Source organism: Pantoea rwandensis (genome assembly GCF_000759475.1).
GTDB lineage: Bacteria > Pseudomonadota > Gammaproteobacteria > Enterobacterales > Enterobacteriaceae > Pantoea > Pantoea rwandensis_B.
Window position 1 is genome coordinate 3733794 of sequence record NZ_CP009454.1, and the last position, 57671, is coordinate 3791464.

Here is a 57671-nt window from a genome sequence, read left to right on the forward strand (position 1 = left end):
TACCAAGGTTGATGACAAGGTCACCGTATCCGACAGTGCGCCAGAAGCGGATTTCTATACGGTGAAAAAAGGCGACACCCTAAGCGCGATTTCCAAACAGGTTTACGGGAATCCTAATGAATACAACAAGATTTTCGCAGCAAACAAGCCAATGCTGACGCATCCTGATAAGATCTACCCAGGCCAGGTATTACGTATTCCGAAATAACAGAAAGGACAATGCATGACGATCAGGACGTTTTGGGCGCCCGCCGCACTTTCGCTGCTGGTGCTCAGTGGTTGTAGTTCAACGCCGACTTCACCGCAGGTCAAAGAGTTACATCAGGAAGTCAGCCAGCTTAACCAGCAGATGCGCAAACTCACCAATCAGGCAACGGCGCTGGAGATTCAGGGGCAACTTAATGGGCAGTCAACCCAGGGGGCATGGTTGCTACCGCAAGCCAACACTCCCGTCGAGTTACAGACGCAAGTGGGCAAATTGCGCCTGTCACTGTCTCGCGTCGAGGGGGAAGCCAGTGGTAGTCGCGCCAACCTGAATATCCGTTCCACCGATGACCAGCCGATCCCCGCGCTGAGCGCCACCGTGGTGTGGGGTGAGCTGGATCCCGCCAGTGGCAAACCGCTGAATGCGGAGAGTCTGAGCCAGACCATTCAGGTTGAGGCGAGTCTGATGCCACGCAGTTCAGTGACGGTGCCGCTGCGCCTGAGCGGACTGACGCCGGAGCAACTCGGCTATGTGCGCGTGCATGATGTGCAGAGTGCAACTGCCACCAAAACGGCGCCCTGATCAGCAGGCATAAAAAAACGGGCTGCCCTCGGGCAGCCCGTTTCATTTCATCGGCAGAATTAAGGCAGGATCGAAGGCTGATCTGCGCCCTCTTTCTCGACTTTCTGCACCAGCATGTGTTCACGCTTCATACCCAGTTTCAGCGCCAGAGCAGAAGAAACATAGATAGATGAAACGGTACCGATGGTGACACCGATCAGCATGGTCAGCGAGAAGCCTTTCAGCAGCGCGCCACCAAAGATGAACAGAATCAAAATCATCGCCAACGTGGTCAGCGAGGTGATCAAGGTACGGCTCAACGTCTGGGTCAGCGACACGTTAGTAATATCGTAGGAAGAACCGCGACGAATTTTGCGGAAGTTCTCACGAATACGGTCGGAAACCACGATTTTATCGTTAAGCGAGTAACCAATCACCGACATCAGCGACGCAACAATGGTCAGGTCGATCTCGATGTGCGACAACGCCAGAATGCCACAGGTGATGATCACGTCGTGCGCCAGTGCCAGCACGGTGCCCAGCGCCAGGCGCCACTCAAAGCGGAAGCCGATATAGATCAGAATCGCAATCAGTGCCGACAGCAGCGCCATCGCACCGGCTTGCGCCAGATCGCTACCCACGCTTGGGCCGACGAACTCAATGCGCTTCACGGTCGCGTTTTGCTGTGTCGTCTCATTGATGGAGGTCACGACTTTGTTGCCCAGTTCCTGACCTGCTGCACCGGTGGCTGGTGGCATACGCACCATCACGTCACGGCTGCTGCCAAAGTTCTGCACCAACGGCTCCTGGAAGCCTGCTTTCACCAAACCTTCACGCAGGGCGTCCAGATCGGCCGGTTTTTCCAGGTTAATCTCAATCACCGTCCCGCCGGTAAAGTCGAGGCCCCAGTTGAAGCCACGCACGCCGATAATGGCGATAGACGCCACAATCAGTAAACCAGAGATGATGAAAGCCAGCGTATCCCAGCGCATAAAGTCAACGACCTTACGCCCGTGGTTTAGCTGCTCAATACTATATTCCTGTGCCACAACGCACTCCTCAGATGGACAGCTTGTTGATGCGTTTGCCGCCGTAAACCAGGTTAACGATGGCACGGGTGCCGACGATAGCGGTGAACATTGAGGTCGCGATACCGATAGCAGTGGTAATCGCAAAGCCTTTAATGGAGCCGGTACCGACCGCATAAAGAATGATAACTTTGATCAGCGTGGTGACGTTGGCATCGACGATACTGGAGAAGGCGCCTTTGTAGCCCTCATGAATCGCCTGCTGTACCGAGCGTCCGTTACGCAGTTCTTCTTTAATACGTTCGTTAATCAACACGTTGGCATCGACAGCAACCGCCAGCGTCAACACGATACCGGCAATGCCCGGCATGGTGAGGGTCGCCCCCGGCAGCAGTGACATGATGCCGACAATCAGCACCAGGTTGCACAGCAGCGCGCTGGTCGCAATCAAACCAAACTTCTTGTAGAACACCACCATAAAGATGATGGAGGCGATCAGACCCCACAAGCAGGCTTCGAGACCCTGAGTGATGTTCTGCTGCCCCATGGTTGGACCAATGGTACGCTCTTCCACAATCTGAATTGGCGCGATCAACGCACCGGCACGCAGCAGCAGCGACAGCTGACGGGCTTCGTTCGGGTTGTTGATACCGGTGATACGGAAGCTGTTACCGAGGCGCGACTGAATGTTCGCCACGTTAATCACTTGCTCCTGTTTCACCAGGATAGCACGACCGTTCGCGTCTTTCTTACCGCTGTCCTTGTACTCCACAAACAGGGTCGCCATCGCTTTACCGATGTTGTCCTTAGTGAAGTTCGACATCATGTTACCGCCCGCGCCATCCAGTGAAATATTCACCTGCGGCTGGTTGTACTCGTCCATGCTGGACGTCGAATCGGTAATATGGTCACCGGTCAGAATCACACGCTTGTACAGCACCACTGGCTGGCCTTCACGCGTCTCTTTCACTTCCGAATCACCCGGCACACGGCCACTCGCCGCGGCAGTTGGATCAACGGTGGTGTTCACCAGACGGAATTCCAGGGTCGCAGTAGCACCCAGAATCTCTTTGGCACGCGCCGTGTCCTGAATACCCGGCAGCTCCACCACGATGCGGTCAGAACCCTGACGCTGCACCAGTGGCTCGGCAACGCCAAGCTGGTTCACACGGTTACGCAGGATATTGATGTTCTGCTGTACCGCATACTCACGGGCTTCACTCAGACGCGCATCGGTCATCACCGCACGCAGCGTATCGCTGCCGACGCTGGAGATCACCAGATCGCGATGACGCGGTGACAGGTAGCTGATCGCAGCATCACGGCTGGCGCCGTCGCGGAAACGCACTTCTACACCGTAGTTAGCGATTTTATTGACGTTGGTATACGGGATGCTTTTGTCGCGCAGGTCACTGCGCAGGCCATCGGCATTCTGCTCTTGCAGCTTGCCCAGAGCGGTATCCATATCCACTTCCATCAGGAAGTGTACGCCGCCACGCAGATCAAGACCGAGTTTCATCGGCTGTGCAGCCAGCATGGTCAGCCAGCGCGGGGTTGCCGGCGCGAGGTTGAGTGCCACAACATAGTTGTCGCCCAACGCGGTAGTGATGGCATCACGTGCGCGCAGCTGCGCATCCTGATTGTCAAAACGGGCCAGAATGGCGCCATTTTCCAGAGCGAGGGATTTGCTCTGGATATTATCTTGTTTTAATAAAGTCTGGACCTGATCCAACGTCTGTTCACTGGCGGCGCCACCGCGCGCACCAGTGATCTGAACGGCCGGATCCTCTCCATAAAGGTTAGGAAGCGCATAGAGCAGGCCGACGAGAATCACGACGACCAGCATGATGTACTTCCACAAAGGATAACGGTTTAACACGGCAGTTCCCTTCGGGAAGAAAAAATTACAGCGCCTTCATAGTACCTTTCGGCAGAACGGCGGCCACGAAATCACGTTTTACAACTACTTCAGTGGTGTCGTTCAGGGCGATAGAAACGTAGCCGTTGTCAGCCACTTTGGTCACACGACCTACCAGGCCACCGCTGGTCAACACTTCATCACCTTTAGAGATGGAATCCATCAGCTTCTTGTGATCTTTAGAACGTTTCTGCTGCGGGCGCAGAATCATGAAATAGAAGATCAGACCAAACACCACCAGCATGATCACCAGAGAATAAGGACTTCCCTGAGACGGAGCGCCTGCTGCGGCAACGGCGTCAGAAATGAAAAAGCTCATTAAATTTCCCTCATTGATAGAATTATCAGACGTTTAACGGTGGAACCGCTTTACCCGTCCGTTGGTAGAACTCGCTAACAAAGTGCTCTAATTTACCCTCTTCGATGGCCTTACGTAAACCCGCCATCAGACGCTGGTAATAGCGCAGATTGTGAATCGTATTAAGACGTGCGCCCAGTATTTCGTTACAACGATCAAGATGATACAAGTAGGCGCGGCTATAATTGCGACAGGTGTAACAATCACACTCCGCATCCAGCGTTGCCGTGTCATCTTTATACCTGGCGTTACGGATTTTCACCACGCCATCGGTCACAAACAGGTGACCATTACGCGCATTACGCGTTGGCATGACGCAGTCAAACATATCGATACCGCGGCGAACGCCTTCCACCAGATCTTCTGGCTTGCCGACGCCCATCAAATAACGCGGTTTATCTTGCGGAATTTGCGGACAGACGTGTTCCAGGATTCGGTGCATGTCCTCTTTAGGCTCACCCACCGCCAGGCCGCCCACAGCGTACCCATCAAAGCCGATATCTACCAGACCTTTAACCGAGACATCTCGTAAATCTTCGTAAACACCGCCCTGAATAATGCCGAACAGCGCGTTTTTATTCCCGAGTGAATCGAAGCGATCGCGGCTACGCTGTGCCCAACGCAGTGACATCTCCATGGAACGCTTGGCGTAATCCCAGTCAGCTGGATACGGCGTACATTCGTCGAAAATCATCACCACGTCTGAACCGAGATCGTACTGAATTTCCATCGATTTTTCCGGATCGAGGAAAATCGGGTCGCCGTTGATCGGGTTACGGAAATGCACGCCCGCTTCGGTGATCTTACGAATGTCACCGAGGCTGAACACCTGGAAGCCACCGGAGTCAGTGAGGATCGGTCCCTGCCAGTTCATGAAATCGTGCAGGTCACCGTGCAGTTTCATGATCTCCTGGCCCGGACGCAGCCACAGGTGGAAGGTGTTACCGAGCAGGATCTGCGCACCGGTGTCTTTCACTTCTTCCGGCGTCATGCCCTTCACGGTGCCGTAGGTGCCCACAGGCATAAATGCTGGAGTTTCCACGACACCGCGATCGAACACCAAACGGCCACGGCGTGCGCGTCCGTCGGTGGTATCTAATTCAAATTTCACATTAACCTCATTAGATAATCAGAGAAACAGTCTGATTATTAAGCTCCAACCACTTCGTCAGGAGCCTGTGGATTACGGGTGATGTACATGGCATCCCCGTAGCTAAAGAAACGGTACTGCTCTGCCACCGCGCTTTGATAAGCCGCCATGGTATTTTTGTAACCGGCAAATGCCGACACCAGCATAATCAGCGTCGATTCCGGCAGATGGAAGTTGGTGATCAGCGCATCAATCACCTGATAGTGATAGCCCGGATAAATGAAGATCTGCGTGTCGTCGAAGAAGGGTGCAATCAGCGCATCCTGAGCCGCCTGCGCCGCGCTCTCCAGAGAACGCACGGAGGTGGTGCCAACCGCGACCACTTTGTTGCCGCGCGCTTTACACGCCAGCACGGCATCCACCACATCCTGCGGCACTTCGGCATACTCAGAGTGCATGATGTGGTCGTTGATGTTCTCGACACGCACCGGCTGGAAGGTACCTGCGCCAACGTGCAGCGTGACAAACGCCATTTCGATGCCTTTGGCGCGCAGCGCGTCCAGCAGCGGTTCATCAAAATGCAAACCGGCAGTCGGTGCGGCTACCGCACCCGGACGCGCGCTGTAAACGGTTTGATAAAGTTCACGGTCTGCTTCTTCATCCGGACGATCAATATACGGCGGCAGCGGCATATGGCCGACGCTGTTCAGGATATCCAGCACTGCGCGGTCATCCGCAAATTCGATCTCAAACAGCGTATCGTGACGCGCGACCATGGTGGCTTTGACGCTTTCGTCATCGCCCAGCAGCAGCTCTGCACCTGGCTTCGGCGCTTTCGAGGCACGCACATGCGCTAGCACGCGTTTGTCATCCAGCAAGCGCTCCACCAGCATCTCGATTTTGCCGCCACTGGCTTTGCGGCCGTAGACGCGCGCCGGGATCACGCGGGTATTGTTAAACACCAGCAGATCGCCCGGATTGAGTTTATCCAGTACGTCGGTAAACACTTCATGGCTTAACGCCCCACTTGGGCCATCCAGCGCCAGCAAGCGGCAACCGCTGCGCTGCGCCTGCGGATAGTGGGCGATCAAAGATTCTGGCAACTCAAAAGCAAAATCGGCTACACGCATGCATCACTTCTTTCAGGACTCAAAAAACAGGCGGCATAGTTTAGCGGAAAAGCGGGAAATTCTGAACAACTGGCTGCATCTCTGTGCTGCTGCCTTTACACAACATCCTTCGAGGTACAGAAAGGTGGCAAATGGGAGCAGCACGATGTGCTCACTTTAGTCAGTGATGCAGGTGAGCGAGAGCAGCCAACGCACCTGTAACTTGAAGTATGACGTGTATATAATGCGCCATGAACTTTCTCGCTCACCTCCACCTCGCACAGCTGGCAAACAGCTCCCTGCTGGGCAATCTGATGGCCGACTTCGTGCGCGGCAATGTGCAGTCACAATGGCCGGCACCGGTTGTGGCGGGTATCGCCATGCATCGCCGCGTCGATGTTTTGACCGACAGCCTGCCGGAAGTGCGTGAAGCACGGCAATTTTTCCGGGCCGAAACGCGCCGCGTTGCACCGATTACCCTGGACGTCATCTGGGATCACTTCCTGGCCCTGCACTGGGATAGATTGCATCCCACGCAATCGCTAGTGGACTTCACCGCATCAGCTGAGCGTGAAATTATGCCGCAGTTGCCGGGCACGCCAGAGGGGTTTATCGAGCTGAATGCGGTGATGTGGCGCGAGCGCTGGTTTGAGCACTATGCTGAACCCGCGCGATTGGCTCGCGTGCTTAATGGTATGGCACATCGCCGCCCGCGTCTGGCCGCACTGCGCGACTCCTATCAGGATTTTGTCGATCATTATCAGCAACTTGAACCGCTGTTCTTCCAGTTCTATCCGCGCCTGATGGACGCTGCGCGCCACCAGCAGCTCTAAACCCGCTTTTTTTCACAATCCCTGCATTTCCGCCTCTTGCCAGCCGCAGCCATCTGCGGCTTAATGAAACCTTTCTTAACTTTTGTTAAGTAGGTCACACCGCCAGATCGCCTTTTTCGGCGTTTTTTGTCACTTCGTTTGCCAGAAAATGATAAGAGGGAAAGATGTCATCAGCTACGCTAACCGAACTTGACGCGCGTTATCACTTTGCATGTGATGTCGCTAAAACTGCTGCCAGCCGCGCTTTATCCTGGTATCAGCAGCGTCATCAACTGGTGATTGAGCATAAAAAGGATTTACAGGATGTGGTCAGCGAAGCGGACCGCAACGTGGAACAACTGGTCAAGCATCTGATTCGCGAGCGCTTTCCCGATGATGCCGTATTGGGTGAAGAGAGCGGCGGCGATACCGCAGGCGCGCGCTTTATCTGGGTGATCGATCCCATTGATGGTACCAGTAACTTCCTGAATGGATTACATAACTGGTGCGTGTCACTGGCGATAGTTTGTGAAAATGAGCCGGTAATTGGCGTGGTCTGCGATCCCAACCATCATGAAACCTTCCATGCCTGCCGGGGTAAAGGCGCATGGGTTAACGAAAAACGTATCCAGGCACACAGCGCACAGCAGCTTAATCAGGGCGTGCTCGGCATTAGCAGTTCCAACAGCCAACCGGTGGAACCGTTGACGACCTTTATTGGTGGATTACTGTCACAGGGCGGCATGTTTATCCGTAATGGTTCCGGCGCATTGATGAGTGCCTGGGCCGCCGCCGGTCGTTTAATTGGTTATTACGAAGCTCACATGAATCCGTGGGACGGGTTACCCGGTATTGTGTTGATGCGTGAGGCCGGAGGCATGACCAATGATTATCTTGGTCACAATGGTCTGCAGCAGGGCAATCCTGTGCTGCTCGCCAATACGGTTCTCTACCCCCAGCTCAAAGCGCTGTTACCCGCGCATATTAGCCTGTAGCTGATTTACCACATCATAAAAGATAAGCCTGAAGGATAATCCAGGCTTATCTTTTCGCTGTTTATGCTTCAGCCCGGCAAATATAAATCACACCCTATAGTGCGATTATTCTAATTTTCTTGCGCCCTGATATTTAGCGGCTAAAAGCGCGTATTCTGTCAGCGTCAATCATCCCTTGTAATACACATTTTTCTCCTTTGTAATTTTTTTCGGCGACAGGATGCGCCGATTTATTTTTTCTGGAACGCATAACCATCCTTATCCTAACTTCTGGGTTAAATTATGACTGCGAATGCCTCTCACCGCTATCGGGCGGATATTGACGGCCTGCGCGCCGTCGCCATAATTCTGGTGGTGCTTTTTCATTCCGGCGTTACCTCGCTGCAGGGCGGTTTTATTGGTGTCGACCTTTTCTTTGTTATTTCCGGTTTTCTGATCGGCGGTATTATCAGCAAAGAAATATCCGAGGGTCGCTTCTCATTTTATCAATTCTATTTGCGCCGCATTCGACGTATCGCCCCCGCGTTATTTTTCATGATGACGATATTGCTACTACTGGGCTTTATCCTGCTATCACCACTGGAGTTTAGCCAGCTAGCCAAATACAGCCTGTCGGTATTTATCGCCGTACCTAATATGCTGTTACTCAAGAGCGGCGACTATTTCAGTACCGATTCCGATTTAAATCCCCTGCTCATGACCTGGTCATTGGGAATAGAAGAACAGTTCTATATTGTGCTGCCCTTCATTCTGCTTTTGGCCGTACGACTCAAACGTTCGATGCGCTCTGTGGTACTGATACTGAGCGTGATCTCTTTGGTGGCCTGTATCGGGATCACACCGTATGCCACCACCCACGCCTTTTATCTGTTGCCAACCCGCGCCTGGGAACTCGGTGCCGGTGTGCTGCTGGCGCTGTGGAAACCACAACCGCTCACTGGCCGAGCGGCCAGCCTGCTCAATTTACTGGGCTGGTTGATGATAATCTCCGCCAGCCTGTTGCTCAGTAGCCATAGCCAATTTCCGGGCTGGTTGGCGATCATTCCCGTGCTGGCGGGTTGCCTGATGATCGGTGCGCGCAGCGAGCTTAACCAGTTACTGTTAGAAAATCCGCTGATGCGCTTTATCGGCAAGATCTCTTATTCCTGGTACCTGTGGCACTGGCCGCTGCTGAGTCTGGCGCGCATCTGTAGCGATCATCCCCTTACCGTCTGGCAAGGTCTGATGATCAGCGGCACAGCGCTGGGTCTGGCCTGGTTTTCGTGGCGCTTTGTCGAGCAGCCCTTCCGCCAGACGCGCACGGGTACGCGTTGGGTGATCCCCGGCTACTGTGCCTCATCCCTGATTGCGGCGGGTGCGATGCTGCTGTTGTGGCAAACCGGGGGCATGAAATCGCGGGTTAGTGAACTCGTCGTCAATGCGGACAGCTGGAAAATTTCGGCGCAGCGTAATCCGTGCTTGCTTGATTACGGGGCAAACCTGCCCTCCGGGCATGAGGAGTGTCATCCAAACACCGATCGCCCCGGTATCGCCTTAATTGGCGACAGCCACGCTGCCGCACTGCGTGCTTCGGTGTCGGGCTATGCACAACGTCAGCATAAACCGCTATATCAACTTACCAAAGCTTCCTGTCCGTTTCTGATTGGTGCCACGCGCGTGGTGAGCCAAATGCCACATCATGCGCAGCAATGCATCACCTTTAATCAGGAAGTACTGAAGATGGTGCTGAGCGACAAGGTGGACGAAGTGGTGATCAGCGCCTATTGGGCATCGGGTATGAGCCTGTTACCCGGTGCTGGCTTCCGCGAAACCGGCCATCCCGAGAAGAGTAACCTGGAGGCGTTGCAAGCGGGTATGGATCGCGTGGTGGCACAGCTGACTCAGGCGGGAAAAAAGGTCACGGTCATTGAGGATGCCCCCTCAGTGGATGTCGACCCACTCCGCTACAGCAATAACCGTAACATCCCGATTCGTCGCGAACTGAGCGCCTGGCTGAGCAAGTGGGAAGCCCCGCCGCTGCTCTCCGAGCGCACCCGATTGTTCCAGTTCCCGGAAGAGGCCGTTGAGAAATTATTGCAGCGCTATAAGCAACAAGGCGTACGCGTGCTATCACTGCGAGAGAATCTGTGTAATGAACAGGGCTGTTTGATCACTAGCGGAGGATTGCCGCTCTATTATGACGACAATCACCTGAGTCCGGCGGGCGGCGAGATTGCGTTGGGGAGCAATTGGTAGTTGCGCTACGGTCTGAAACGTTGAGCACGTTTACCCTGCTTAAAAGCTCAGGGCGGGAATGTCTCCCGCCCTGAAGGATAACCCTCTCACCACGCTTAACGGGCAAGCACTCAGCCCGTTATGCGCATCGGGATAATCAGGCTTTACGTTTCTTCGCCAGCGGCCAGGCCAGCAACAGCAGCACAATCCACGCGAAGCCGACATACAGCGACACACGCGTGTCAGGGAAATAACCGATCAAGGCAATGATGAACACCAGGAAAGCCACGCCAACCCAGGCCGTTTTGCTGCCGCCTGGCAAGGCGAATTGCAGTTTACCTGCCTGCTCTTTGCCAATTTTGCGGCGAAACGCAATTTGCGACAGCAGAATCATGATCCAGACCCACACCGTGGCGAAGGTCGCCAATGACGCGATCACCAGGAACACTTTTTCCGGCATCAAGTAGTTGAGATACACCGCGATCAGCATCGCCACCATCATCACCAGCACGGTGACCCAAGGAATCCCGCGATCCGAGACCTTCTGGAACATCTTCGGCGCGTGGCCCTGCTGCGCCATGCCGTGCAGCATACGCCCGACGCCAAACACGTCGCTGTTGATCGCCGAGAGTGACGCCGTCAATACCACAAAGTTAAGAATCGATGCCGCAGCCGCAATGCCCAAATGCTGGAAGGTCAGCACAAAAGGACTGCCGGAGGTGCCGACCTGGTTCCACGGATAGATCGACATGATGACAAACAGCGTACCGACATAGAACACCAGAATGCGCAGCGGAACCGAGTTGATGGCGCGTGGGATCGACTTTTCTGGCTCTTCCGCTTCACCGGCGGTAATCCCGATAATCTCAATGCCGCCATAGGCAAACATCACCATTTGTAATGACAGCAGCATGCCCACAATGCCGTGAGCGAAGAAGCCACCGTTGGTCCACAGGTTATGGATACCCGTAGGCTGACCGCCGTTGCCGATGCCCCAGAAAATCATGCCAAAACCGGCGATGATCATGATAATGATGGTGGCAACTTTGAAGAAGGAGAACCAGAACTCCACTTCGCCAAACACCTTCACGCTCATCAGGTTAATCGCACCAATAATCAGCACCACCGACAGCACCCAAATCCAGTGCGGCACCTCCGGGAACCACACGCCCATGTAGATACCAAAAGCCGTCACGTCGGCAATCGCCACAATCAGGATTTCAAAACAGTAGGTCCAGCCAGTGATGTAACCCGCTAACGGCCCCAGATAGTCCTGCGCGTAGCGCGAAAACGAGCTGGCCTGCGGGTTATTCACTGACATCTCACCCAACGCACGCATGATGATGTACGCCACCGCACCGCCGATGATGTACGCCAGCAGCACGCTGGGTCCTGCCATTTTGATCGCATCCGCCGAGCCGTAAAACAGCCCGGTACCGATTGCCGATCCCAGCGCCATAAAACGGATGTGGCGCGTGCTCAGTCCGCGTTTGAGCTTGTTGGTTTCTTGCATAACACCAATACCTTGTAAATGAAAAAACCACGGGCAAGCCCGTGGTTGAAATTAACAGCAATGTTTCTTACTGGTGGACAGCGACGTGTTCGCGTCCTTTTGCCCGATCCACCACCGCGGCAATCACCAGCATCACCAATGATGGCGGCAACCAGGAAAGTCCCTGATCGGCCAGCGGCAGATGCTGGCTGAACAGCGGCAGTACATCTTTAAAATTGGTGGTTTTGATGGCATCAACGATGCCAAACAGCAGGCTCACCAGCATGGTAGGCGCGATGATACGCGAGCTCTTATTCCACCATTTCAGGGTGAAGCTCAGCACCACCAGCACGATGCACGGTGGATAAATCGCCGTCAGCACCGGAATGGAGATCTGAATCAAGTGGCTCAGGCCGAGATTCGACACCACCATCGAGAACAGACCCAGAATAAACACCAGCGTCTTATACGACAACGGCAGGTATTGCGCAAAGAATTCTGCACAGGCGCAGGTCAGGCCCACCGCCGTGACCATGCAAGCCACGAAGATCAGTGCCGCCAGGAAGAAGCTACCCATACCGCCAAAGGTCTGCTGCACATACGCATGCAGAATCGCCGCACCGTTGGCATTCTGATCAACCAGACCGGCGCTGCCAGAACCGAGTTTGAACAGGCTCAGGTACACCAGCGTCAATCCAACACCGGCAATCACGCCCGCCAGCATGGTGTAACGGGTTAACAGTTTCGCATCTTCAACGCCGCGAGAACGTGCAGCATTGACAATAACAATACCGAACACCAGCGCACCCAGCGTATCCATCGTCAGGTAGCCATTGACGAAGCCACTGGAGAACGCCGCACGCTGGTAATCGGCCGTTGCAGGCGCGATACCACCAGCCGGCCACAGCAGTGCTGCCAGACCGAGAATGGTCAGCGCCACGATTTTCAACGGAGCGAGGAAGTGGCCGACGGTATCCAGCAATTTACCTGGATACAGGGAAATGCCGATCACCAGCGCAAAATAAATCAGGCTGTAAATGAACAGCGGCAGCGCACCATCACCGGTCAGCGGAGCAATCCCCACTTCAAACGAGACGGTAGCCGTGCGCGGCGTCGCAAACAGCGGACCGACCGCCAGGTAGCAAACCGTTGCCAGCAACAGACCTGCGGCTTTGCCAATCGGTGAGCTGAGAGCATCAATGCCGCCGCCCACGCGTGCCAGGGCGATAACGGTCATCACCGGCAAGCCAACAGCCGTAATCAGAAAGCCGAAAGCGGCAATCCAGACGTGTTCGCCAGACTGAATCCCCACCATCGGTGGAAAGATAATGTTTCCTGCGCCAACGAACAGGGCAAACGTCATGAAGCCCAGCGCCAGGATATCCTTGGAGGTTAAACGATGTGTCATAAACTTCTGTACTGCCTGTAGCTGATGTTGCGGTGGAAGTTGAGTGCGTGTTGTCCTCTGCATGCGCGAAAACAAAGGCTTACCTGATGAAGTCAGAGCGTTATGCGGGCCTAATCGTTAAAGCGCAGGTGATTTAATCTACTTTTCTTCTGTTCGCAGAGGGATAAATCGACAACGGCGCAAATTAAAACGTTTATAGCGAAGAAAGGCAATACGGGATCGGAAAACCAGAAGGATATAACAAGAAAGTGATACAAAGCAGTGTATCAGCGGGGAATAGCGCGAAAACACCTCAGATGATTTGCTTAAAGTTTCCGCATTGCGGGAGATCTCCTCGCAAAATTTGGCTTTCAGATGCACAAAAGGCGCGATTTACGCGCCTGTTTGCACAAGTTTACAGCATCACCACACTTGATTAGCGATATCGACTACCAGACGAATCTTCTGCCACTGCTGCTCTTCCGTCAGGCTGTTGCCCTCTTCTGTCGAGGCAAAGCCACACTGTGGGCTGAGGCAAATCTGGTTCAGGCTAACAAACTGCGAAGCTTCCTGCAGGCGCGCTTTCACCTGATCCGGATCTTCCAGTTCACCGTTTTTGGTGGTGATCAGACCCAATACCATTTGCTGATGGCCGGGTTTGATAAAGCGCAGCGGTTCAAAACCACCGGAACGCTCGTTGTCGTATTCGAGGAAGTAGGCATCAATATTCACCTGCCCAAACAGAATCTCGGCCACCGGCTCATAGCCGCCTTCGGAAATCCAGGTTGAGCGGAAGTTGCCGCGGCATACGTGCAGACCAATGGTCAGGTCAGCCGGTTTATCTTCCAGCGCTTTGTTCAGCACCTCAGCGTAAATACGCGCCAGTTCCTGCGGATCTTCACCACGCTCACGGATCTGCTGCTGCTGATCCGAAGAGCACAGGTAAGCCCAAACGGTGTCATCCAATTGCAGAAAACGGCAGCCCGCCGCGTAGAAAGCCGCGATCGCATCTTTGTAAGTCTGCGCCAGGTCAGCAAAGTACTCTTTCAGATCGGGATAGACGGTGGCATCGATCACCTTACGCCCACCGCGGAAGTGCAGCACGCTTGGGCTTGGGATGGTCATCTTTGCCACGGCGTCGCCCGCAATGCTCTTCAGAAAGCGGAAGTGATCCAGCATGGGGTGATGCGGATTAAAGGCTACTTTGCCCGTGACTTTCACGCCGTGCGCTTTGGTTTGTACGCCGTTGAACTGGATGCCCTGCTCCGCTTCAAATAGCTCAACGCCTTGCAGATCGCCAAAGAAGTCAAAGTGCCACCAGGCGCGACGGAACTCGCCGTCAGTGACCACCTGCAAGCCGTTGGCACGCTGCTGTTCGACCACGTGGCGGATTGCTTCATCTTCTACCTGACGCAGCTGCTCAGCCGTGATCTCGCCATTAGCAAACTGCACGCGCGCTTGCTTGATCGCCGCAGGACGCAGAAAACTGCCGACGGTATCGGCACGGAACGGTTGTTGTTGTGGCATGTTCACTCCTGGCTAAACGCATAATTGCGTCAGGGTATAATTTCATCTGGTTATTTATAGCCATCTGGATGGCTAAATGTCCAGAAAGAGTGACATGCTGAAACAAATTGGGCAATGGAAGAAAATTCAGGTGACGTGAATAAAATTCATGATCGGATGCTCGTTCTTCAATTTTACTCAATGGCGGCGCGCGCCTGGGCCATCTGACTTTCGGAAAGTGGCAAATACCCGGCTTCCGTTACCCGGCGCTGCCCTTCTGGTGATAACACCTGATGTAAGAACGCATTCACCAGCGGCGGCAGCGGTTTGCCCGGCGCTTTATTGACGTAAATATAGAGCGGGCGCGACCACGGATAACGGCCACTGCGAATGGTTTCGGCGTCCGGCATCACGCTATCGCCGCTGGCAGTGACGATCGGTACCATCTTCACGCCACTCAGGTGAAAGCCAAAACTGGCATAACCAATGCTGTTGGGCGTCGCCGCGACCGCTTGCACCACCGCCGCCGAGCCGGGAAACTCCGCGACGTCCGAACGGAAATCCCCTTTACACAGCGCCTGCTGTTTGAAGAAGCCCCAGGTACCTGATGCTGAATTACGGCCAAAACGCTGAATACTGCGTCGCGCCCAATCTCCCTGGTTGAGGCCAAGATCGCCCCAGTGCTGCGGCACCGAGTGCGCTCCACACAGGCGAGTGACAGAGAAAAGGGCATCGAGTTGCGGTTGATCGATACGCGTTAGCGGGTTGTCCTGATTGACTACCACCACCAGCGCATCCATCGCCACGGGCACCGCCAGCGGGGGATAGCCATAGCGCGCGGTAAACAGTTGGCGTTCATCAATTTGCATTGGGCGGCTCATCGCCCCAAGTTGGGCAGCACCTGCCGCCAGCGCGGTGGGGGCGGTTGAAGATCCAGCCGCCTGTACCTGAACGTTAACGCCCGGTGACTGGCGGCTGAAATCCTCGCCCCATAAGGTCATCAGATAGCCGAGGGTGTCGGAACCGACGCTGCTCAAATTGCCGGTGAGCATGGTTTGTTGGCTTTGTGCCAGCGTAGAGCACAGCAGCAACGTGAACAGCAACAGCGATCTCATCAGGTCTTCCGCAAATCAGGTCATGAACATTGAACTGCACATTCTGTCGCGCCGCGATTCATCACGCAATCAATTGCGCCACTTGAGCGTGCTTAACTGACCTTACTGTGCACGCTCTTCGCCACAATCAAACGTGGCGGCAGCACGAAACTAAAACAGGTTTCCTGATGCGGAATACTGGTGATTTCCAGCCGCGCATTATGGTGGCTCAAGGCATGCTTAACGATCGCCAATCCTAAGCCACTGCCGCCGGTGGCGCGCGAGCGGGCTTTATCCACCCGATAGAAACGCTCGGTCAGGCGCGGCAAATGCTCCTCGCTGATCCCCGGGCCGTTATCACACACTTTGAACTCCGCCCCTTCTTTGCTGCGCAACCAGCTGATATCCAGTCGCGTTCCGTCCGGCGTGTGATTCACTGCGTTGTAGACCAGATTGGAAATGGCGCTGCGAAGCTGTTCGTCATTGCCGAAGACTTTGAGGTGCGGATCGGTGCGGAAATGAATGCTGTGCCGGCCCTGGCTGAGCGTTTCCGCCTCGCGCTGCAACAGTTGCAGCATGCCCGGAACATCCACAGTCTCTTTGAGATCGATAGCGGGCGCGGCCTCGATACGCGACAAGGTCAGCAGCTGTTTTACCAGGCTATCCATGCGACGTGTCTGCTCCTGCATGGTGTGCAACGCCTTACTGCGCGTGCGCTCGTTCATCGTCGCATCGTCCATCATTTCCAGATAGCCCTGCAACACCGTTAACGGCGTACGCAGTTCATGACTGACGTTGGCAAAGAAGTTACGTCGTGCCCCTTCCAACTGGTGCATCTGCGTGACATCGCGCGCCACCATCAACCATTGCCCTTCGCTGTAGGGCATCACACGGAACTCCATATGATGTTGATTGTTCAGCACCAGCGTCAGCGGCTTGTCAAAATCACGCTGGCGGATATAGCGGGAAAACTCAGGATAGCGCAGCAAGTTGAGGATGTTCTGGCCATTATCTTCCGGCCAGCGTAGCCCGAGATGCTGTTGTGCCAGCCCGTTGCACCAGAAAATGGTGCCCTCTTCGGTGGTCAGAATCACTGCATCGGGCAGAGACTCCGCGCCGCTGCGGAAGCGCTTAATCAGGTTACCCAGCTCACGACGACGGCGACGGTTACGCAGTTGCATCTGGTACAAGCCGTAGAACAACGGTTCCCAGCTACCGCGCCCGGCAGGTGGCGTCATAGAACGATCGACCCACAGCCAGTGCGACAGACGCATCAGGTTTCTAAAGTGCCAAAACATCACACCCGCTACTGCAATTAACAGCAGCCAGGGCAGATAACCGAACAACAGACCAAGCACCAGCGCGGGCAAACAGACCAGCGCCAGCTCAGTCAATAATCTCTTCCAGGAGAGTCGTTCCAGCACGGTAAAAGACTCCGTTTAGTAGCGGGCAGAGAAACGATACCCTGTTCCGCGTACGGTTTGAACCATGCGATCGTGGCCAGATACTTCCAGTGCTTTACGTAAACGACGGATATGCACATCAACAGTACGATCTTCTACGTAAACGTTGGTGCCCCATACGTGGTTCAGCAGCTGCTCGCGGCTGTAAACACGCTCCGGGTGCGTCATAAAGAAGTGCAGCAATTTATATTCGGTCGGTCCCATTTCCAGCGGGGTGCTTTCCGACATCACGCGATGCGAGGAAGGATCCAGGCTCAGGCCCTGCATCTCAATCACCTCTTCCACCGCCATTGGTGAAATACGGCGCATCACCGCTTTGATACGTGCCATCAGCTCTTTCGGTGAGAAAGGCTTGGTGATGTAGTCATCGGCGCCGACTTCCAGACCGCGTACGCGATCCTCTTCTTCGCCGCGTGCCGTCAGCATCATCACCGGGATGTCGCGCGTCATGGCTTCACGTTTCAAATGTTTAATAAACTGAATACCGCTGCCTCCCGGCAACATCCAGTCCAGCAGAATGAGATCCGGCCAGGGTTCGATCAGCTTACCAATCGCGCTGTCGTAGTCTTCTGCCTCAATAGGCTGGTAATCATTCTGTTCCAGCACGAAACATAACATTTCACGGATGGGAGCTTCGTCTTCCACAACCAAAATGCGCTTAGCCATTATAACTCCTGCTGTTGTGACGGCTTGTCACTGGGATTTGCGGCGCCATTATGCGTCACTTTTATGACACTTTTATGAAAAACCCGACCTATGATAAATAGTTAAAAAACAGAAATGAGACAACGATTATCGCTTTTTTTTCTTTGCGATCTGAAGAGGTTATAATTCGCGTTCGCTTAACGAAGCAGGGAGTATTCATGCGCATCATTCACACCGCGGATTGGCATCTCGGTCAGTTCTTTTACAGCAAAAGCCGGGCGGCTGAGCATCAGGCCTTTCTCGACTGGTTGCTGGCCCAGATTGCCCTGCATCAGGTGGATGCCTTAATCATCGCCGGCGACCTGTTTGATACCGGTTCGCCGCCAAGCTATGCGCGCGAGATGTTTAACCGCTTTGTGGTAGCGCTGCAATCAACGCAGTGCCAGTTGATAGTGCTGGCAGGCAACCATGATTCCGTTGCCACACTCAATGAATCGCGCGAGTTGCTTGCCTGTCTAAATACCCGAGTGATCACCAGCGCCACGCCGCAGGGCGAACAACAGGTGCTGACGCTGCATCAGCGCGATGGCACGCCGGGCGCGCTGCTGTGCGCCATTCCCTATTTACGCCCGCGCGACATTCTGCGCAGCCAGGCAGGACAATCCGGGCGCGAGAAGCAGATCTCACTGCTGGAAGCGATTGAGCAGCATTATCAGCAATGTTATGCCGCGGCGCTGACCGAACGGGCCGATCGCGCACTTCCCATCATTGCCACCGGGCATCTCACCACCGTTGGGGTAACGAAAAGCGACTCGGTACGTGATATCTACATCGGCACGCTCGACGCCTTCCCGGCGCAGGCGTTTCCTCCCGCCGATTACATCGCGCTCGGCCATATTCACCGGGCGCAGCGTATTGCCGATAGCGAGCATATTCGCTACAGCGGCTCACCCATTCCGCTCAGTTTTGACGAACTGGGACGTGAGAAAAGCATATTCCTGGTGGAGTTCAGCGCTCAGCTGGATAGCGTCACAGCGCTGCCGATCCCGCTGTTCCAGCCCATGCAGATGTTAAAGGGCTCAATGGCCGAGATTGAGCAGCAGCTGGCGCAGTTCAGCGATAGCGATGCCGGACAGCCGGTGTGGCTGGATATTGAAATTACCACTCAGGAATATTTGAGTGATTTGCAGCGCCGCGTGGAACAGTTGACCGAAGCCCTGCCGGTGGAAGTCCTGCTGGTGCGCCGCAGCCGCGAACAGCGCCAGCGCAGCCTGGCGCGTATGGATAACGAAACCCTGAGCGAATTGAAAGTTGAAGAGGTGTTTGCTCGCCGTCTGGCGCAGGAAGAACAGCTGGATGCCGAACAAGCCGAGCAGCTCACGCAACTGTTCCGCACTACTCTCGCCGCGCTGGAGAATCCGTCTGCATGAAAATCCTGACGTTACGCTTCAAGAACCTCAACGCGCTGCGCGGTGAATGGTTTATCGATTTTCGTCGTGAACCCTTCGCCAGCAACGGCTTATTTGCCATTACCGGCGCGACCGGCGCGGGTAAAACCACCTTGCTGGATGCCATTTGCCTGGCGCTCTACCACCAGACGCCGCGCCTTGGCGTGCTGTCGCAGACACAAAACGAACTGATTACGCGTGACACTGCCGAATGCCTGGCGGAAGTGGAATTTGAGATTAAAGGCGAAGCCTGGCGCGCCTTCTGGAGCCAGAACCGCGCGCGTGGCCAGGCCGATGGCAAATTGCAGGCACCGCGCGTCGAGCTGGCGCGCGTGGCGGATAACCAGATTGTGGCCGATAAGGTCGGTGACAAACTCAAGCTCATCGAAACACTTTCCGGCCTCGATTTTGATCGTTTTACCCGTTCAATGATGCTGTCGCAGGGTCAGTTCGCTGCCTTCCTTAACGCCAAACCGGGCGAGCGTGCCGAACTGCTGGAAGAGCTGACCGGCACAGAGATTTACGGCCAGATTTCGATGCAGATTTACGAACGCTGGCGTACCGCACGCAGCAATCTGGAGACATTGCGCGCGCGCGCTGGCGGCATGATGTTGCTGGATGAGGGGCGTCGCACAGAACTGATGCAGCAAGTTGAAGCGTTAACGGCTCAGGAAAAAATGCTGAGCGATCAGCTTGAGCAGGCGCAACAACAGCAACAGTGGCTGACACAATCTCACCAACTGACGCAGGAGCAACAGCAAGCCGAACAGGCTAACCAGGATGCCGAGCAGGCATGGCAACAGGCGGAGAGCGATCGCCAGCGCCTGGCACGTGCGGAACCGGCTGAGAAGCTGCGAGAAAAACTTCAGCAGCGTGAGCAATTGCAACAAGATCAACAGCTCGCCACCCAGCAGGCAAAGCAGTTGCACACGCAGCAGCAAGATGCGCAAACCACACTGCAGCAGGGTGAAAAAAGCTATCACACGGCACAGCAGGCGCGTGAGCAGGCACTCGCCGACCAGCAACAGCTGGAAACCTTGCTCACCGAACAAGTGATTCCGCTCGATCAACAGATCGCCAGCCGTGCAGAGCAATTGACTGAGCAGCAGCGCCTGCATGCGCAGCAGTCACTGACAGTGCAGCAAAGCCAAAACGCGCTCAATCAGCATCAGCTAACCCGTGAGCGCTTACAGCAGCAACTGGCAGAACAACAGACATTTCGCAACCGTGAAGCGGCAGTGGCGCTCTGGGGGCCAGAGCTGACGCGCTGGCAGGCCGATATCGCTCGTTTCGATGAACGCGAACAGGCGCTAACGCAACTTCGTGCACAACAGCAACAGCAAAACGCACTGCTGACACAGCAGCAGCAGGCGATTGCCGAAGGTGATCGCGCGTTGCAACCTTTGCAGCACGCTGAGGCGCAGGCCAGCCAGCAACGTCAGCAAGCGGAGCAGGCACTCACTTCACTTGAAGCCGCCATCAACAGCACTGCGCTGCGTGCCGCGCTGACCCAGCATCAACATCAGCGCGCGCCACGCCACCAGCTCAGCTTATTGGCGGCGCGCTGGCAGTCGTTGCAGCCGCAGTTGCAACTGCGGCAACAAAAACGGGCACAGTTACAACAACAGCATCAGCGCGATGAACAGGCCTTGCAGGCGCTGCGCGAGGACTACAAGCGTGAGCATCAGGCACTGCTGGATATTCGCAAAATCTGCGAGCTGGAGCGCACCATCGCACAGCTGGCTGATGAACGCGCCCGGCTGCAGCCCGAGCAGCCCTGCCCACTGTGCGGCTCATGCCAGCATCCGGCGATTGAGCAGTATCAGCAATTACAACCGGGCGAAAACCAGCAACGACTGGCGGCGCAGGAAGCGCTGGTCAGTAAGCTTAAAGAGTCGGGCACCGCGAAAAGTGAGCAGCAAAAGCTCGCATTGCAACAGCAGCAGGTGCTGCAACAGGAGATCACCGAATTCGAGCAGCAACTCGCGGTCGCACGCGAGCATTGGCAAGGCCTCAGCGGTGAGCTGGCACTTACCTGCACGCTGGATCAGCAAGATGTCTTTACGGCGTGGCAACAGCAGCAGGATGAGCAGGAAGCGGCGCAGCAGCAGCAACTGCAGCAGCGCGAAAATGCGGCGCGAGCGCTGCAACAGGCCAAAGATGCGCATCTGTTACAGCAACAGCAGTGGCAACAGCGGCAAAGCGCACAACTGCTGGCACAGCAGCAGCTGAACAACCTACAGCAAACGCTTGATGAGCTGAACCAGCGTGAAACGCAGGCACACAGCGCCTGGCAGCAGTTAGCGCAGCAGCTGGAACAGCAGCTGGCGGCACATCAGTTTGCGCTGCCCGATCGCGATGGCCGCGCCAGCTGGCTGGCCACATTGCAGCAGCGCTGGCAAGCCTGGCAGCAGAGTGAGCGCTTGCTGGCCGAACTACAGCCACAGCTGGCTACAGCCGACAGCGAGCAGAGCAACCTGCAAAATAATCTGACGCGCGAGCAGCAGCAGCTGGAGGCCTTGCAGCACGCGCTTAGCAGCCTGCAACAGCAACATGCAGAACAGCAGCAGCAGCGCCAGCAGCTGTTTGGCGATCGCCAGGTGAGCGCCGCACGCCAGCAGCAGCAGGCCACACTGCAACAGTGCGAACAAGCGCTGGCACAGCAGTTGCAGCAGTGGCAGCAGGCACAAAGCCAGCTGCATAGCCTGAATGGTCAATGTGAGCAGATTGATAGCCAACTGCAAGCCATGCAGCTGCGCATACAGGCTGCGGAAACGGCGTTTAACAGCGCACTCCAGCACAGCCATTTCATCGACGAGCAGGCATTGCGCAGCGCATTGCTGGACGAACAGGATATTCAGCATCTGCGCCAGCATCTGCAAACGCTGGAGCAACAGCGTCAGCAGCAGATCGCGCTGCGCCAACAGCTGGCACAGCGCGTCACAGCCCATCAGCAACAGCGCCCTGCTGCCTTAAGTGACGAGGTGGCGGCGGGTCTCGCTGAACAGCTGGAATCACTGCGTGTGGCACTGCGTGACAATGCCCGCCAGCAAGGTGAAGCGCAGCAGCAGCTGCACAGCGATGCCCAGCAGCGTCAACAGCAGCAATCGTTACTCACGCAGATTGCCAATGACGAGGTACAACTGACACAACTGGGTCGCCTGAATGATTTAATCGGTTCAGCCAAAGGCGATAAATTCCGTCGCTTCGCCCAGGGCTTGACGCTCGATCATCTGGTATGGCTGGCGAACCGGCAGCTCGACCGTTTGCACGGGCGCTACCTCCTGCAACGCCGCGTCACCGACGAGCTGGAATTGGAAGTGGTCGATACCTGGCAGGCCGATGCCACGCGCGATACCCGCACGCTGTCAGGCGGCGAAAGTTTCCTTGTCAGCCTCGCGTTGGCACTGGCGCTGTCAGATCTGGTCAGCCATAAAACGCGCATTGAATCGCTGTTCCTTGATGAAGGCTTCGGCACGCTGGACGCTGAAACGCTCGATACCGCGCTGGACGCCCTCGACGCACTGAACGCCAGCGGTAAAACCATCGGCGTGATCAGTCACGTTGAAGCAATGAAAGAGCGCATCCCGGTGCAGATCCGAGTGCGTAAGATGAATGGACTGGGTTACAGCAAGCTGGAACTGCCGGGGGAATAAACCTTCGTCATGCCGTCATACTGAGCCTGCTTTGGCAGGGTGCGACCACCAGGCCGCCCCTGCCATTCGTCTGTGTGACGTGCGAGCCGTTCCGCGAATCATTCTGGATCTCATCAGAGTCAGAGAAATGCCATAGCAATCCCCTTACTGCTCGGTACACTGGTCACCATGTTTTGCAAATCCGGGCAAAGAGATGAACGTATTTCGCCGCATTGCTGGCACATTGTTGTTGAGCACTCTGCTCAGCGCCTGCCAGCAGGCTCCATCACATCCCACGGAAAGTATGACCAATCTGTGCCAGCCACAGAGCGAACCGGGCAGCGCTTCCTGCAAATGGGCTAATGAGATGCAGCACCAGCTCAACCGGCAATTTTCCGACGCGGCACATTACGCTGGGCAGCAATGTATGGTACGGCTGGAGTGGCAAAGCAGCGGACGCTATGCGGTTACGCAGACGCAAGGTGATGAAACTCTGTGCCTGCGCGCCTGGCAGTTGCTGGGGCAGTCGAAAGGATTACCACCGCCGCCGGATCGCACCCAACCCGCGTGGTTCGGCTTCGCGCCGCATCAGGCTAACTTACCAGCCCATCCTGTCGCCACTGGCGCGGGCTGATGCCAAACCTCCCAACCCGCGTGGTTCGGCTACGCGGCGCATCAGGCTAACTTGCCAGCCCATCCTGTCGCCACTGGCGCGGGCTGATGCCAAACCTCCCAACCCGCGTGGTTCGGCTTCGCGTCGCATCAGGCTAACTTGCCAGCCCATCCTGTCGCCACTGGCGCGGGCTGATGCCAAACCAGCGCCGGAACGCGCGTGAGAAGGCGCTAACTTCGGAGTAGCCAAGCAGCAGCGCCATCTCAGAGATGGGCAACTGCTTCTGTTGCAGGTAGTGCGTGGCCATTTCGCAACGCACTTTATCCACCAGCACGGTAAAGCTGATGCCCTCTTCGCGCAGCCGCCGTTGCAACGACCAGCTCGACAGCCCCATTTTATCTGCAATCTCTTCCAGCACCGGTTCGCCCTGCATCAACGACAGATTGATTTGCGATCGCGCTTGCTCAACCACGCTTTGCAGTGAAGCGCTGCTGTTCAGTCGGCGGATGGCATCCTGCATCACCATCAGCAGCATCGGATCCTGCTCTGGCATAGTGCGCAGCAAATCGCGTTTGGCGATCAGCAGCGAGTTGAACGGTTGATCGAACCACACCGGCGCATCAAACACTTTGCAGTGCTCGTGCCATTGCTCCGGTCTCGGATGCTCAAAGTGTACTTCACGCGGCGCCCAGTTTTTGCCCGCCACGTGACGGATCAGATTGAGAAACATGCCGAGCGTCAATTCAGCATCCTGCCGACGCGACAGGATCGCCCCGTGTCGCACCTGATAATCCAGCCGCCAGCAGTCGCCTTTATCGACCAGGCGCGTCAGCGTATCGTGCTGATGCCAGGGAAAGGCATTCACCACGTTGTGCAGCGCCTGTTCCAGCGTGGGTGAACATAATCCGATATAGCCAATCAACCCTAATGACTGCGGTTTGAACTGCTTGCCGTAATGCAAACCGAAGTTATCAAAACCAGAGTGGCGCGCCGCTTCTTCCATCACACGGCAATAGTTGACCAGACCGAGGCTAAGCGTCGGGCTGGCCAGCAGTTCGGAATCAATGCCGCTGATACCAAAAATGCGATCAACATCGCCGCCTTTGTCGGTGATAAAGGTGCTTAAGCCGGTGGCCGCTGCCGCCAGCACGCCACGGTTGTTGGCCTGAGCCGAGAGCGAACTGTACGCTTCAGAAGGAGTCATCAGTGATTGCATCGGAACCTCACAGGGATCGCGCGAGTGAAACTAATGGTGGGATCCAGCAAGATTCGTACCATGACGCTTGATGAGGTCGTCATCAATGACGATCCGTCAGGATTCGGAACCATTTCTTAGCCTGCGCGTTGATGCGCATCTGGCTGATGGTCCGGTGGCATGCCGAAGTCTGCGCAGTGATGCGTATCTGGCTAAGCGCAGCTCAAGGGTACGGAGGCATTCCGTTGCTCTCCGCTCACGCTCAGCACACAGCATCGAGGCGCGATTTATGGCGCAACGGCGTGAAAGGTCATCTCACACCGCGCAATAGATTGCGCCGCTACGACGCAGTGCTGCTCACTACTGGTGCAACCTAAACGCCAACCGGCAACTGATTGGTTTCCAGATAGCGACGGCATAGACGCACCGAGTGATCGGCCCAACGCGGCCCAAGGCTCAGCGCCATCTCGGTGTCTGCGTGTGTGCCCATCCATGCGGTCATCTGGATACGGCGTTGAATCAACAGCGTCGGCACCAGCGCCATCTCCTCATCACTGATGTGCGCCACACGCTCGTAGCCCTGGATCCAGTTATCCACCCATTCGGCGGCACGCGGATGATGCTCAACAAAACTGATCGCCGCCGCCAGATCGTGCAGATACCAGCCCATGCCGCAGTCATCAAAATCGATCACCCGGGTTTCACCTTTATGCAGCAGTAAATTGGTGAGGCGCAGATCGGCGTGGATCAATCCATAACGATCCGTGCCTTTGCCAAAGTCTTGCAGCTCCAGTCCCACACGCGTTACGGCCTCCGCCACGATGCCATGATCGGCCGGATTGAGATTTGGCGCATCCTGCCAGCGCCCCCAGTGGCTGTGATCGCTGACCATGGTGTGATGATCCCAGATGATGCGCTGGAAGCCTGCCGGTTTTTGCCAGCTACGGCTGTGCTGGTGCAGGCGCGCGGTGATGTGCCCGAGCTGCTGGAAGGCTTTGGGATCGACATCAGTGGTGGGCATATCCCCTTCGATCCAGTGAAACAGTACCGCATGTCGCACGCCGCCATCTGGCATGCCTAAGGTCAACACGGTTTCGCCATCAAGGGCTGGGATCGCCTGCGGCACCATAATGCCGATCTCACGCAACGCATCCAGCCACAGCAACTCACTCTGGATATCGGCTTTGCTGTGATAGTCAGGACGATGCAGACGCAGCGCATAACGCTTTCCGCCGGCGAGCAGCAGGAAGGTGGCATTTTCAGAGCGGCACAGGAGCTTCAGCTCACCCTGCAAGGGCGCGGGGTAACAGGCCAGCGCCTGCTGTGCAAGTATCGTCATGGCAGCATCGGTCAGGGAATCGGATTGTTTGGCGCTCATTCATCTGTCTCCAGCATCAATCTTATGGGTAGCAAGTGTTATCAGCATGGGATGACGGCGTCCTGACTGCTTGACCGCAGATAACCCAAAGTTGACCGCAGCGTGCAACTGGCACTTTTCTTGCCTCTGAGTTGACCGTGGAGGACAAAACTCACTGCGCCTGCGTCAAGTTTTCCCGCTGCAGGCGGCGGCATTATCACTTCACTGTAGTGCATAGAACAAAACAGCGCGGTGCAGCCGCCGCACAACAATCACGACGGGGAGACGATTATGACGAGTAAGCTCAAACCCACGCTGGGCACTCTGCATTTGTGGGGTATCGCGGTTGGACTGGTAATTTCCGGGGAGTATTTTGGCTGGAGTTATGGCTGGGGCGTGGCGGGCACGTTGGGGTTCCTGATCACCACCGCACTGATCGCCACCATGTACACCTGCTTTATTTTTAGCTTTACCGAATTGACCACCGCCATTCCACACGCCGGGGGGCCGTTTGCCTACAGCCGCCGCGCCTTTGGTGAAACCGGTGGTTTGATTGCCGGGCTGGCCACGCTGATTGAGTTTGTGTTCGCCCCACCAGCGATTGCCATGGCGATCGGTGCCTATCTCAACGTGCAGTACCCGGATCTCAACCCGAAAAACGCTGCGGTCGGCGCTTATCTGGTGTTCATGACGCTCAACATCCTCGGCGTGAAGCTGGCCGCGATGTTTGAATTGGTGGTGACGGTGCTGGCGGTACTGGAACTGCTGGTGTTTATGGGCGTGGTTTCACCGGGCTTCAGTATCGCTAACTTTGCGGCTAACGGTTGGGCGGGAAGCGATCACTTCGGTATGCCAGCCCTTTCCGGCATCTTCGCCGCCATTCCGTTTGCCATCTGGTTCTTCCTCGCCATAGAGGGCGCCGCCATGGCTGCCGAAGAGGCCAAAGACCCAAAACGCACCATTCCCAAGGCCTACATTACCGGCATTTTGACGCTGGTGGTGCTGGCGATTGGCGTGATGCTGCTGGCGGGTGGCGCAGGTGACTGGCGCAAGCTGTCGGATATTAACGATCCGCTGCCGCAGGCGATGAAGATGATTGTCGGCGAGCACTCCAACTGGATGCATATGCTGGTGTGGATTGGCTTGTTTGGTCTGGTCGCCAGCTTCCACGGCATTATCCTTGGCTATTCACGTCAGTTCTTTGCGCTGGCGCGTGCCGGTTATCTGCCGCAGAGCCTGGCGAAGTTGTCACGTTTCCAGACGCCGCACCGCGCGATTATTGCCGGTGGCGTGATTGGTATCGCGGCGATTTACAGCGATGGTCTGATTAACCTGCAAGGCATGACGCTGACGGCGGCGATGATCACCATGGCAGTATTTGGTGCCATCGTGATGTACCTGATGAGCATGCTGAGCCTGTTTAAATTGCGCCGCACCGCACCCGAAATGGAACGCAGCTTCCGCGCGCCGGGTTACCCCATTATTCCAGGTATCGCGCTGGTGCTGTCACTGGTGTGTTTGATTGCCATGCTGTGGTTTAACCCGGTGATTGGCGGGCTGTTCGTGGGGATTATGGTGGTGGGATATATTTACTTCCTCGCGACCAAAACCCAGCGTCAGAACGCACCGCAGGATGCGATGCTGATGGGAGAATAATCACGGAATTGCCTCGCGCGCAAAAATACAAATGCGCTGTCAGGGTCCTTTTATTCAACAACACGCACAATAGGTAAATAGCAGGCTGGCGCCTCTAAGCGGCGCCAGCCTGCATTATCGTCTGGTGCTTCATGGAAGAACTTACGCTATCAAAGCGACCTTTTTATTACCCTTTCAGCGGCCACAGCCATGCCGCACCGCGCACGCCACTTGAATCGCCGTGCACCGCTTTCAGCACTGGCGTTTCACATTCGCGGCCAAACACCCACTGCTTCATCAGCGTGGGCACCGTCTGATACAAGCGGTCATTGTTACTCATGCCGCCACCCAGCACGATCACATCCGGATCGAGCAAGTTCACCACTTGCGCCAGCGATTTGGCTAAGCGCATTTCGTAACGGCTCATCGCCAGTTCCGCTACCGGATCCTGCTGCTCAATCAACTTGATGATTTCCGCGCCCTTCAATGTCTTACCGCTTAAGCGTTGATAGTCGATGGCAAAACCCGTGCCCGAAACAAAGGTCTCAATACAGCCCTGCAAGCCGCAATAGCACGGCACTTCTTCGCGATGGCGCAGTTCATCTTCATCCATCCACGGCAGCGGATTGTGGCCCCACTCGCCAGCGTTACCATTGCCGCCAATACGCGACTCACCGCCAATCGCCACGCCCGCACCCGAACCGGTGCCGATGATCACCGCGAACACCAGTGGTTTGCCCGCGCCTGCACCATCCACCGCTTCAGACACCGCCAAACAATTCGCATCGTTGGCAATGCGCACGTCACGATTCAGCGCCTCGGCCAGATCTTTGTCTAACGGCTGTCCATTCAGCCAGGTCGAGTTGGCGTTTTTGACCCGCTGGGTGTACGGCGAAATCGTCCCGGGAATGCCGATCCCCACGGTGCCCTTTTCCCCGGTTTTCTCCTCTGCCAGTAGCACTAAATCCACAATCGCCTGGACTGTGGCGGCATAGTCATCGCGCGGGGTATTGACGCGGTGACGGAACAGCTCTTGCCCCTGATCGGAGAGCGCAATCACTTCAATCTTGGTACCGCCTAAATCAATCCCAATACGCACGATTTATTCCTCATTATTCGTTCAGGTGACAGATACAGTAGAAGGCTGAATCGGGAAAGGCAATGAAACCAATCCGATGTTTCGCTATCATGCGCGCTGACTTTGAGACTTGTGCGCCCGATCGCACCCACGGTAAGGAATCCCGATGTTGTGGTTTAAAAATATGATGGTTTATCGTCTGAATCGTGACATCCCACTGTCCGCAGACGATCTGGAAAAACAGCTCGACGCCTTCACGTTTTCCCCTTGTGGCAGCCAGGATATGGCGAAAACCGGCTGGGTGTCACCGATGGGCAACCGCGGTGAAGCGCTGACGCATGAAATCAACGGTCAGATCGTGATTTGCGCGCGCACCGAGCAGAAGATCCTGCCTTCACCCGTGGTGAAGCAGGCGCTGGAAGCGAAAATCGACAAGCTGGAAGCGGAACAGAGCCGCAAGCTGAAAAAGACCGAGAAAGACTCGCTGAAAGATGAAGTGCTGCATAGCCTGCTGCCACGCGCGTTTAGCCGTTTCAGCCAGACGTTTATGTGGATCGATACCGTGAACAACCTGATCATCGTCGATTGTGCCAGCGCCAAGAAAGCGGAAGACACCCTGGCGCTGCTGCGTAAGAGCATCGGTTCACTGCCGGTGGTGCCACTCACGCTGGAAACTCCGATTGAGCTGACACTGACAGAATGGGTACGTTCTGGCGAATTGCCTGCCGGCTTCGCGTTGATGGATGAAGCGGAGCTGAAAGCAATTCTGGAAGATGGCGGCGTGATTCGTTGCAAGAAACAGGATCTGATCTCCGATGAGATCGCCACCCATATCGAAGCCGATAAAGTCGTGACCAAACTGGCTCTGGACTGGCAGGAACGCATTCAACTGGTGATTGCCGACGATGCATCAATCAAGCGTCTGAAGTTCAGCGACACGCTGCGTGAGCAGAATGACGACATTGACCGCGATGATTTCGCCATGCGCTTTGATGCGGATTTCACCCTGATGACCGGCGAACTGGCCGCGTTGATCAGCAATCTGGTGGAAGCGTTAGGCGGCGAAGCCAAGCGCTGAAGCTTTTATTGATCAAACCCCGCTGTAGCGGGGTGCTTGTCCGTTAAGCGACGGGTTAACCCAGTCTGGTGCCGTTCAGGGGCTGGCGGTCCTCGCGCCCGTATATATGCTACGACCAAAAAGAAACCGGGAATGCTAAAAGCATTCCCGGTTTAATGATGACTCATGCTGAAAGTCAGCGCTTACAAGTAGCGGCACAGATAAGACGTTGGCTCAGCCACCTGCAAATGGAATTCGCTGTGGCCAGGCACGTTGAAAACCGAACCGGCTTCGTACCATTTCCACTCGGTTTCACCCGGCAGCAGCACTTTCAGTGCGCCGCTCACGACCGTCATCTCTTCCGGCTGTCCTGTACCGAAGGTGTATTCACCTTCTGCCATCACGCCAACGCTGGCACGGCCAATGGTTACGCTGTCGAAACCAATGGATTTCACTTTCCCGTCGAAATACTCACTTACGTTGAGCATGTTACTTCCTCACAGCACATTATGGTGTCTGGCAGATTACAAGGGAACTCGCTGATCTGTCACGCGAAAAAGCAGCTTAGAACACGAGTTGTGATCGGCCTCAGTCAGACGATCAATTCTGCCGCTAACTTCGCCACCAGCACGTTGGATAACAGTACCGGAATGCCCAGCATTTTCTGCAGGAAATCCCGGTGCTTCTGGTGATAGCCAATACAGTCAAGCACCACCACATCCGCGCCCTGCTCTTGCAGAGACAGGCCCGCCTCGATCAAATCATTCTGCTGTGCCAGATAAGGGCTGGCGACGGCAAAACAAGGCGCGCTGTGCAGATTACGCCATTTGCTGGCCTGCTCAGCGATCTGCTCCGTTACCGGCACCACGATGCCCACCTTATGTTCCTGCACAATGGCACTCACCAGCGGTGGGATAATACGATCCGGCTCCAGTAACAGCGCCTTTTCGGTTTTCAGCGTGCCAAATTCACCGGTGCACAGCAGCAAAATCGTATCGTAGCCCTGCTCTTCCAGCGCACTGATCTTGCGCTGCAGCCCCTGCTCCACTTTCGGTCCCGACAAACGCACTTGCTCGCCGCTGGTCATGCGTGAAACCAGCACCTTCTCACCCGCTTCAGGTGAATAGAACTGCTCAACCTCGGCTAAGGTCAGGCCGTCGAGTAATCCGGCATGAGCCACCTGCTCTTCCGGCAAGTGATCCTGCAGCAGCGGCAGAATGTCGCTACGCGGGGATTGACCAATCGTTAAAGTAACCAGGGACTGTTTCATCATTAGGCTTTCCGCGTGCGCAGGTGGCTGAGACTACCATACAAAGAATGCAGCAACGCATACTCTTGCTGGTCATAGAACTGGCAGGTTTCACGGCCAAACTCTTTCGCCACTTCCACCGCAAACTTCACGGTAGCTGCGATATCGACTTCATGGCTGGCACCGGTGCCGCAACCTGGCACCACAGACTCCGCGCAAATTGCCACACCGACCACAGGTACATCGGTGGCGGTTGACGGCTGCAGGATGCTGTTAAGGTGATAGACACCGTTGCCGTAGGGCGTGATGTCCTGCGTGGTGATCGGGAACGTCACCGCTGGACGGCCACTGGTCATCTCCATGATGCGCAGCAGATCTTCTGACACGCGCAGGATGTAACCCTCTTTCACCGTCGGCGAGATCGCGTAGCCTTTATGGTTCAGGATACGGTTACCTTTGGTGGTATCGATTGAAAGGATGGCATCAACGCCATCAATCACTTCGTTGTCATTCATGGTGATGTCGTCGCAAGGCGAATCCATGAAATCCACGGGCTCATGCGGACGTGTTGGCGCATCCGGGCAGATGTGAGTAGTGATAATCACGTCACCCGCCAGCACATCGCCTTTAGTCTGCATCTGTGCCAGCTTCAGCGCACTGCTCACCGCCGCCACTGCGCCATCCGCATCCGACACCATACCGATACGCGTTGGACGCGCACCGATGCCGCCCAAACGGCCGACAATACCCAACGTCGGCGCAGTGCCGCCTTTGCTCTTGCCCTGCGCACCAGGAATATCAATGCGCACGAAATCGGTACGCCCTTTAGGACCGGTCACACGTTTGAAGCTGGCGGTCACGCCTGGGTAGTGGGCAAAAAGATCCACCACCTGCTGCCCATCGACATAGGCGCTGTCGAGTAACTCAAAAACCTGCAGTGTCTGCTGTAAACTCATATTGAATTCCCTGGGTTATTTCTTGGTGCTACTGGCAAAAAGAGAATGGAAGAAGCTGTACAGCGCGTCGCCCGCAATAAACCCTGCGGCCATCACCTCCATCGGTGAACGTCCACGCTCGCCCCACACACGAATGATCAGGATACGCAGCGCGATCCCCACCATCACCGCCCAACCTGCCGCGGCGTTGTTGATTAACAAACCGGTCGCCAGCAATACGCCTAACTGACGCTTCGGCCCACCGATAAACTGAATAATCGCACCAGGAATTGCCCACATCAGCAAGCTTCCGGCAATGCCTGGCTCGGCACCGGCCTGAATGGTTTTGGCGTAAACGCGTGCCACTGGCGGCAGCAGATTCTCTGCGAAGAATAAGTTGTGTGCGTACCACACCACCGGAATACAGATCACGAAGGCGATCATCGCGGCGATCAGCTGGATACGGCGGCCCCACAGCTCTTGCTGCAGATCGGCTCCATTACCGCGCAAAATAAAGCCTGCTTTCAGGTCATAACCCATATCGGCAAACGCCGGTCCTGTTGCGGCGGTGAAGCCACACAACAGGCAGAGCGCCAGCGGCGGGAAACCGAGCAGAATACCGAGGATCAGGGTAATCAACGCCACCGCAAATGCCGGGAACCAGCCCGAGTGCATCGCGGCGATACCGACAATCAGCTCATGCACAAAGGCGGCGAACGCGGCATAGACGATGAACAGCACCAGCATCGGCAAGCCCATCTGGCTCCACAAACCGCCCGCCAGTGCCAGCAGCGTGGAGATAATGATGTAACCCACGGTGCCAAAGCCCAGTGAGCGCTTCACTTCGCTGTCGCTGCGGCTGACATTCAGCTGCTCATTGCGACGGCTGACGATCACTTGGACCACCTGAATCAGCGCCACTAATCCTGCGCCGACCATCATGCCGTGAGGAATATAAAGTGCGTTGATATCAATGCCAGCAACTGGTTGCGCATAGGCACGCAACAGGAAACCAATACCGAGCATGCTCAACGCCCAGATATTGCCGATAAAAGCCGTACCGAAGGCTGACATGGGGATTTTCAGCATTGAGCCAGCGATACCGCCGACAATACCGACCACCAGCAGCCACGCCTGACGGCCGCCTTTATCGCCGGCTTTGATCGCTTCCGCTGCTGCCACACCCGGCGGCCAGGCATTGCTGGCGGGGAACACGCGGGTATCAAACAAGCGGTAAAGCAAATAGGCATCCAGCAGCATCGCCGCACTGACACCGACAAACAGCGGCAATACCAGCTGCGGTTCACCCAGCGCCCACGGCACGGCAATCGGCATCAGCAGACTGTTCGCCGCACCAAAGGTGGCAGAAGAGATGGCGGTTTGCGCAAGGTTCTGTACTTCGATCGAGCGATAACGACGGAACCATTGCAGAGGAATGCGCGCCAGCAGCATGGCAAACAGCGCACCGATAATAGAGGTATTGGGTGTTACCCCAATGGTGGTAATAAGCTGAACCCCGATGATGGCACCTGCTACAGACAGCAGAACCAGCATTAAGCCCACGCCGATACTTTTTATTGGATTATGTTGACGCATATTATCCCCGTATTTTCACCCTGTAGAAAACGCGTAATACGTTTTATGCCCGACACGCGGGACATCAACGCTTTTAATAAATCGTTCCCTGATTTTTGAAATAGGCAGGTCCGAAGACCTGCTATTTCCCTGGTGTGGCGCGAATAAACGCCTTTAAATCGAAAATAAGGTTATGCGCCGTATTTCTCGGCCATCAATGCAGCCGTTGCGCGCAGTTCGCTGAGCAGCGCGTCCGGATAACCCGGGGCCGCTTCTTGCGAGAGAAACGAGAGACACAGTGCGGCACTTTCGCCGCGATGTTTATTGGTGACCGCCACCGCCAGTGAGCTGATGCCCGGCAACGTCTCATTGCGTGCCAGTGCCCAGCCCTGCTGGCGAATCACCGCTAATTCTTTACAGAGTGCATCAATGTTCAACGGCGAGTTTGCGGATGCGGCTTGCCAGTCATCGGCAAAACGCGCACGCACTTCGTCATCACTCAACTGCGCCAGCAGCACGCGCCCGGTTGAAGTACCGGAAAGAGAAACGCGCGAACCAGGCGGCGTCACCAACTGGGTGAAAAAACGACCGTGATACATGCGCATCACCAGCACGTCCTGACCATCCAGTACTGAGATGTAGCCCATACAACCACTGCTGGCCGCCAACTGCGCCATGGGCGCGGAAGCGCTATCCACCAACGGCGTAGATAAGTAATGCCCGGCCACCGACAGCAGCACACGACCAATCTGGAAACAGCGACTATCGGGATCACGCTCAAGCAATCCTTCACTTTCCATGGTCGCCAGCAGGCGAGAAACGGTACTTTTCGGCAATCCCAACGCCTCAACCACCTCGGTGAATGTCAGGCCCGGATGGCCCTGCGTCACGCCAAAGCGCTGGAAAAGCTTAAGTACGGCAGCGGCGTTTTCGAGTGTGGTCATGATGTTGGTTTCACTATGTGGAACTGAGTTCCTATATCAATACAATGAAAGTAATTCGCTCTGCGGATCGGGTCAAGCGCAAATTTTGAACCGGCTATATTTGCGTCGATTTAGCGCAGCATAAAATACGGCGCAAGCTAAAAATAAAATGACGTTATCAGGCAAGATGGAATAAGAGCAGAAAAGGATGGCGGTTCTGGCGGGTGTAATGGCCATTTTATGGCAGTTGAAAATATCTAGTTAACCACGGAAGGTAATGAATGATTGACAGGCGTCCTTGCCCGCGAGCATTACTCTTTATCCGCGTCTTCGTAGCGGGCTTTGGCATCCTGCGCTTCGGCTTCCGTTTTATGCTCACTGATCAGTGTGTCGGGCTTCGGATGGTCAGCGCGTAACTCATACCATGTCACGGTATTACCTGCCGCGCCTTTCTCAACGGCAACGATGCGCGCTTCTCGCGGGTACGGTGGTTTAGTTGGCATAGATTTCCCTCTTATGTCTGGTTTCCACACAGACAGCGGCGATCCCCCTGTCTTAACCTGAGTATAGACAATGGCGGATCGCGAGAAAAAAGAGAGATAAATCTGAAGGGGTTAGCTGGCGCGGGCGAGCGAAAGGGATTGAAGAATTTGATCAACCACCTGTTCAGGCGCCTGCATGGCATTCACTTCGTGGTGTGCTGTCTGACGGTAAAGATGCGCGCGTTCACGCAGAATATCGCTCATCTCTTCGGCAATCGGACGACCGGTTAGCGTCGGGCGCTGTGCGGCTTCGGGCTGACGTTCAAGACGATCGGCCAGTACCGTTGACGGGGCATTCAACCAAATCACCTGCCCATGTTCGCGCATAAAGCGACGATTCACCTCAGCCAACACCATACCGCCGCCGGTGGCAATCACCGTTGCCGGCGCCGTGACCGCCCGCAGCGACTCGGTTTCGCGCGCACGGAAGCTGTCCCAGCCTTCAGCCGCGACGATTTCCGCCACGGTGCGTTGCGTCGTAAGCTGCAGGTTATGATCGGTATCGCTAAAGGCATAACCAAGCGCCTGAGATAGGGCCTGGCCGATAGTGGTTTTACCGCAACCGCGTGCGCCGATCAGATAGATGGGTAATGACATCCGGGCTCATCCTCCGCCGTATTTATGCCGCACGGGCAAGGTCATCAGGTCAATATTGCGTCGCATGATACCTGGATTTTATTTTATCAGCCACCCGCGAAGCACGATTTACGCGCATTTACGACCCTGAATTCACTATCAATTTGATTAATAACGATAAAATGATGCGCATTTCGTGCATCAACCTATTTGTAAGCACGGGCAACATTTCCTTACCAGGCCATTGATTTACTTTCTGTCACGTTGACCACATATAAGGAGGTACGAATCATTGGAGGTTCACACCATGCAGAATGAAGAACAACAGTTAATCGACAATCTCTTTAGCCGACTGAAACAGGCTGAAACCCAGAGCGGCCCGCGTGACGCCGGAGCCGAACAGCTGATTAAACAGCACTTGCAGAACCAGCCTGGTGCGCCTTATTACATGTCACAGGCAATTCTGATTCAGGAAGCAGCGCTGAAAAAACTCAACGCTCAGGTGGCCGATCTGGAGAATCGCCTGGCACAGGCTCAGCAACAACAGCAAGCACCGCAGCAGAGCAGCGGCGGTTTCCTGTCGAGTCTGTTTGGCGGCGGTTCTCGCCAGTCTGCGCCGCAGCAGCAACAGCCAGTGTGGAGCAGCGCGCCGCAGCAGCCTCAGCAGCAATACGCACAGCCCCAACAGCAATATGCGGCTCCGCCTGCGCGCGGCACGGGGTTCCTCGGCGGTGCATTACAGACCGCTGTAGGTGTGGCCGGGGGTGTGGTGATGGCCGATATGCTCACCAGCATGTTCCATCATTCTCAGCCGGAAGAGATTGTGAATATCATCAACGAACCGGCGCTGCCGCAGGTGGATAACAGCCTCGATACCTTTAACGGTAATGACAGCAACAATGCCTTCCTGAACGACAACGCCAGCTGGGATAACAACAGCTTTGCGGATAACAACGATTTCAGTGACTTTGGTGGCGGCGACTACGACGACGATGACAGCTTCGTCTGATTAGCGCTGGCGTAACCACTTATCCAATTCGTTAGCAAACAGCTGGCGGTCACGTTGGTTTAGCGCCGACGGGCCGCCACTTTGCACGCCACTCGCTCGCAGGGTTTCCATAAAGTCACGCATGGTCAGACGCTGACGAATGGTATCCGGTGAGTAGCGCTCGCCACGCGGATTCAACGCCGCAGCGCCCTTCTCCAGCACTTCTGCCGCTAAAGGAATATCCCCGGTGATCACCAGCTCGCCCGGCTGCACACGCTTCACGATCTCGTTGTCAGCGACATCAAACCCCGCCGCGACCTGCAGCGTTTTCAGCCACGGTGATGGCGGTACGCGCAGCGGCTGATTCGCCACGAAAGTCACGGTGATTTTGGCGCGTTCGGCGGCACGATACAGCACTTCTTTGATGACATTGGGGCAGGCATCGGCATCAACCCAAATCGACATGTGTTTTCCTTTTTCCTACAGAATTGCAGGCGATCTTGCCCGCTTGCGGCAGAATGGCAAATATTTTTACGCGGCTTGTTATTCAGCACAGCTGTCGTAAGCTAACTCGCACGAGAAAATGAACACTTAAAGGATAGAGCGATGCTGGAGAAGAAAATCGGGTTTATCGGCTGCGGCAATATGGCGAAAGCCATTATCAGCGGACTGGTCAACAGCGGGCTGATCGCCCCGGCCAACATCTGGGTCTGCGACCGCAAACCGGCCACCAATCAGGCGATGGCAGAACAATATGGCGTGACGGCGGCAGAGAGCCCGGAAAGTCTGGCACGTGAAGTCGATATCCTGTTTGGTGCCGTGAAACCGAATGTGATTCTCAAGGTGCTGAAAGATCTCGCGGGCCAATTGAAGAAAGATTCGCTGGTGGTGTCGATTGCTGCAGGCGTTACCCTTGATTCGCTGGCCGCCGTGCTCGGGCACGACCGCAAAATCATCCGCGTCATGCCGAATACGCCGTCGCTGGTGAACGAAGGTATGACTTCAATCACGCCTAACGTGCTGGTGGAACCGCACGAAGTCGATGAAGTGGTTGGCATTTTCGAAAGCTTCGGCAAAGCCGCGGTCGTAAATGAATATCTGATTCATGCCGTGGTCGGCGTGAGCGGATCAGCACCCGCTTATGTGTTTATGTTTATTGAAGCGATGGCGGATGCCGCGGTGCTGGGCGGTATGCCACGTGCGCAGGCTTATCAGTTTGCTGCACAGGCGGTCAAAGGCTCGGCGCAGATGGTACTGGAAACCGGTAAACACCCAGGCGAATTAAAAGATATGGTGTGCTCACCTGGCGGCACCACCATCGAAGCGGTGAAAGTGCTGGAGGAGAAAGGCTTCCGCGCGGCGGTGATCAACGCGATGCAGCAGTGCATGGCTAAGTCCGAAGCATTAAGTAAACAGTAACCGTTCCGAATTAATCAGGTGCGCATCCTGCGCACCTGAATCCGGCCAATGGCGTGTTACCCCTTTATGCACCCTGTCCCTGATACGCTTCAAACAATGCCAGCCCTTGCGACAGCGTCATGGGTTGCTGCATCGTTTCCACCAGCGCCGCCGTCAGCGTATACATCCCTGCTGAACACACCGCCGCGATGATGCCCTGACGACAGTAAAAGGCGATAAATTTTTTGTCCTGAAGCGATCCCAGCAGACGGTAGTCGTCCCACTCTTCGGCATGGCCCAGATATTCGTAGCGCGTGCCATAATGCGCGGTCCAGAAAAACGGCACGCGATCGTACATCACCCCTTTGCCCAACATATTGAGTGCCGCGATACGTCCCTGCTGATGTGCCACACGATAGTGCTCAATGCGCTGCGGGCCACGCGGCGTAAGATAACTGGCGATATCGCCCGCGACCCAGATATTTTCAGCAACGCGTAGCTGCCCATCCGCGAGCAAGCTGCCATCGTCCTGCAGTGGCAAATCGTGGATAAAATTCGTCGCCGGTTTCACGCCGGTGGCAAACAGCACCTGACTTGCTGGCACTGATTTGCCCCCTTTCAGGCGCACCGCACGCACCTGCTCATCCCCTTCCAGCGCTTCCGGCTCCCCCTCAACAAATTTCACCCCATTGCTGCGATGCAGTTCGTAAAAATGGCGTCCAATCTCTTCACCAAACTGCTTTGCAAACGGCAGCGGATGACGGGCAATGACCGTGACATCCACATCCCGATTGCGCAGTGCACCCGCCATCTCCATACCAATAAAACTATTGCCGATTATCACCAACTGTTGTGTCTCATCCACCTGTTTGAGCAGTTCATCGGCCTGATTCAGCGAACGTAGCAGATGCACACCCTGCAAATCCTTACCGGGGATAGCGAGAGGCTGAGGAGTGCCGCCGCTGGCTATTAATAGCTGATCAAATTTCACTTTCTGACCATCAGCAAGCATCAACGTCTGATCCTGCGCTTTGAGCTGCGCGACCTCGCCCTGAATGCGCTGAAGCGAGCCCAGTAAATCCGGCTTGAGGAGTTTGGGCACATCTTCAATCGCCATTTTTCCCGAAGGCACAAATTTGCTCAGCGCGGTGCGATCGTAAGGGGCGGCGGATTCGCGCTCTACCAAAACAATGTGACCGCTAAAGCCTTCATCGCGTAGCGTCCAGATCGCCGCACTGCCTGCGGCTCCGGAACCTAAAATCACGCACACCGGTGATTCGCCCTGAGCCGCAGGCGCACTGGCAGGCGACATCGCCTGCGGATTGACCAGCACCTTGCCCTGTTCAACACGTACCGGGTAGCGTTTGAGATTAGCTAATGCCAGCGGCTCACACATTTTGCCATCGCGCAGTTGAAATACCGCCTTGTGCCACGGACACACCAGCTTATCGCCGCAGATTGCGCCCTGCTCTAACGGTGCTCCCGCATGTGGGCACTTTGCCTGCAACGCCTGCACCCGTTCGCCATCGCGAACCAGCACCATATCGACATCACCCACGGTGAATTTGGTGGGTTTACGCTGCGCCAGCGACTTGAGTTCCACGACAGATTGATAGCTCACAATTAGCCTCCTGCGTTGTTATTGGATTCACGACATTAAATCCCTACAAACAGTAAGCCTGGCAAAGCAGGAGGATTTCGCTGGAAAAACAAAGCGTAGCGGCGAATAAGCCATGACTTATCACGCCGTTAGCGAGGAAAATAAAATTGCGCTTCAGGCTGAAGCGGCTTGCCACACCTTTTTGCCCTGTTTGATGCACGCCACTAACGCCACGCTGTTATCTGGCTGAGGCTTCAGTACCAGCAGATCCGCTGGTGCGCCGATTGCCAACCCATGCTGCTGTGGCAAAGCTAACTGCCGTGCCGGGCGAATCGATGCCATCTCAATCGCCTGCTGCAAAGAGGCTAATTTTTGCCGCAGCAGAAAATTGACGCCATCCAGCAGACCACGCGCCGACCCGGCCAGCAATTGTGGCGCATCCGCCATGCTTAGCCGCCCTTCTGCACTCAGTTGTACACGTCCGCCTATTGCCGAATCGTAGATGCCCGGCGGCTGCCCGGCGAAACAGGTCACATCACTGACCAGTAAAGCCTGCTCGCCTTTCGCCCGTAAAAAGACTTTCAACACCTCGGCGGGTAAATGGTCACCATCGGCAATCAGCGTGGCCGCCAGCGCATCTTCTGCAAGCTGCTGCCAGATGTAATTGGGATGGCGCGGCAGTTGCAGGTGCGCGCCATTGCCCAGATGGGTAGAGAGCGAGGCGCCTGCCAGCACCGCATCATGAATCTGCGCGGCAGAGGCTGAAGTGTGTCCTATGGCGACCCGCACCTGCTGTGCCACGCAATGCCGAATGAGATCGCGGCTTTGCGGCCATTCCGGCGAGAGCGTCAGTAAACGAATGCCCTGCTGAGCGGCTCGTTGCCAGCAATCAAACAAGGCGATATCCGGCGCAGAGATCGCCTCGCGTGGATGCGCACCACGCGGCCCATCTTCCGGTGACAAAAACGGCCCTTCCAGATGAAATCCTGGTACAGCCAGCGCAACGTCAGAATAGTGCTCACTGGCGCTAGCCAATCGCTGTAGCGCTTGCGTGATCTCATCTGCTTGTGCGGTGATCACCGTTGGCATAAAGCTGGTGACGCCTTGCTGCCACAAGGCGCGCGTGGCATGCAGCACATCCTGTTCGCTAAAAGGAAAGTGATTAAAATCTACCCCCTGATAGCCATTCACTTGCAGATCCACCAGACCCGGCGCCAGAATCAGATCGTTGTCGGGCTCTGACAGCGATCGCACCTCTGCCAACGTGCCTTCACGCAGATAGAGTTCTATCGGCTCCAGCGTGCGATAATCGCGACCGCGTAACAGGGTTTCAGTCAAAGTGCACCTCCGCGCAGGCATCGGCGTCGATATACAATGTGCAATTGGGATGCTGGCGCAATTGCGTTGCCGGGCAAGCCGTGGAAATTGCATCCTGAAGTGTGGCCTGCACCGCAGCGCGTTTGGTCGCGCCCGGCACCATGCAGAAAAGCCGGGTACCACGCATCAATGCGGGAATCGTCAGGGTCACCGCGTGCGTCGGCACCTGCTCGAGTGTGGTGAAACAGCCGTCGTTGACCTGCTGCTGACGGCAGGCGAGATCCAGTTGCACTGTCTTGACGCTAAGCGGATCGCTGAAATCCGCCACCGGCGGATCGTTAAAGGCCAGATGGCCATTTTCACCAATGCCCAGACAGACCACATCGATCGCCGCCGCCTCCAGTCTGCGCGCGTAGGCGCGACAAATTTCCGCCGGATCGCCACTCGAAGGGATGAGATGCACTTCGCCGGGTTGAACCTGGTCAAACAGATGCTCACGCAGAAAATGACTGAATCGCTGCGGCGCCCCCTCATCCAGCCCAATATATTCATCCATATGAAACGCGTGAATGCGCTGCCAGTCGAGATGGGGTGCGGCAACCAGTGCAGCGAGAAACTCACGTTGTGAAGGCGCGGCAGCAAAAACCATCCGCACCACCGCCTGCTGTTGCAGTAATTGTTGCAGATGCGCGATGCAATCCTGTGCCGCTGCGGCGCCTAATGCATCACGATGAGCGAAGCGTTTGACCCATAAGCGGTCGCGCTTTCCCTGTTGTAAAAGCGTCATTCCTATCCCTCCTGAGAAGCGTTGTGACTCTGGGGCCAGCGCGAACTGGCAGTCATATTCTGATCCTGATTGAGTGCTGTGAGCAGCGCGTCAACTTCCGGACGGACCGGCGCACGACGCAGCCATCCCATCACCACAAACAGCACCAGTGATGACATGACGGGTGCGGCCACCTGAGTGGCGGTGCTGACATCGGTGAAGATAAACTTCACGCAGAAAAAGGTGCCCACGCCTACCGCCCAGCTCACCAGCGCGGCGGCACTGCCGCTACGGCGAAATGCGGGCAGTAAGCCTAAAAGCATCGGAATCGAAATGGGCCCCACCAATCCGCCGAACCAGATAATCAGCAGAGACAGCACACCGCCGAAACGGCTGGCATTCATGGCGATAATCAACGTGGTGATGATGAAGAGAAAAGCCGTCAAACGCGCCACTAACAGCGAGCTTTTACCACGCTGAAAACGTCGCGGCAGCATGCCGGGAAGAATGTCACGCGTGACCACTGCCGTGATGGCATTGGCATCTGATGAGGTCATCGATAGCGTGTGAGTGAACATCGCCACCAGCACTAATCCGATTAACCCATTCGGCAGCAATTCCATGGCCATCACAGAGTAAGAACGTGAGGGATCGCTGAGATGAGGAAACAACAGCGGTGCAGCCCACATCGGCCAGAACAGAATCAGTGGCCAGATCAGGTAGAGTGCAGCCGAGAGCAACGCGGCTTTACGTGCATCGCGGCCCGCCGGTGCGGCGATAAAGCGCTGTGCCAGATTCCAGGTACCACCGTTGTAGCTCAGGGTGTAAATCACAAAGTAGGCCAGAATAAAGCCGAGTGTGTAAGGCTCCTGAACGATGTCGGTGTGCGTCGCGGGCAAGTGCTGCCAGATGGTAAACAGCTCGCCGAAACCACCAAGATGCATCGCCACAGCCACCACCATGACAACCGCGGCGACAAACTGCACCACAAACTGGCCGAAGTCATTACAGGCATCGGCCCATAAACCGCCCATCACCGTATAGAACAGGCTCAGCGCACCGGAGATGCAAATGCCTATCAACGGATCTAATCCAGTAAAGACATTGATGATCACGGCGATGGCGGCCCATTTAGCGCCGACGTCGAAGGTTTTCAGCAGCACCCCACTCCACGCCAGCACCATCTGCGTTGGCAGGTTATAGCGCGTAGCGAGGTACTCCATCGGCGATTCGATATTCATATGAATCCGCAGCCGGGCCCAGCGTGGCGCAAAGAGGCGCGATCCGATTAATACCGCAATCGAGATGGGAAACGCCCACCAGAAATAGAGGGTGATGCCCATGTTGTAAGCCACTGCGGCATAGGCCACGAACACGGCCGCACTGTAGCCGGACATATGATGCGAGACGCCGGATAGCCACCAGGGCATTTTTCCACCTGCCGCGAAGAAATCACGCGTGCTGCCTACTTTACGCATCGCCCAGAGCGTAATGGCCACTATCATCAACGCATAGAGCGCCATTACCGCATAATCAAGCACATTCATAAGAGTCTCCACAGGTCAAAGCTGCCCGACGAAGGAACCGGCCTCGAGGGGAAGAATAGGTTATTTTTTAATTAGTCCTTATTTAGGATTAATAAATCCTGCCACCTTTGCCGCACTTAAAATGTGATGACGATCCGGCTATTACTTTTTCTTCTGAACAGAAAAAGAGGTGCAATAAAAAGGGCTCATACCAAGTATGAACCCTTAAATCAGGGGTAATTCGATTAGGCTTTTTTCAGGCAGGAACTCATAAAAGTCTTACGCGCATCGCCGCTGAGTTTTTTATCAGCCGCGTCAGTATTACAGGTTTTCATCTTCATTTGCTGCGGCGTCATGCTGCCCATCTTGCTGTCTTTTTTTAGACAGTCGCTCATGAAGGATTTACGCGCGTCCCCTTTTAAATCCTGCGAGGAAGCGTGTTGGTTACACATGGTCATTTTATTTTGTTGGGCGGTTTTCTCTGCTGCCCCCGCACTGCCCGCCAACAGCAGGCCTGCTGCTATCATTGCCAAAAGACACGATTTCATTGCCGGAATCTCCATAGAATTATTGCCTCTTAATCATGGCAGGAAATAAGCAATGCAGAAAAAAATATATTCTCTCGCCCAGTGCTTGCTGCGAGCACGCTAACAGCAAAATCGGTTCTTCAGCGTGACGTGACGCTTACACGCGGGGATGATTCAGCAGCTTTTCAACGTAGTTACGCAGCAGAGTGGTATCAGGGGTTTCTGCCGCAGGGGCAAGTGGAGGCATCGCGGTGGCGATACCGGCCGCAATCTCGTTGAATTGTTCAGGTTCCAGCTTACGCAGCATGGCCGTCAGCACAATTTCTAATGCCTCAACCTGGACCACTAATTCTTTGGACTCTTCTTCTTTCTCAGCCAGTTTTAGCAGGAGTTCCGCAATCAGGTTTTTCATGCGACGGGCTCAATAAGAGATGGAAAACAGACGTTAGCATTGAGGGAGCGAAAACAACAGGGGTTTGTGGCAGTTTGCCCAAAATTTAGAATAAGCGCAGCGTTAAAAAAGAAACGGAATTTCAATATGTAACGGCGAAACGTTTCACTTCATAGATAGGGCTTTTTCGAAACGTTTCGCGCGTCGTCATGCATTACCGTCTGGCGCTAATTAATGGGGTCCCATAAAGCCACGACCTGGACCGCCACCGCCGCCAGGACCACCCCAACCGCCTCCGCCACCCGGCGGTGGGAAGATACAACCGCTCAACGCGGTCACCAATGCCACAACGGCAGCGAGTTTAATAATACGGACCATAATTACCTCAGAATGGTGAAATCGGGCTGAGTGTATGAGGCGGCAACGGGCGCGACAATACAGAATTCTCTGCAACCCGGCGCTATTCATCTCTGCTCACCATGCTTAACAAATTACTGGCACTACGCCCGCGAAAAAACCACAGAGGCATCATCATATTGACGAAAATTTCAACCATTACGGGCGGTCGATCACTTTACACGCCGCGCGAAATGACGCAATGTGAGCGCATTACAATCAATGAGATCTTAGCATGACCCTGCCCACCCTTTCTCTCAGTGATATCCTGGCGCGTCGCGACTGGGAAAATCCGGTGATCACCAGCCTGAATCGTCTGGATGCTCATCCGCCGTTTTCCAGCTGGCGCGATGAAGTCAGTGCACGTGATGACGCCCCCTCGCCTTCGCGTCAGTTATTAAACGGTCAGTGGACTTTCAGCTATTTCCCTCAACCCGAAGCGGTGCCACAAAGTTGGTTACTGCAGGATCTGCCCGGCGCGCACGCACTTCCCGTACCCGCTAACTGGCAACTGCATGGCTTCGATGCGCCAATCTACACCAACGTGCAGTATCCCATCCCCGTCAATCCACCTTGGGTACCTAAAGAGAATCCCACTGGATGTTACTCGCTCACATTCAACGTTAATGACAGCTGGCTGACGCAAGGGCAAACGCGCATTATGTTTGATGGTGTCAACTCCGCCTTCTTCTTGTGGTGCAACGGGCAGTGGATAGGCTATTCCCAGGACAGCCGCCTGCCGGCCGAGTTTGATCTGAGTCAGTCATTGCAGCGAGGCCAGAACCGACTGGCAGTGATGGTGTTGCGCTGGAGCGATGGCAGCTATTTAGAAGATCAGGATATGTGGCGCATGAGCGGGATTTTCCGCGACGTCACCCTGCTCCATAAGCCATCCACCCAACTGGCCGACGTGCAAATCGAAACGGCGCTGAGCCCGGAATATATCCGTGGCGATCTGCGAGTGAGTGTCAAAATTAACGCCGGTGAACGGCCGCTTAATCAGTGCCGTCTGCGCGTGAGCCTGTGGCAAGACGAAACCTGCATCGGCAGCGAAGAACAAGCACCGGGCAGTGCAGTCATTGACGAGCGTGGACATTACCCAGAGCGCGCGTTGCTGGTGTTGCCGATAAAAAATCCGCTGCTGTGGAGCGCGGAAACGCCCCACCTTTATCGTGCCGTGGTGACACTGCTGGATGACAACGGTCAGGTGATTGAAGCGGAAGCTTACGATGTGGGCTTCCGGCGCGTCAGCATTGAAAACGGCCAGCTGTGCGTTAACGGTAAAGCGTTGCTGATTCGCGGTGTGAATCGTCATGAACACCATCCGGAAAATGGCCAGGTGGTGGATGAAGCCAGCATGCGGCGCGATATTGAATTGATGAAGCGTCACAACTTCAACGCCGTTCGCTGTGCGCATTATCCCAACCATCCGCTGTGGTATCGCCTGTGCGATGAATATGGCTTATATGTCGTCGATGAGGCCAATATTGAAACCCACGGCATGCAGCCAATGAACCGTTTATCGGCCGATCCACGCTGGTTCGCCGCTTACAGCGAACGTGTGACGCGCATGGTACAGCGCGATCGCAACCACGCCTGCATCATCATCTGGTCACTCGGCAATGAGTCCGGCCACGGCAGTACGCACGATGCACTCTACCAGTGGGTGAAAAGCAGCGACCCGACGCGTCCGGTGCAATACGAAGGCGGAGGTGCCAATACCGCCGCCACCGATATTGTCTGCCCGATGTATGCGCGCGTCGATCAGGATCAGCCCTTCCCAGCCGTGCCGAAATGGTCGCTGAAAAAATGGATTGGCCTGCCGGGTGAAACGCGTCCGTTAATCTTGTGCGAGTATGCGCATGCCATGGGCAATAGCTTCGGAGGCTTCGCCAAATACTGGCAGGCTTTCCGCCAGTTCCCGCGCCTGCAGGGCGGCTTTGTCTGGGATTGGGTCGATCAAAGCCTGACGCGTTATGACGGGCATGGCCAGCCATGGCAAGCCTACGGCGGCGATTTTGGTGATACGCCTAACGACCGCCAGTTTTGCATGAACGGCCTGGTGTTTGCCGATCGCACGCCGCATCCTGCTCTGTTTGAAGCACAGCGTGCACAGCAGTTCTTCCAGTTCCAGCGCGATGCCAATAACGCCTGGCGTTTCACCCTCTCCAGCGAGTATCTGTTCCGCAGCAGCGATAATGAAGTGCTGCGCTGGTCGATCGAACAGGATGGCGTATCACTCGCGCGGGGCGAACTGCCGCTGCATCTTGCCGCGCAGGGCAGCCAGGTGATTGATATCCCTGCGGCTGAACATTTACAGGGAAATGCATGGCTGAATCTGGCGGTGCATCAGATCGCGGCCACCGCATGGTCGGAAGCCGATGCCTGCGTGGCCTGGGATCAATGGCCGCTGCCCGCTGCGTTAATGCCACGGGTGATTGATGCCACGCCAACCGCGCCAGAACTGATTGCCAATCACGATCTGGTTGCTGTGCAATTGCCGCAACAGCGTTGGCACTTCTCGCGCCGCAGTGGGGAATTGGTGCAGTGGTTTGTTAACGATGAAGAGACGATGCTGACGTCATTGCAGGAGTGCTTCGTACGCGCGCCGATTGATAACGATATCGGCACCAGTGAAGCCGCCAATGTCGATCCCAATGCCTGGGTAGAGCGCTGGAAACACGCGGGCTATAACCAGCTGGAAGCGGTGCTGCTGGATATGCAGGTCGATAGTCTGAAACACAGCGTGCTGATTGATACCTGGCATCAGTGGCAGGCCAATGGGCAGGTGATCTTTACCAGCCACAAGCGTTATCAGATCGGTGGCAACGGTGAGTTGAGCATCAGTGTCGAGGTGCAACAGGCGCCGGGCTTGCCTGCTCCCGCGCGCATCGGGTTACGTTGTCAGTTGAGGAACGCACCGCAGAACGTGTGCTGGCTCGGCCTGGGTCCGCACGAAAACTATCCGGATCGTCAACTGGCGGCGCAGTTTTCGCACTGGCAGCAGCCGCTGGCTGCGCTGAGTACCGCCTATGTGTTCCCGGGTGAGAACGGATTGCGCTGCGGCACGCGCCAGCTTGATACCGGCAGCTGGCAGGCGAGCGGCGATTTTGCTTTCTCGCTCAGCCGCTACAGCCTGGAGCAGTTGCGGGATACTTCGCATCGCCATCTGTTGCGGGAAGAGGAAGGCTGTTGGCTGCACCTTGATGGCTTCCATATGGGCGTGGGCGGTGACGACTCATGGAGCCCCAGCGTCAGCCCGGAGTTTTTGCTTTCTCAGCAGCAGTGGCACTACGCGATGACGCTGCGCCAGTAGTATTCTTCGCGGCCTCACCTTGTTGGCTCAGCGGAGGAGTCAGCTCGGTTTTCGGGCGGCGATAGAAGCGGCGCAGAAGCAGGACATTCAACAGCACCACCACGGCGGTCGCGAAGAAGACCCAGCGATAGCCGGTCGCAGCAGACACCGCCGCACCCAATAGCGGGCCGGCCACGTTCCCGAGATACATAAAGGATTGGTTGTAGCCAAAGATGCGTCCGGTGACATTATCGCGCGAGTGGCGTACCAGCAGCGTTTGTACTGCGGGCATCATCGCGCCATCGGCAAAGCCCAGCAGGAAACGCAGCACGCCTAACTGGGTGGCGCTGGTAACGAATGACATCGCCATCAGCAACACCAGAGAAAACAGCATGGTGCCCATCAGAATGCGCTGCGTGCCGATGCGATCGCCCAGCTTACCCAAACGAGGGGCGGAGATCAGCGCCGAAACGCCCGGCAGTGCAGCAATCACACCACTGAGGAAGGCCAGATTCTGCGCATCGGGTGCCAGCTCGCGCACGAACAGCGTCAGGATCGGGTTTACCGAGCCATTACACATCTGGATCACCATGGTGGTGACGAACAGACACATCATCAGACGAGGATTGTCGAGGCTGCGGAACACGTCACGTCCGCTCATTTTGTCCTGCTTGCTCACTGGCGTGTAGCCGGTCTCTTTGATCAGGAACAACGTGACAAGGAAGCTCACCATCAACAGCACCGCTGTGACAATAAACACCATGCGCAGTCCCAGCCAGTCAGCCAGCAGCCCGCCGATCATCGGCCCCAGAATCACGCCGCCAATTTGCCCGGTGGAGACACAGCTCAATGCCCAGCCGCTGCGCTCACGCGGAACCTGAGCGGCCACCAGCGCCATCGCATTAGGAATATAACCGGATGTCAGGCCCATGAGCGCACGCAGCAGCAGCAGTTGCCATGCTTCGGTCACAAAAGCCTGCAGCAGAATCACCGCGCCCATACCAAAGGATGCGCGTAACAGCATCAGCTTGCGCCCTTTACGGTCAGCCAGACTGCCCCACAGCGGCGCCACCGCAGCAGAGACGATGAAGGTGATACTGAAGGTGAGACCCGACCAGACGCTCAGTGCATTGGCGCCATGGATACCGAGTTCCTCAACGTAAAGCGGCAGGAAGGGAATAATCTGGCTGATGGCTAATCCAGTGAAAAAGCAGCCAAACCAGACCGATATCAGATTGACCTTCCAGGACTCGATGGAGCGTAGCATGGGCGTGTACATCAGAAAAAATGAAATGAGGGTTCAGTCTAACAACCTCATAACATCGCTGGACGGCAAAACATGGCATCGGGTTAAAAACGCAGTTTTCCGCTGCCGTGCGTGATTCTGCTCACAGCAAATAGTGTAAGGGGCACGATTTGTAGTGTCTTTATGTGCTGAAACAAACAACTCAGCAAGATAAGCGCATCGCGACAGAGAGCAAACGTGAAAAAATATGTCTATTCATTACTGACAATATTCGACGCCGCATCTATGTTTAAAAAATCACCGGCCATCGCTGGCGAGGCGCTGCCCGATCTGGACAGTTCCCATGCTTAACCCATATTTCCCAATGCTGCCAATAAACGGCGGTGGGCATCGTTGTCTCTGCGGAGGTCAGCCATGAGAACACATCCTAACAGCGCCAGTCGGGCGATTACCGACTACTTCAACAGTCCTGCCTGGCATGCGCCGCACGAGAGCGATCTGCTGGCAGCGATCATGCGCGAATTGATGGATGATGGTCAGCCCGCGACCAGCAAAGCGATCATTGCGCGGGTGATTGCGAAACTGGAATTTGAAGGAGATGAGCAGCAGCTACAAAGCTACCGTAATTTGCTGGCGCAGCTGCTGGAAGACAGACAACAAAAGCCGTAATGTGCCGTCATTCAGCCGCCTGCCAAATCACCTTGTGTGCAGGCGGATCCTCCTAAGACATCAGCGTTCAGTGACTTCCAGACGCACCGTTTGCGGTGGATCTTAAAGACATCTGCAGCGCTCAACGGCTTCCAGACCTGCCGCTTGCAGGCGGGCTCTAAAAACATCTGCAGCGTTCAGCGGCTTGCAGGCGCGCCGTTTGCAGGCGCGCCTCATCGCGTTTTACTTCACGACACGCAGATGATCGGCTTCGCTGACCACAGCCTTACCGCTCGCACGTTGATACATACACAGCTCATGCCCGAGCTGGTTTTTCATGTGCTTCTGTGGATAACGCCCTTCCAGCAGTACCGCATCGTAACCGACGCTATCGTCATACTGAATCGGTTTCCCCACCACCTTCACTCCTTTCAGGCCGCTGGCTTTCAGACAAGCTTGCTGCCGGCTTTGCGTGTTTTGCTGCCAGGCGGCTTCGCTCGAGGCGTGCGCCAGTGGGCTTAATAACAGGGTGATTAGCAGGATTTTACCGGTGTGTCTCATCGTCGCTCCTCAATTAATCCAGTACGGATTAATAGATAAAAAAATTCCCGCCGAGGCGGGAAGAAACAAGACGAGCATTGCATATTCGAGAGTGACGAGGAAATCTCCGTAATGCGCAGCTATTCTCGCCCGGCGCCATGACAGCCCGATGACAATGCGATGTCCGTTTGAATTTACCCGCAATAAACCCGCGAAATTTTACCGCTTTGGTCGGCGGTAAAGTTCAGGCGGCGCAGATTGAAGTCCATGGTGACGGCACCGTTCCACGGAATGGCGCGCACTGGCATCGCAAAGCGTTGGGTATCAAGGCTACTCGGTGGCTGGCCGATATAATTCTGATATTGCGATGCGCCACACTGATCGGTTTCGGGATCGTGGCTGACGGCAGCGGTGCTGTCCGGTTTGCTGGCGGACTGACAGGCGGTTAAGGCAAAAAAGGCCGTAGCCAGTAACGCTTTTCCATAATGGGTCACAAGTTTCTCCTCCTGGATAGTAAACGAACCGTTCCCGAGAGTAACAAAGCAAGCCCTTATTGTGAAAACAATGACAGAGGATGAGTCGAATAATTGTGCTCTAACGCGCGATCTTCCTCTCAATTTCCAGGATTAATCGCACGCCCAGTCTAAAAATTACGCACTCAGTCACTATAATTAACTAAGAATTATCTGAGGAGACGATGATGGAACTTGCCATTTTTATCGGCTTTGCCATCCTGATGACCGTGGTTGCGGTGCGGGTGCGTTAAGCCCTGATGAGATGGGCGGCTAAACCGCCGCCATAACCGAGAAGCCGCACTTATTGAGCGGCTTCTTTTTCATTCTGCAAGCGCACTTTAAACGCCGCAAGTGGCATTGGCTTGCCGAGAAAATAGCCCTGCCCCTCTTCACAAGAAAGCGCCTTAAGCTCATTGAGCTGCGCTTCGGTTTCAATCCCTTCTGCCGTGATGGTGAGTGCAAATGCCCGCGCCAATCCGACAATCCCCGCCACCACTGATTGTGCCTGTCTGGATTCCGGGAACTCTTTCATCCACGATCGATCGATTTTCAAGCCATTGAACGGGAAGGTTTTGAGATAGCCTAAGGCAGCATAGCCGGTACCAAAATCATCCACCGTCAGCCGCACACCCAGCGCACGCAACCCCTGCATGATTTCCAGCGCACGATCGGGATGCTCGAAGGTCACGTTTTCAGTGATCTCCAGTTCCAGCCGTGTGGCCGGTAAACCGCTAACCGCCAGCGCGTGTGCGACACGATCCACCAGATCGCTGTTACGGAATTCCACCGGAGAGATGTTCACGGATACGTAGCGCTGGTCGCCCCAATCGCTGGCATCATGGCAGGCGCGCATGAGTACCCAGTCACTGATGGCAGCGATCAGCCCATTCTCTTCCGCCAGCGGAATAAAGCGGTCAGGGGTAATCCATTGTTCCTCAGCCACTTGCCAGCGAATCAGCGCTTCCGCGCCAGCCAGCTGTCCACTTTGCAGCTGGTAACGCGGCTGATAGTGCAGTGAAAACGTGTTGTTGCGCAGCGCCTCTTCAATCGCCTGCACCATATCGCGTTTCGATTGAATATGGTTGGCCATATCGTTGGAGTACCACACCCAGCGATCGCGTCCAGCCGTGCGTGCCTGACCGAGTGCAATGTCCGCCAGTCGCAGCAAGGCTTCCGGTTGGCTGGCATCCTGCGGTGCGCTGACAATACCCATGCTGGCGGTCAGGCTCAGTTGGTGCGAGCCGGTGATAATGGGCTGATGGACGGCGCGTTGCAGCGCTCGGCAACGATACTCCAGACCGGCACGCGAGCTTTCGCGCAGCAGCAGAATAAACTCATCCCCGCCCAACCGTGCCGCCAGCTCATCAGGACCAATCAGATTTTTCAGCCGCTGAGAGATCTCATTCAGCACCACATCGCCCACCGCGTGGCCCCACGAATCGTTGATCGGTTTGAACTGATCCAGATCGAAGCTGATGACAAACAGCGGTGTCGCTTGCGTGGCGTGTTCCAGATGCGTGGTCAGAAATTCCTGCAGTTGCATGCGGTTGGCGAGGCCAGTGAGCAGATCGTGGCGTGACAGGAACTGGATGCGTGCTTCCGCATCCACTTCATGGGTGATATCAGACACTGCACCGCGAAAGCCGGTACGCAAGCCGTTGCGGCGAATGGTCTTCGCCATCAGTTCACCGATACGACGCTCACCATTGGCGGCCATAAATTGGCAGCGCAGCGGCACATGCTGCACTTCATCGCCCTGACGCAGCAGCCAGGCCACCAGCGAATGGCTGGGATGGCTTAGAAGCTGATCCAGCGGGCGTCCAATCCAGCTTTTGATATCGTGACCGGTGACTGCCGCAAAGCGCGAGGAGAGATAGCAAAGACGGCCCTGATCGTCGACTTCCCAAATCCAGTCCGAGGCCGCTTCTGCCAGATCGCGAAAACGCTCTTCACTGTTGGCCAGCTCACGCTGGCTGATGGCCAGCATTTCAAAGCGACGATCTGAAATGACCGCATTATGCAGTGCATGGCGCACCACCCGGCGTGTCACCAGCGCAACCGCCAACGCCGTAAACAGCAAAAGCGGCATCATCAGCCAGATCACGCCAAAACCGGGATTTTTGGCCTGCCAGCGCAACACCAGCGGTTCCCCCTGGATCACCGGCTCAACCAGCCGCGGTTCATACAACGCATCATTTAAGCCATTGGCAATACGTGGGGCAATCACGTTAAGCGACTTGCCAAGTGCCTGCATTTTTTCCGGTGTCATGATTTTCACGAAAACCATCACCGAAGGCGGGCCAGGGATAGTGGGGAGATTGGGCACCTTTCCTGGGGTGATCGGCGCAGCCACCACCAATGCCGGCTGCTGATTAATCATCGCATTGCGCGTGATGCCCTCCTCAGCCTGGTGACGTGCGGCGGCCAGTAACAATGCGCTTTGCCCGCCTAACCAACTCTCCAGCGAAGCCTCTGACAATTTGCCATCCACCACCGCATAGCGCGTTTTGCCTGCACCATCGATCACAAACACGCCGTCGTAGTGATACTCCTTGTACAGACCCGGCCCTAAGTTCTCCTCGTCCCACGCCCAGACTTTATTCACCGTCAGGTGCAAATTTTTCCAGCCTTCGCCCCAGTTCGCGTAATCACGCACATCAATAATCATATTTTGCTGCTGCTGCTGCCAGGCCTGGCGCATCAGGTTGACATCCTGCTGGATCGAGTCGCTGTTTTGTCGGTGGGCTATCACCAGCACCATCACGACTGAAAGCAGCAGCACGCCAAACAGCAGCGACGTCAAGGTGCGCAAACTGCGTCGCGTCACCCGAACGGTGTGCGCTTCCATATTAGCCCTGGCAGGCAAGGTCGCGTGCCGGTGATACTCAGAATTCATGCAATATGCTCGCAAAACAGAGGCAGCAAAAGAGAAGACAGGGTGCGCGTTCAAGACGCCTCTGTCCTGTAATGGTTTTTTCGGTTATCGGCGCAGGCCGCCGCAGATTTAGTCCTCGCGGCGGAATTTTTGAGCAGTGCGATTCTGTGTGGGGCCATCTCGACAGCAATGATCGCCATTGCTACTATGCGTTTTCCTCTGCCCATTGAGCTGACTATGGACACCCAATCCGACAAAGTGACGCTGACGCTGTTCTATGCCGCGAGCTTTGTGGTGTATTACGTCGTGACCATGCTGATTACGCTGTTTCCCAACTACGGGGCGCTGCGTAATAACGGTTTACTGGTGCCTGTGCTCTGCTTGTTCGAATTCGCGGTCATTTATCCGCTGTATCGTTTTTATTGCCAACGCCGCACTGACATTCCGCTGGGATATCTCCGTCCTGGCCAGGCGTTGCTGTTTGTGGGTGCGCTGGTGGCACTGATGGTGGCGCAAACGCAATTCCTGCAACCGGAAGGCTGGTTGATTGCCCAGAGCCAACAGGGTCGCAGTTCGATGTTGATCCTGCTGCTAACCGCCGTGCTGCTGGCGCCAGTGTTTGAAGAGGTGTTGTTCCGCGGTTTTCTGTTACAGGGGTTTCTGTTGTGGGCGCCGAAGAGTCGCTTCGCCTGCATGCTGCTCACCTCACTGCTGTTCGCCGCGATGCACACGCAGTACGTGCATTGGGAAACCATCGTGGCCCTGACGCTGTTTTCACTGTTGCTGTGTTACGCCCGTCTGCGCAGCAATAGCCTCGCGCTGCCCATCTTCCTGCATACGTTGAATAACTTGATCGCGATTCTGCCCGCCTGGTTCTACGCATAAAAAAAACAGCGCAATCTCTTGCGCTGTTTTTAGGATAAAAGCATCAGGAAATGGCCGAGTCTTTGTGTTTGTCCGCCTCAAAATGGGCTTTGAACTGCTCGTAGATAGAAATCATGTTTGAAGCATCTCCTTGCATTGGGCTGAGTTTGCCTGCACGCACCAGTTCAATCACCAGTTGTAGCGCGGCTTGTTTTGGGCTGCTGGCCGGATGGGCAATTTCGTTCAACATTGGTCACTCACTCATCATTCTTGTCAGGGCCGCACAGTTTAGCCCAGATTGTACTGCTGATGTGCGTCCGGCTGGTTATAATCTCACCGTTCGCACCACAAGGCCGCTCGGGGTGATCATTGACTCTCGTGCCGTTTGGCTATACTGGATTAAAAAAAGGAACGAACAGCCACTGCTTCCGTATCATCAGGAACGTGTTAAAGGAGTCCAATCATGCTGATTGGTTTTGTGTTGTTAGTGAGCGCGTGTGGACACGATGCCTGTGACGCCTTACCCGTGTCAGAACGTATCTACCCGACCAAAGTGGCCTGTGAGCAAATGGCCGATCGCATCCATAAAGTCCGGCCGAATGTGGTCCTGCTGTGCGGGGAAGTGCACCGTTAATTCGGTGCCATTTTATGTTCATTGTACAAAAAATAAGCCAGACGGCATTGCAAGATCGGCGCGCAGCGTCCAAAATATAAGCTGCTTTACACTATTACCGTTGTGAATCCCATGAAGAATCATCGCCCCCGTCGTCCAAACGGACGCTGGGTTTATTACATTTTGTATGATGGCATTCTCTGGCCCTGCCCGGTGCGCTGGGAGTGGGAGAGCAGCTTTGAAGGCTGGTTGCCATTCTACTACTCACCCACCTTTGAGTTTGTGGCGGGTGACCCACGCAAGGCCTATCGCATTGCGCGCAGCAGTGTGCGTAACGTTCGCCAGCCAGACAGCGAATACGCCTGAATCAACCGAGTTGCCACGGTAACCAGGAGGCGGTCAGCAGATAGTGCACCCCTTCCAGCACCAGAATCACCATCACTAGCACGCCGAGCTTATGGCGGCAGATCCAGTCTTTCAGCCCCATATCATGGCAGCCCAACGAATCAGCATCAGCGCGCCGCAGATGCACAGCAGCACCACAATCATTTTCCAGTGTTTAGTTGCAGCCAGTTTTTTCCCCACGCATCCTCCAGACGGCAGAAAGCAACGATGCGCCCGAAGGCGCATCGCTATTCTACCGCTGGTAAACCGTAAGGGCGATTAATTATTCAGCGTATAGTCCAGGCTGATCTCAGCATTCAGCACCTGAGAGACCGGGCAGCCCGCTTTGGCTTTCTGAATAATCTCATCAAATTTGGCACTGTCGATGCCTGGCAACGCAATGGTGCTGGTCAGTGCGATTTTGGTAATGGCAAAACCTTCACCTTTTTTGTCCAGTGACACATCCGCCGTGGTGTCGATGCTTTTTGGCGGATGGCCAGCCTGACCCAGCATCAGCGACAACGCCATGGAGAAGCACGCCGCATGTGCAGCACCGATCAACTCTTCCGGATTGGTGCCCTTCTCACCCTCAAAACGGGTATTAAATCCGTAAGGCTGGTTGTTCAGCACGCCGCTTTCGGTGCTCACGGTACCTTTGCCTTTGATGTCGCCTTCCCAATGGGCCGATCCTTTCTTATGAATGGTCATGTCATTCCTCCTGTTAGTCAGACAGCAGTCAGTATAGACAACGCCACTCATTTTGCTTTCCGCGCCTCAGCTCACGGCACGCGGTCGGGCCGGGTGTAAACCCGCTTCGCTCAGCAGCGCATTTGCCTGCACCAGCGAATCCTGGGTGATCTCGGCAATGGTTTTTGCCCCGGTCAGCGTCATCGCCACTTTCATCTCTTTTTCGATCAAATTCAGCAAATTCTCAACGCCACGCTGGCCATGGGTCGCCAGCGCATAGATAAAGGCACGGCCCAGCAGCACCGTGTCTGCACCGAGCGCGATCATACGCACCACATCCAACCCGTTGCGGATACCACTGTCGGCCAGAATGGCAATATCGCCTTTCACGGCGTCTGCAATCGCGGGCAGTGCGCGTGCCGATGACAGCACGCCATCCAGCTGGCGTCCGCCATGGTTAGAAACCACAATGCCGTCCGCGCCAAAGCGCACCGCATCACGCGCATCTTCGGGATCCAGAATGCCTTTGATCACCATAGGGCCATCCCAAAACTCACGAATCCACTCCAGGTCTTTCCATGAGATCGACGGGTCAAAGTTATTGGCCAGCCAGCCAATGTAATCTTCCAATCCGGTGGGCTTACCGAGATAAGCAGAGATATTACCGAGATCGTGCGGACGGCCATTCAGCCCCACATCCCACGCCCACTGCGGATGTGTCACCGCCTGCCAGTAACGACGCATCGCCGCGTTAGGCCCGCTCATGCCCGAATGCGCATCGCGGTAGCGCGCGCCCGGCGTCGGCATATCCACGGTGAAGACCAGCGTCGAACAGCCCGCCGCTTTCGCGCGTTCCAGTGCGTTACGCATAAAGCCACGATCGCGCAGCACATACAGCTGGAACCACATCGGACGATTAATGGCAGGCGCCACCTCTTCAATCGGACACAGCGATACGGTGGAGAGCGTGAACGGAATGCCTTTCAGTGCCGCTGCACGCGCGGCCTGTACTTCCCCGCGTCGCGCGTACATGCCGCACAAACCCACAGGCGCTAACGCGACCGGCATCGACAGCGTTTCGTTGAACAGTTTGGTTTCCAGACTGAGATCGGACATGTTCTTCAACACACGCTGACGCAGTGCCACGTCCGACAGATCGGACACATTGCGCTTCAGGGTGTGTTCGGCATACGCGCCGCCGTCAAGGTAATGGAACAGGAACGGGGGCAGGATACGTTGCGCCGCGGCGCGATAGTCACTGGCTGCAGAGATGATCATCAGTTTTTTTCCTTACGATTATCCAGGGACTCGCCTGGCAAGCGGGTAATCCGCGCCTGCCGGGCTTCATCTTCATGGAGCGATTTCAAGGTGGTATGCACAAAGCCGAGGTGATCCATCGC

At 55.6% G+C, this 57671-nt stretch carries 55 protein-coding genes (2 of these 55 cut by a window edge); 17 read left to right on the plus strand and 38 right to left on the minus strand.

The window, feature by feature from the left end; genetic code table 11:
- Both lysM and LH22_RS17200 read left to right on the plus strand, forming a co-directional pair.
- On the plus strand, window positions 1-208 hold the 3' portion of the coding sequence (gene lysM / locus LH22_RS17195) for a peptidoglycan-binding protein LysM (RefSeq protein ID WP_038648604.1). The gene continues 230 nt to the left of window position 1, outside the view; the window shows 208 of its 438 coding nt (coding positions 231-438); its start codon lies beyond the left edge, outside the window; the stop codon is at window positions 206-208.
- A 15-nt stretch (window positions 209-223) separates the two neighbouring features.
- Entirely contained in the window at window positions 224-787 is a 564-nt protein-coding gene (locus LH22_RS17200; RefSeq protein ID WP_038648605.1) for a DUF3251 domain-containing protein, read from the plus strand.
- Window positions 788-846: 59 nt separating this feature from the next.
- On the opposite strand, the gene secF is transcribed toward LH22_RS17200, so the two are convergent.
- From secF to queA, 5 genes are read right to left on the minus strand one after another with little or no spacing between them, the layout of a single operon-like run.
- The gene (gene secF / locus LH22_RS17205; RefSeq protein WP_038648607.1) at window positions 847-1815 is read right to left on the minus strand and encodes a protein translocase subunit SecF; all 969 of its coding nucleotides are present in this window, start codon (window positions 1813-1815) and stop codon (window positions 847-849) included.
- Between the two features lie 10 nt (window positions 1816-1825).
- A complete protein-coding gene (gene secD / locus LH22_RS17210) occupies window positions 1826-3673 on the minus strand; it encodes a protein translocase subunit SecD (protein ID WP_071845629.1) in 1848 nt (615 codons plus the stop codon).
- 25 nt (window positions 3674-3698) lie between these two features.
- Window positions 3699-4031 carry a preprotein translocase subunit YajC gene (gene yajC, locus LH22_RS17215; RefSeq protein ID WP_034831018.1) on the minus strand — a complete coding sequence of 111 codons (333 nt, stop codon included), beginning with the start codon at window positions 4029-4031 and terminating at the stop codon, window positions 3699-3701.
- 25 nt (window positions 4032-4056) lie between these two features.
- Window positions 4057-5181 (minus strand): tRNA guanosine(34) transglycosylase Tgt, encoded by a 1125-nt coding sequence (tgt, locus tag LH22_RS17220; protein WP_038648613.1) that lies wholly within the window; start codon window positions 5179-5181, stop codon window positions 4057-4059.
- A 38-nt stretch (window positions 5182-5219) separates the two neighbouring features.
- The gene (gene queA / locus LH22_RS17225) at window positions 5220-6290 is read right to left on the minus strand and encodes a tRNA preQ1(34) S-adenosylmethionine ribosyltransferase-isomerase QueA (RefSeq protein ID WP_038648615.1); all 1071 of its coding nucleotides are present in this window, start codon (window positions 6288-6290) and stop codon (window positions 5220-5222) included.
- Between the two features lie 230 nt (window positions 6291-6520).
- Between queA and LH22_RS17230 the strand changes: the two genes are divergently transcribed.
- The 3 genes from LH22_RS17230 (at window position 6521) to LH22_RS17240 (ending at window position 10311) form a co-directional block, all read left to right on the plus strand.
- Window positions 6521-7102, plus strand: coding sequence for an ACP phosphodiesterase (locus LH22_RS17230; protein ID WP_038648617.1), 582 nt, complete (start codon window positions 6521-6523; stop codon window positions 7100-7102).
- 164 nt (window positions 7103-7266) lie between these two features.
- The gene (locus LH22_RS17235) at window positions 7267-8076 is read left to right on the plus strand and encodes an inositol monophosphatase family protein (protein ID WP_038648619.1); all 810 of its coding nucleotides are present in this window, start codon (window positions 7267-7269) and stop codon (window positions 8074-8076) included.
- A 282-nt stretch (window positions 8077-8358) separates the two neighbouring features.
- A complete protein-coding gene (locus LH22_RS17240) occupies window positions 8359-10311 on the plus strand; it encodes an acyltransferase family protein (RefSeq protein ID WP_038648621.1) in 1953 nt (650 codons plus the stop codon).
- Between the two features lie 136 nt (window positions 10312-10447).
- Here the strand turns inward: LH22_RS17240 and proY are convergent, their stop codons facing one another.
- The 6 genes from proY to phoB form a co-directional block, all read right to left on the minus strand.
- Window positions 10448-11803 (minus strand): proline-specific permease ProY, encoded by a 1356-nt coding sequence (gene proY, locus LH22_RS17245; protein WP_038648624.1) that lies wholly within the window; start codon window positions 11801-11803, stop codon window positions 10448-10450.
- Between the two features lie 67 nt (window positions 11804-11870).
- Complete coding sequence (brnQ, locus tag LH22_RS17250) at window positions 11871-13190, minus strand: branched-chain amino acid transporter carrier protein BrnQ (protein ID WP_038648626.1); 1320 nt, start codon at window positions 13188-13190, stop codon at window positions 11871-11873.
- Between the two features lie 402 nt (window positions 13191-13592).
- Window positions 13593-14696, minus strand: a complete 1104-nt coding sequence (locus LH22_RS17255) for a cobalamin-independent methionine synthase II family protein (RefSeq protein ID WP_038648629.1) — start codon at window positions 14694-14696, stop codon at window positions 13593-13595.
- Between the two features lie 173 nt (window positions 14697-14869).
- Complete coding sequence (locus tag LH22_RS17260) at window positions 14870-15790, minus strand: PstS family phosphate ABC transporter substrate-binding protein (RefSeq protein WP_038648631.1); 921 nt, start codon at window positions 15788-15790, stop codon at window positions 14870-14872.
- A 92-nt stretch (window positions 15791-15882) separates the two neighbouring features.
- On the minus strand, window positions 15883-17193 hold the full coding sequence (phoR, locus tag LH22_RS17265; protein WP_038648633.1) for a phosphate regulon sensor histidine kinase PhoR: 1311 nt from the start codon (window positions 17191-17193) through the stop codon (window positions 15883-15885).
- 15 nt (window positions 17194-17208) lie between these two features.
- Complete coding sequence (phoB, locus tag LH22_RS17270) at window positions 17209-17898, minus strand: phosphate response regulator transcription factor PhoB (protein ID WP_034830536.1); 690 nt, start codon at window positions 17896-17898, stop codon at window positions 17209-17211.
- A 197-nt stretch (window positions 17899-18095) separates the two neighbouring features.
- On the opposite strand from phoB, the gene sbcD reads away from it, so the two are divergent.
- From sbcD to LH22_RS17285, 3 genes are all read left to right on the plus strand, one after another.
- Window positions 18096-19307 carry an exonuclease subunit SbcD gene (gene sbcD / locus LH22_RS17275; RefSeq protein WP_038648635.1) on the plus strand — a complete coding sequence of 404 codons (1212 nt, stop codon included), beginning with the start codon at window positions 18096-18098 and terminating at the stop codon, window positions 19305-19307.
- Entirely contained in the window at window positions 19304-22981 is a 3678-nt protein-coding gene (locus LH22_RS17280; RefSeq protein ID WP_038648638.1) for an AAA family ATPase, read from the plus strand. The genes sbcD and LH22_RS17280 overlap by 4 nt, the downstream gene beginning before the upstream one ends.
- Before the next feature lie 193 nt (window positions 22982-23174).
- The gene (locus LH22_RS17285; RefSeq protein WP_038648641.1) at window positions 23175-23594 is read left to right on the plus strand and encodes a cell envelope integrity TolA C-terminal domain-containing protein; all 420 of its coding nucleotides are present in this window, start codon (window positions 23175-23177) and stop codon (window positions 23592-23594) included.
- Window positions 23595-23727: 133 nt separating this feature from the next.
- On the opposite strand, the gene qhpR is transcribed toward LH22_RS17285, so the two are convergent.
- Both qhpR and LH22_RS17295 read right to left on the minus strand, forming a co-directional pair.
- Window positions 23728-24789: an AraC-like transcriptional regulator QhpR gene (gene qhpR / locus LH22_RS17290; RefSeq protein ID WP_038648644.1), complete on the minus strand. Its 1062-nt coding sequence runs from the start codon at window positions 24787-24789 to the stop codon at window positions 23728-23730.
- A 352-nt stretch (window positions 24790-25141) separates the two neighbouring features.
- Window positions 25142-26146 (minus strand): phosphotransferase enzyme family protein, encoded by a 1005-nt coding sequence (locus tag LH22_RS17295; protein ID WP_038648646.1) that lies wholly within the window; start codon window positions 26144-26146, stop codon window positions 25142-25144.
- Window positions 26147-26416: 270 nt separating this feature from the next.
- On the opposite strand from LH22_RS17295, the gene eat reads away from it, so the two are divergent.
- Window positions 26417-27781, plus strand: a complete 1365-nt coding sequence (gene eat / locus LH22_RS17300; protein ID WP_038648649.1) for an ethanolamine permease — start codon at window positions 26417-26419, stop codon at window positions 27779-27781.
- 166 nt (window positions 27782-27947) lie between these two features.
- Here eat and mak read toward each other — a convergent pair whose 3' ends face one another.
- Entirely contained in the window at window positions 27948-28859 is a 912-nt protein-coding gene (mak, locus tag LH22_RS17305; protein ID WP_038648652.1) for a fructokinase, read from the minus strand.
- 145 nt (window positions 28860-29004) lie between these two features.
- On the opposite strand from mak, the gene rdgC reads away from it, so the two are divergent.
- Complete coding sequence (gene rdgC / locus LH22_RS17310) at window positions 29005-29916, plus strand: recombination-associated protein RdgC (protein WP_038648655.1); 912 nt, start codon at window positions 29005-29007, stop codon at window positions 29914-29916.
- 182 nt (window positions 29917-30098) lie between these two features.
- Here the strand turns inward: rdgC and ppnP are convergent, their stop codons facing one another.
- The 7 genes from ppnP to aroL form a co-directional block, all read right to left on the minus strand.
- Window positions 30099-30383, minus strand: coding sequence for a pyrimidine/purine nucleoside phosphorylase (gene ppnP / locus LH22_RS17315; RefSeq protein ID WP_034830521.1), 285 nt, complete (start codon window positions 30381-30383; stop codon window positions 30099-30101).
- 104 nt (window positions 30384-30487) lie between these two features.
- Window positions 30488-31165: an AroM family protein gene (locus LH22_RS17320; protein WP_038650255.1), complete on the minus strand. Its 678-nt coding sequence runs from the start codon at window positions 31163-31165 to the stop codon at window positions 30488-30490.
- A 2-nt stretch (window positions 31166-31167) separates the two neighbouring features.
- Entirely contained in the window at window positions 31168-32100 is a 933-nt protein-coding gene (locus LH22_RS17325; RefSeq protein WP_038648658.1) for a DUF1177 domain-containing protein, read from the minus strand.
- Between the two features lie 15 nt (window positions 32101-32115).
- A complete protein-coding gene (locus LH22_RS17330) occupies window positions 32116-33675 on the minus strand; it encodes an OPT/YSL family transporter (protein WP_038648662.1) in 1560 nt (519 codons plus the stop codon).
- Between the two features lie 170 nt (window positions 33676-33845).
- Window positions 33846-34598, minus strand: a complete 753-nt coding sequence (locus LH22_RS17335; protein WP_038648664.1) for an IclR family transcriptional regulator — start codon at window positions 34596-34598, stop codon at window positions 33846-33848.
- A 290-nt stretch (window positions 34599-34888) separates the two neighbouring features.
- Complete coding sequence (locus LH22_RS17340) at window positions 34889-35080, minus strand: YaiA family protein (RefSeq protein ID WP_038648667.1); 192 nt, start codon at window positions 35078-35080, stop codon at window positions 34889-34891.
- Window positions 35081-35191: 111 nt separating this feature from the next.
- On the minus strand, window positions 35192-35716 hold the full coding sequence (aroL, locus tag LH22_RS17345) for a shikimate kinase AroL (RefSeq protein WP_034830512.1): 525 nt from the start codon (window positions 35714-35716) through the stop codon (window positions 35192-35194).
- A 286-nt stretch (window positions 35717-36002) separates the two neighbouring features.
- On the opposite strand from aroL, the gene LH22_RS17350 reads away from it, so the two are divergent.
- On the plus strand, window positions 36003-36704 hold the full coding sequence (locus LH22_RS17350; protein WP_038648670.1) for a DUF2076 domain-containing protein: 702 nt from the start codon (window positions 36003-36005) through the stop codon (window positions 36702-36704).
- Here LH22_RS17350 and LH22_RS17355 read toward each other — a convergent pair whose 3' ends face one another.
- Complete coding sequence (locus LH22_RS17355) at window positions 36705-37148, minus strand: YaiI/YqxD family protein (protein ID WP_038648672.1); 444 nt, start codon at window positions 37146-37148, stop codon at window positions 36705-36707.
- Between the two features lie 141 nt (window positions 37149-37289).
- On the opposite strand from LH22_RS17355, the gene proC reads away from it, so the two are divergent.
- Window positions 37290-38102, plus strand: a complete 813-nt coding sequence (proC, locus tag LH22_RS17360) for a pyrroline-5-carboxylate reductase (protein ID WP_034830503.1) — start codon at window positions 37290-37292, stop codon at window positions 38100-38102.
- Window positions 38103-38166: 64 nt separating this feature from the next.
- Here the strand turns inward: proC and LH22_RS17365 are convergent, their stop codons facing one another.
- From LH22_RS17365 to LH22_RS20760, 7 genes are all read right to left on the minus strand, one after another.
- A complete protein-coding gene (locus tag LH22_RS17365; RefSeq protein WP_038648675.1) occupies window positions 38167-39702 on the minus strand; it encodes an FAD-dependent oxidoreductase in 1536 nt (511 codons plus the stop codon).
- 153 nt (window positions 39703-39855) lie between these two features.
- Window positions 39856-41019 carry an N-acetylglucosamine-6-phosphate deacetylase gene (locus LH22_RS17370; protein WP_052059446.1) on the minus strand — a complete coding sequence of 388 codons (1164 nt, stop codon included), beginning with the start codon at window positions 41017-41019 and terminating at the stop codon, window positions 39856-39858.
- Window positions 41012-41785: a glucosamine-6-phosphate deaminase gene (locus LH22_RS17375; protein WP_038648679.1), complete on the minus strand. Its 774-nt coding sequence runs from the start codon at window positions 41783-41785 to the stop codon at window positions 41012-41014. Before LH22_RS17375 ends, LH22_RS17370 begins: the two co-directional genes overlap by 8 nt.
- A 2-nt stretch (window positions 41786-41787) precedes the next feature.
- Complete coding sequence (locus tag LH22_RS17380) at window positions 41788-43311, minus strand: sodium:solute symporter family transporter (protein ID WP_038648681.1); 1524 nt, start codon at window positions 43309-43311, stop codon at window positions 41788-41790.
- Window positions 43312-43535: 224 nt separating this feature from the next.
- On the minus strand, window positions 43536-43838 hold the full coding sequence (locus tag LH22_RS17385) for a PsiF family protein (protein ID WP_038650257.1): 303 nt from the start codon (window positions 43836-43838) through the stop codon (window positions 43536-43538).
- Between the two features lie 136 nt (window positions 43839-43974).
- Window positions 43975-44229, minus strand: coding sequence for an anti-adapter protein IraP (iraP, locus tag LH22_RS17390; RefSeq protein ID WP_038648694.1), 255 nt, complete (start codon window positions 44227-44229; stop codon window positions 43975-43977).
- A 210-nt stretch (window positions 44230-44439) separates the two neighbouring features.
- The gene (locus LH22_RS20760; protein ID WP_166933682.1) at window positions 44440-44586 is read right to left on the minus strand and encodes a hypothetical protein; all 147 of its coding nucleotides are present in this window, start codon (window positions 44584-44586) and stop codon (window positions 44440-44442) included.
- A gap of 253 nt (window positions 44587-44839) precedes the next feature.
- On the opposite strand from LH22_RS20760, the gene LH22_RS17395 reads away from it, so the two are divergent.
- Window positions 44840-47920, plus strand: coding sequence for a beta-galactosidase (locus LH22_RS17395; RefSeq protein WP_038648697.1), 3081 nt, complete (start codon window positions 44840-44842; stop codon window positions 47918-47920).
- On the opposite strand, the gene LH22_RS17400 is transcribed toward LH22_RS17395, so the two are convergent.
- The gene (locus LH22_RS17400; protein WP_038648699.1) at window positions 47859-49166 is read right to left on the minus strand and encodes a multidrug efflux MFS transporter; all 1308 of its coding nucleotides are present in this window, start codon (window positions 49164-49166) and stop codon (window positions 47859-47861) included. The genes LH22_RS17395 and LH22_RS17400 overlap by 62 nt on opposite strands.
- 393 nt (window positions 49167-49559) lie before the next feature.
- On the opposite strand from LH22_RS17400, the gene LH22_RS17405 reads away from it, so the two are divergent.
- Window positions 49560-49814 carry a biofilm development regulator YmgB/AriR family protein gene (locus tag LH22_RS17405; protein WP_038648702.1) on the plus strand — a complete coding sequence of 85 codons (255 nt, stop codon included), beginning with the start codon at window positions 49560-49562 and terminating at the stop codon, window positions 49812-49814.
- 222 nt (window positions 49815-50036) lie between these two features.
- Here the strand turns inward: LH22_RS17405 and LH22_RS17410 are convergent, their stop codons facing one another.
- The 3 genes from LH22_RS17410 to LH22_RS17420 form a co-directional block, all read right to left on the minus strand.
- Window positions 50037-50354 carry a hypothetical protein gene (locus LH22_RS17410; RefSeq protein WP_038648704.1) on the minus strand — a complete coding sequence of 106 codons (318 nt, stop codon included), beginning with the start codon at window positions 50352-50354 and terminating at the stop codon, window positions 50037-50039.
- Between the two features lie 173 nt (window positions 50355-50527).
- Window positions 50528-50827, minus strand: a complete 300-nt coding sequence (locus LH22_RS17415) for an I78 family peptidase inhibitor (RefSeq protein WP_038648706.1) — start codon at window positions 50825-50827, stop codon at window positions 50528-50530.
- A gap of 322 nt (window positions 50828-51149) precedes the next feature.
- Complete coding sequence (locus tag LH22_RS17420) at window positions 51150-53744, minus strand: bifunctional diguanylate cyclase/phosphodiesterase (RefSeq protein ID WP_052059448.1); 2595 nt, start codon at window positions 53742-53744, stop codon at window positions 51150-51152.
- Between the two features lie 216 nt (window positions 53745-53960).
- Here LH22_RS17420 and LH22_RS17425 point away from each other — a divergent pair, with 216 nt between their 5' ends.
- Entirely contained in the window at window positions 53961-54608 is a 648-nt protein-coding gene (locus LH22_RS17425; protein WP_034830547.1) for a CPBP family intramembrane glutamic endopeptidase, read from the plus strand.
- A gap of 43 nt (window positions 54609-54651) precedes the next feature.
- On the opposite strand, the gene LH22_RS17430 is transcribed toward LH22_RS17425, so the two are convergent.
- Window positions 54652-54837, minus strand: a complete 186-nt coding sequence (locus LH22_RS17430; protein ID WP_034830477.1) for a hypothetical protein — start codon at window positions 54835-54837, stop codon at window positions 54652-54654.
- A 213-nt stretch (window positions 54838-55050) separates the two neighbouring features.
- Between LH22_RS17430 and LH22_RS20765 the strand changes: the two genes are divergently transcribed.
- Together LH22_RS20765 and LH22_RS17435 are read left to right on the plus strand one after the other, a co-directional pair.
- Complete coding sequence (locus LH22_RS20765; protein WP_007887091.1) at window positions 55051-55221, plus strand: hypothetical protein; 171 nt, start codon at window positions 55051-55053, stop codon at window positions 55219-55221.
- Window positions 55222-55332: 111 nt separating this feature from the next.
- A complete protein-coding gene (locus tag LH22_RS17435; RefSeq protein ID WP_038648712.1) occupies window positions 55333-55566 on the plus strand; it encodes a hypothetical protein in 234 nt (77 codons plus the stop codon).
- A 111-nt stretch (window positions 55567-55677) separates the two neighbouring features.
- On the opposite strand, the gene yniD is transcribed toward LH22_RS17435, so the two are convergent.
- The 4 genes from yniD to lldR all read right to left on the minus strand — a co-directional run.
- The gene (gene yniD / locus LH22_RS21045; protein WP_097117533.1) at window positions 55678-55785 is read right to left on the minus strand and encodes a small membrane protein YniD; all 108 of its coding nucleotides are present in this window, start codon (window positions 55783-55785) and stop codon (window positions 55678-55680) included.
- 78 nt (window positions 55786-55863) lie between these two features.
- On the minus strand, window positions 55864-56292 hold the full coding sequence (locus tag LH22_RS17440) for an OsmC family protein (RefSeq protein WP_038648715.1): 429 nt from the start codon (window positions 56290-56292) through the stop codon (window positions 55864-55866).
- A gap of 66 nt (window positions 56293-56358) precedes the next feature.
- Window positions 56359-57549 carry an FMN-dependent L-lactate dehydrogenase LldD gene (gene lldD / locus LH22_RS17445; protein WP_038648716.1) on the minus strand — a complete coding sequence of 397 codons (1191 nt, stop codon included), beginning with the start codon at window positions 57547-57549 and terminating at the stop codon, window positions 56359-56361.
- Window positions 57549-57671: the end of a transcriptional regulator LldR gene (gene lldR, locus LH22_RS17450; RefSeq protein ID WP_038648717.1), read on the minus strand. It continues 663 nt past the right edge of the window; the window shows 123 of its 786 coding nt (coding positions 664-786); the start codon falls outside the window, past its right edge — the gene reads right to left on this strand; it ends in the stop codon at window positions 57549-57551. Before lldR ends, lldD begins: the two co-directional genes overlap by 1 nt.

Bases quoted from the DNA above. Each gene is read 5' to 3' on its own strand.
- LH22_RS17200 (WP_038648605.1), top strand. From the start codon at position 224: ATGACGATCAGGACGTTTTGGGCGCCCGCCGCACTTTCGCTGCTGGTG.
- yajC (WP_034831018.1), bottom strand. From the start codon at position 4,031: ATGAGCTTTTTCATTTCTGACGCCGTTGCCGCAGCAGGCGCTCCGTCT.
- queA (WP_038648615.1), bottom strand. From the start codon at position 6,290: ATGCGTGTAGCCGATTTTGCTTTTGAGTTGCCAGAATCTTTGATCGCC.
- LH22_RS17230 (WP_038648617.1), top strand. From the start codon at position 6,521: ATGAACTTTCTCGCTCACCTCCACCTCGCACAGCTGGCAAACAGCTCC.
- LH22_RS17235 (WP_038648619.1), top strand. From the start codon at position 7,267: ATGTCATCAGCTACGCTAACCGAACTTGACGCGCGTTATCACTTTGCA.
- LH22_RS17240 (WP_038648621.1), top strand. From the start codon at position 8,359: ATGACTGCGAATGCCTCTCACCGCTATCGGGCGGATATTGACGGCCTG.
- proY (WP_038648624.1), bottom strand. From the start codon at position 11,803: ATGCAAGAAACCAACAAGCTCAAACGCGGACTGAGCACGCGCCACATC.
- brnQ (WP_038648626.1), bottom strand. From the start codon at position 13,190: ATGACACATCGTTTAACCTCCAAGGATATCCTGGCGCTGGGCTTCATG.
- LH22_RS17255 (WP_038648629.1), bottom strand. From the start codon at position 14,696: ATGCCACAACAACAACCGTTCCGTGCCGATACCGTCGGCAGTTTTCTG.
- LH22_RS17260 (WP_038648631.1), bottom strand. From the start codon at position 15,790: ATGAGATCGCTGTTGCTGTTCACGTTGCTGCTGTGCTCTACGCTGGCA.
- phoB (WP_034830536.1), bottom strand. From the start codon at position 17,898: ATGGCTAAGCGCATTTTGGTTGTGGAAGACGAAGCTCCCATCCGTGAA.
- sbcD (WP_038648635.1), top strand. From the start codon at position 18,096: ATGCGCATCATTCACACCGCGGATTGGCATCTCGGTCAGTTCTTTTAC.
- LH22_RS17280 (WP_038648638.1), top strand. From the start codon at position 19,304: ATGAAAATCCTGACGTTACGCTTCAAGAACCTCAACGCGCTGCGCGGT.
- LH22_RS17285 (WP_038648641.1), top strand. From the start codon at position 23,175: ATGAACGTATTTCGCCGCATTGCTGGCACATTGTTGTTGAGCACTCTG.
- qhpR (WP_038648644.1), bottom strand. From the start codon at position 24,789: ATGCAATCACTGATGACTCCTTCTGAAGCGTACAGTTCGCTCTCGGCT.
- LH22_RS17295 (WP_038648646.1), bottom strand. From the start codon at position 26,146: ATGAGCGCCAAACAATCCGATTCCCTGACCGATGCTGCCATGACGATA.
- eat (WP_038648649.1), top strand. From the start codon at position 26,417: ATGACGAGTAAGCTCAAACCCACGCTGGGCACTCTGCATTTGTGGGGT.
- rdgC (WP_038648655.1), top strand. From the start codon at position 29,005: ATGTTGTGGTTTAAAAATATGATGGTTTATCGTCTGAATCGTGACATC.
- ppnP (WP_034830521.1), bottom strand. From the start codon at position 30,383: ATGCTCAACGTAAGTGAGTATTTCGACGGGAAAGTGAAATCCATTGGT.
- LH22_RS17320 (WP_038650255.1), bottom strand. From the start codon at position 31,165: ATGAAACAGTCCCTGGTTACTTTAACGATTGGTCAATCCCCGCGTAGC.
- LH22_RS17325 (WP_038648658.1), bottom strand. From the start codon at position 32,100: ATGAGTTTACAGCAGACACTGCAGGTTTTTGAGTTACTCGACAGCGCC.
- LH22_RS17330 (WP_038648662.1), bottom strand. From the start codon at position 33,675: ATGCGTCAACATAATCCAATAAAAAGTATCGGCGTGGGCTTAATGCTG.
- LH22_RS17335 (WP_038648664.1), bottom strand. From the start codon at position 34,598: ATGACCACACTCGAAAACGCCGCTGCCGTACTTAAGCTTTTCCAGCGC.
- LH22_RS17340 (WP_038648667.1), bottom strand. From the start codon at position 35,080: ATGCCAACTAAACCACCGTACCCGCGAGAAGCGCGCATCGTTGCCGTT.
- aroL (WP_034830512.1), bottom strand. From the start codon at position 35,716: ATGTCATTACCCATCTATCTGATCGGCGCACGCGGTTGCGGTAAAACC.
- LH22_RS17350 (WP_038648670.1), top strand. From the start codon at position 36,003: ATGCAGAATGAAGAACAACAGTTAATCGACAATCTCTTTAGCCGACTG.
- LH22_RS17355 (WP_038648672.1), bottom strand. From the start codon at position 37,148: ATGTCGATTTGGGTTGATGCCGATGCCTGCCCCAATGTCATCAAAGAA.
- proC (WP_034830503.1), top strand. From the start codon at position 37,290: ATGCTGGAGAAGAAAATCGGGTTTATCGGCTGCGGCAATATGGCGAAA.
- LH22_RS17375 (WP_038648679.1), bottom strand. From the start codon at position 41,785: ATGACGCTTTTACAACAGGGAAAGCGCGACCGCTTATGGGTCAAACGC.
- LH22_RS17380 (WP_038648681.1), bottom strand. From the start codon at position 43,311: ATGAATGTGCTTGATTATGCGGTAATGGCGCTCTATGCGTTGATGATA.
- LH22_RS17385 (WP_038650257.1), bottom strand. From the start codon at position 43,838: ATGAAATCGTGTCTTTTGGCAATGATAGCAGCAGGCCTGCTGTTGGCG.
- iraP (WP_038648694.1), bottom strand. From the start codon at position 44,229: ATGAAAAACCTGATTGCGGAACTCCTGCTAAAACTGGCTGAGAAAGAA.
- LH22_RS20760 (WP_166933682.1), bottom strand. From the start codon at position 44,586: ATGGTCCGTATTATTAAACTCGCTGCCGTTGTGGCATTGGTGACCGCG.
- LH22_RS17395 (WP_038648697.1), top strand. From the start codon at position 44,840: ATGACCCTGCCCACCCTTTCTCTCAGTGATATCCTGGCGCGTCGCGAC.
- LH22_RS17400 (WP_038648699.1), bottom strand. From the start codon at position 49,166: ATGCTACGCTCCATCGAGTCCTGGAAGGTCAATCTGATATCGGTCTGG.
- LH22_RS17405 (WP_038648702.1), top strand. From the start codon at position 49,560: ATGAGAACACATCCTAACAGCGCCAGTCGGGCGATTACCGACTACTTC.
- LH22_RS17410 (WP_038648704.1), bottom strand. From the start codon at position 50,354: ATGAGACACACCGGTAAAATCCTGCTAATCACCCTGTTATTAAGCCCA.
- LH22_RS17420 (WP_052059448.1), bottom strand. From the start codon at position 53,744: ATGAATTCTGAGTATCACCGGCACGCGACCTTGCCTGCCAGGGCTAAT.
- LH22_RS17425 (WP_034830547.1), top strand. From the start codon at position 53,961: ATGGACACCCAATCCGACAAAGTGACGCTGACGCTGTTCTATGCCGCG.
- LH22_RS17430 (WP_034830477.1), bottom strand. From the start codon at position 54,837: ATGTTGAACGAAATTGCCCATCCGGCCAGCAGCCCAAAACAAGCCGCG.
- LH22_RS20765 (WP_007887091.1), top strand. From the start codon at position 55,051: ATGCTGATTGGTTTTGTGTTGTTAGTGAGCGCGTGTGGACACGATGCC.
- LH22_RS17435 (WP_038648712.1), top strand. From the start codon at position 55,333: ATGAAGAATCATCGCCCCCGTCGTCCAAACGGACGCTGGGTTTATTAC.
- LH22_RS17440 (WP_038648715.1), bottom strand. From the start codon at position 56,292: ATGACCATTCATAAGAAAGGATCGGCCCATTGGGAAGGCGACATCAAA.
- lldD (WP_038648716.1), bottom strand. From the start codon at position 57,549: ATGATCATCTCTGCAGCCAGTGACTATCGCGCCGCGGCGCAACGTATC.